The sequence below is a fragment of the Brevibacterium sp. FME17 genome (assembly GCF_014897515.1).
Taxonomy (GTDB): Bacteria; Actinomycetota; Actinomycetes; order Actinomycetales; family Brevibacteriaceae; genus Brevibacterium.
In genome coordinates this window covers 1-51966 of sequence record NZ_JABUYD010000026.1, presented here as the reverse complement: position 1 = coordinate 51966, position 51966 = coordinate 1, and the positions used below count along the sequence as shown (strand labels likewise).

43 protein-coding genes are annotated in these 51966 nt (G+C 62.2%); 33 read left to right on the top strand and 10 right to left on the bottom strand.

The window, feature by feature from the left end:
• The first annotated feature begins 546 nt into the window (after nt 1-546).
• Entirely contained in the window at nt 547-2346 is a 1800-nt protein-coding gene (locus tag INT40_RS17875) for a BCCT family transporter (RefSeq protein ID WP_193096649.1), read from the top strand.
• A gap of 101 nt (nt 2347-2447) precedes the next feature.
• Here INT40_RS17875 and INT40_RS17870 read toward each other — a convergent pair whose 3' ends face one another.
• From INT40_RS17870 to INT40_RS17860, 3 genes are all read right to left on the bottom strand, one after another.
• Complete coding sequence (locus INT40_RS17870) at nt 2448-2864, bottom strand: PaaI family thioesterase (RefSeq protein ID WP_193096648.1); 417 nt, start codon at nt 2862-2864, stop codon at nt 2448-2450.
• A gap of 155 nt (nt 2865-3019) precedes the next feature.
• Nucleotides 3020-4582 (bottom strand): GMC family oxidoreductase, encoded by a 1563-nt coding sequence (locus INT40_RS17865; RefSeq protein WP_193096647.1) that lies wholly within the window; start codon nt 4580-4582, stop codon nt 3020-3022.
• Between the two features lie 13 nt (nt 4583-4595).
• A complete protein-coding gene (locus tag INT40_RS17860) occupies nt 4596-6074 on the bottom strand; it encodes an aldehyde dehydrogenase family protein (RefSeq protein ID WP_193096646.1) in 1479 nt (492 codons plus the stop codon).
• Between the two features lie 891 nt (nt 6075-6965).
• Between INT40_RS17860 and INT40_RS20760 the strand changes: the two genes are divergently transcribed.
• From INT40_RS20760 to INT40_RS17740, 24 genes are all read left to right on the top strand, one after another.
• Entirely contained in the window at nt 6966-8687 is a 1722-nt protein-coding gene (locus tag INT40_RS20760) for a hypothetical protein (RefSeq protein WP_226831614.1), read from the top strand.
• A complete protein-coding gene (locus tag INT40_RS17850) occupies nt 8684-9697 on the top strand; it encodes an HAD-IIA family hydrolase (RefSeq protein ID WP_193070377.1) in 1014 nt (337 codons plus the stop codon). Before INT40_RS20760 ends, INT40_RS17850 begins: the two co-directional genes overlap by 4 nt.
• Nucleotides 9690-9917, top strand: a complete 228-nt coding sequence (locus tag INT40_RS17845) for a hypothetical protein (RefSeq protein WP_193070378.1) — start codon at nt 9690-9692, stop codon at nt 9915-9917. The genes INT40_RS17850 and INT40_RS17845 overlap by 8 nt, the downstream gene beginning before the upstream one ends.
• Nucleotides 9914-10717 carry a TlyA family RNA methyltransferase gene (locus INT40_RS17840; protein WP_193070379.1) on the top strand — a complete coding sequence of 268 codons (804 nt, stop codon included), beginning with the start codon at nt 9914-9916 and terminating at the stop codon, nt 10715-10717. The genes INT40_RS17845 and INT40_RS17840 overlap by 4 nt, the downstream gene beginning before the upstream one ends.
• A complete protein-coding gene (locus tag INT40_RS17835; RefSeq protein ID WP_193070380.1) occupies nt 10714-11655 on the top strand; it encodes an NAD kinase in 942 nt (313 codons plus the stop codon). The genes INT40_RS17840 and INT40_RS17835 overlap by 4 nt, the downstream gene beginning before the upstream one ends.
• Nucleotides 11656-13359 (top strand): DNA repair protein RecN, encoded by a 1704-nt coding sequence (recN, locus tag INT40_RS17830; RefSeq protein ID WP_101574763.1) that lies wholly within the window; start codon nt 11656-11658, stop codon nt 13357-13359.
• A 15-nt stretch (nt 13360-13374) separates the two neighbouring features.
• Nucleotides 13375-14613 (top strand): putative cytokinetic ring protein SteA, encoded by a 1239-nt coding sequence (gene steA, locus INT40_RS17825; protein ID WP_193070381.1) that lies wholly within the window; start codon nt 13375-13377, stop codon nt 14611-14613.
• On the top strand, nt 14606-15556 hold the full coding sequence (locus INT40_RS17820; RefSeq protein ID WP_193070382.1) for a copper transporter: 951 nt from the start codon (nt 14606-14608) through the stop codon (nt 15554-15556). The genes steA and INT40_RS17820 overlap by 8 nt, the downstream gene beginning before the upstream one ends.
• A gap of 1 nt (nt 15557) precedes the next feature.
• Nucleotides 15558-16427 (top strand): hypothetical protein, encoded by an 870-nt coding sequence (locus tag INT40_RS17815; protein ID WP_101574766.1) that lies wholly within the window; start codon nt 15558-15560, stop codon nt 16425-16427.
• Nucleotides 16424-18235: a murein biosynthesis integral membrane protein MurJ gene (gene murJ, locus INT40_RS17810; RefSeq protein ID WP_193096645.1), complete on the top strand. Its 1812-nt coding sequence runs from the start codon at nt 16424-16426 to the stop codon at nt 18233-18235. The genes INT40_RS17815 and murJ overlap by 4 nt, the downstream gene beginning before the upstream one ends.
• The gene (locus INT40_RS17805; protein ID WP_193070384.1) at nt 18232-19392 is read left to right on the top strand and encodes a glycosyltransferase family 4 protein; all 1161 of its coding nucleotides are present in this window, start codon (nt 18232-18234) and stop codon (nt 19390-19392) included. The genes murJ and INT40_RS17805 overlap by 4 nt, the downstream gene beginning before the upstream one ends.
• A gap of 33 nt (nt 19393-19425) precedes the next feature.
• Nucleotides 19426-20562: a glycosyltransferase gene (locus tag INT40_RS17800; protein WP_193070385.1), complete on the top strand. Its 1137-nt coding sequence runs from the start codon at nt 19426-19428 to the stop codon at nt 20560-20562.
• 8 nt (nt 20563-20570) lie between these two features.
• Nucleotides 20571-22253 (top strand): CTP synthase, encoded by a 1683-nt coding sequence (locus INT40_RS17795; protein WP_226831622.1) that lies wholly within the window; start codon nt 20571-20573, stop codon nt 22251-22253.
• Nucleotides 22254-22264: 11 nt separating this feature from the next.
• Nucleotides 22265-22981 (top strand): NUDIX domain-containing protein, encoded by a 717-nt coding sequence (locus INT40_RS17790; protein WP_257930277.1) that lies wholly within the window; start codon nt 22265-22267, stop codon nt 22979-22981.
• Between the two features lie 10 nt (nt 22982-22991).
• Nucleotides 22992-23939 carry a site-specific tyrosine recombinase XerD gene (xerD, locus tag INT40_RS17785; RefSeq protein WP_193096644.1) on the top strand — a complete coding sequence of 316 codons (948 nt, stop codon included), beginning with the start codon at nt 22992-22994 and terminating at the stop codon, nt 23937-23939.
• 39 nt (nt 23940-23978) lie between these two features.
• Nucleotides 23979-24848, top strand: a complete 870-nt coding sequence (locus tag INT40_RS17780) for a ParA family protein (RefSeq protein WP_101574772.1) — start codon at nt 23979-23981, stop codon at nt 24846-24848.
• A complete protein-coding gene (locus tag INT40_RS17775) occupies nt 24845-25765 on the top strand; it encodes a segregation and condensation protein A (protein ID WP_226831620.1) in 921 nt (306 codons plus the stop codon). Before INT40_RS17780 ends, INT40_RS17775 begins: the two co-directional genes overlap by 4 nt.
• On the top strand, nt 25762-26397 hold the full coding sequence (gene scpB, locus INT40_RS17770) for an SMC-Scp complex subunit ScpB (RefSeq protein ID WP_193070388.1): 636 nt from the start codon (nt 25762-25764) through the stop codon (nt 26395-26397). The genes INT40_RS17775 and scpB overlap by 4 nt, the downstream gene beginning before the upstream one ends.
• A gap of 114 nt (nt 26398-26511) precedes the next feature.
• Complete coding sequence (locus INT40_RS17765) at nt 26512-27276, top strand: pseudouridine synthase (protein ID WP_319020805.1); 765 nt, start codon at nt 26512-26514, stop codon at nt 27274-27276.
• Nucleotides 27273-28373 carry a prephenate dehydrogenase gene (locus INT40_RS17760; protein WP_193070390.1) on the top strand — a complete coding sequence of 367 codons (1101 nt, stop codon included), beginning with the start codon at nt 27273-27275 and terminating at the stop codon, nt 28371-28373. Before INT40_RS17765 ends, INT40_RS17760 begins: the two co-directional genes overlap by 4 nt.
• Nucleotides 28370-29029, top strand: coding sequence for a (d)CMP kinase (gene cmk / locus INT40_RS17755; RefSeq protein ID WP_193070391.1), 660 nt, complete (start codon nt 28370-28372; stop codon nt 29027-29029). Before INT40_RS17760 ends, cmk begins: the two co-directional genes overlap by 4 nt.
• Nucleotides 29026-30537 carry a ribosome biogenesis GTPase Der gene (gene der, locus INT40_RS17750; protein ID WP_101574776.1) on the top strand — a complete coding sequence of 504 codons (1512 nt, stop codon included), beginning with the start codon at nt 29026-29028 and terminating at the stop codon, nt 30535-30537. The genes cmk and der overlap by 4 nt, the downstream gene beginning before the upstream one ends.
• Nucleotides 30538-31827 (top strand): AI-2E family transporter, encoded by a 1290-nt coding sequence (locus tag INT40_RS17745; RefSeq protein ID WP_101574777.1) that lies wholly within the window; start codon nt 30538-30540, stop codon nt 31825-31827.
• A 155-nt stretch (nt 31828-31982) separates the two neighbouring features.
• Nucleotides 31983-32603, top strand: a complete 621-nt coding sequence (locus tag INT40_RS17740; RefSeq protein ID WP_101574778.1) for an L-threonylcarbamoyladenylate synthase — start codon at nt 31983-31985, stop codon at nt 32601-32603.
• A gap of 173 nt (nt 32604-32776) precedes the next feature.
• Here the strand turns inward: INT40_RS17740 and INT40_RS17735 are convergent, their stop codons facing one another.
• From INT40_RS17735 to INT40_RS17715, 5 genes are all read right to left on the bottom strand, one after another.
• Nucleotides 32777-33481 carry an ABC transporter ATP-binding protein gene (locus tag INT40_RS17735; RefSeq protein WP_193070392.1) on the bottom strand — a complete coding sequence of 235 codons (705 nt, stop codon included), beginning with the start codon at nt 33479-33481 and terminating at the stop codon, nt 32777-32779.
• A complete protein-coding gene (locus tag INT40_RS17730) occupies nt 33481-34254 on the bottom strand; it encodes an ABC transporter ATP-binding protein (protein WP_101574780.1) in 774 nt (257 codons plus the stop codon). Before INT40_RS17730 ends, INT40_RS17735 begins: the two co-directional genes overlap by 1 nt.
• Nucleotides 34251-35366, bottom strand: a complete 1116-nt coding sequence (locus INT40_RS17725) for a branched-chain amino acid ABC transporter permease (RefSeq protein WP_193070393.1) — start codon at nt 35364-35366, stop codon at nt 34251-34253. Before INT40_RS17725 ends, INT40_RS17730 begins: the two co-directional genes overlap by 4 nt.
• Nucleotides 35363-36229, bottom strand: coding sequence for a branched-chain amino acid ABC transporter permease (locus INT40_RS17720; RefSeq protein ID WP_193070394.1), 867 nt, complete (start codon nt 36227-36229; stop codon nt 35363-35365). Before INT40_RS17720 ends, INT40_RS17725 begins: the two co-directional genes overlap by 4 nt.
• Before the next feature lie 99 nt (nt 36230-36328).
• Entirely contained in the window at nt 36329-37459 is a 1131-nt protein-coding gene (locus INT40_RS17715; protein WP_319020806.1) for an ABC transporter substrate-binding protein, read from the bottom strand.
• A gap of 596 nt (nt 37460-38055) precedes the next feature.
• Here INT40_RS17715 and INT40_RS17710 point away from each other — a divergent pair.
• Together INT40_RS17710 and INT40_RS17705 are read left to right on the top strand one after the other, a co-directional pair.
• A complete protein-coding gene (locus INT40_RS17710) occupies nt 38056-38799 on the top strand; it encodes an SDR family oxidoreductase (RefSeq protein WP_101574784.1) in 744 nt (247 codons plus the stop codon).
• Nucleotides 38800-38874: 75 nt separating this feature from the next.
• Nucleotides 38875-40074 (top strand): acetyl-CoA C-acyltransferase, encoded by a 1200-nt coding sequence (locus INT40_RS17705; RefSeq protein WP_193070395.1) that lies wholly within the window; start codon nt 38875-38877, stop codon nt 40072-40074.
• A 40-nt stretch (nt 40075-40114) separates the two neighbouring features.
• Here INT40_RS17705 and INT40_RS17700 read toward each other — a convergent pair whose 3' ends face one another.
• Nucleotides 40115-42745: an HNH endonuclease signature motif containing protein gene (locus INT40_RS17700; RefSeq protein ID WP_226831613.1), complete on the bottom strand. Its 2631-nt coding sequence runs from the start codon at nt 42743-42745 to the stop codon at nt 40115-40117.
• A gap of 282 nt (nt 42746-43027) precedes the next feature.
• Between INT40_RS17700 and INT40_RS17695 the strand changes: the two genes are divergently transcribed.
• From INT40_RS17695 to INT40_RS17680, 4 genes are all read left to right on the top strand, one after another.
• On the top strand, nt 43028-44344 hold the full coding sequence (locus INT40_RS17695) for an MATE family efflux transporter (protein WP_101574786.1): 1317 nt from the start codon (nt 43028-43030) through the stop codon (nt 44342-44344).
• Nucleotides 44341-45012 carry a GNAT family N-acetyltransferase gene (locus INT40_RS17690; RefSeq protein WP_193096643.1) on the top strand — a complete coding sequence of 224 codons (672 nt, stop codon included), beginning with the start codon at nt 44341-44343 and terminating at the stop codon, nt 45010-45012. The genes INT40_RS17695 and INT40_RS17690 overlap by 4 nt, the downstream gene beginning before the upstream one ends.
• A 245-nt stretch (nt 45013-45257) precedes the next feature.
• Nucleotides 45258-46472: a metal-dependent hydrolase family protein gene (locus INT40_RS17685; protein ID WP_193070398.1), complete on the top strand. Its 1215-nt coding sequence runs from the start codon at nt 45258-45260 to the stop codon at nt 46470-46472.
• A gap of 138 nt (nt 46473-46610) precedes the next feature.
• Nucleotides 46611-47111 carry a DedA family protein gene (locus INT40_RS17680; RefSeq protein ID WP_193070399.1) on the top strand — a complete coding sequence of 167 codons (501 nt, stop codon included), beginning with the start codon at nt 46611-46613 and terminating at the stop codon, nt 47109-47111.
• 30 nt (nt 47112-47141) lie between these two features.
• Here the strand turns inward: INT40_RS17680 and INT40_RS17675 are convergent, their stop codons facing one another.
• A complete protein-coding gene (locus tag INT40_RS17675; RefSeq protein ID WP_193070581.1) occupies nt 47142-48572 on the bottom strand; it encodes a sugar porter family MFS transporter in 1431 nt (476 codons plus the stop codon).
• A 287-nt stretch (nt 48573-48859) separates the two neighbouring features.
• Here INT40_RS17675 and INT40_RS17670 point away from each other — a divergent pair, with 287 nt between their 5' ends.
• Nucleotides 48860-50290, top strand: coding sequence for a sodium:proton antiporter (locus INT40_RS17670; RefSeq protein WP_193096642.1), 1431 nt, complete (start codon nt 48860-48862; stop codon nt 50288-50290).
• The gene (locus tag INT40_RS17665) at nt 50287-51531 is read left to right on the top strand and encodes an MFS transporter (RefSeq protein ID WP_069600325.1); all 1245 of its coding nucleotides are present in this window, start codon (nt 50287-50289) and stop codon (nt 51529-51531) included. Before INT40_RS17670 ends, INT40_RS17665 begins: the two co-directional genes overlap by 4 nt.
• Nucleotides 51532-51966 lie beyond the last annotated feature (435 nt).

Below are 51966 nucleotides of genomic sequence, written 5' to 3'. Positions count from 1 at the left end.
CTGCAACTTGGTGGTTGTGGGAGAGTAAGTGACTGCCGCAATATTCTTTGAAGGGTGAGGGGTCATTCCACTTTGGTGGGGTGGCCCCTTTCTCGTATTCATGGGTGTTGTGTCTTGGGGGCGTGTGATGGGTGTAGTTGTCGTTGCGTCAGGCTGTGGGCTGGTGGGCTCACCGAATGCTCTGTGACGTCCTTTCAGTGCGGGAGCGTCTTGAACGAAACCGTTCCACGCATCGTCATAGTCAAACGGGTCGAGACTCTCTCCGGTGGTCCCGATCCAGCCGTCATACGTATCAGCGATGAAGTCACGCCCCCTTCGTCGCTTCCCCGCGCAGTAACTCGATTCCATACGGCGATGTATTCGTCGTGAAAGTCGAGTGCTTCGTGATCGGTGTTCGACTGTGAACTCATGCCGCGCAGTCCAGCGGGATATCCATGCCGTGGGGTTGTCCCAGAGCGCGGACCTCAAAACATGCGTGTGCGATCCCACCCACAGCGGTACTGGTTGGGTAGTGTGGTGGTCACTTATCGTAGGAAGGTACCGCTCATGCTTAATCGAATGCACGATGCCCTCAGACTCCGGACGAATCCGGCGATCTTCTTCTCGTCGGCAGCAGTGATCATCATCTTCGTCCTCGGGACGATCTTCTTCACGGACCAGCTCGACGCCGGAGTGTCCGTGGCGTCGGACTGGCTACTGACGAACCTCGGCTGGTTCTACATCCTCGGCGTCACCGCATTCCTCGTCTTCCTCATCTACATCGCCGCATCCCGGTACGGCAGAGCGAAGCTCGGTCCCGACGACGAAGCGCCGGAGCATTCGAACGGTGCGTGGTTCGCCATGCTGTTCGCCGCCGGCATCGGTTCGATCCTCATGTTCTGGGGCGTCGCTGAACCGGTCAGCCATTTCGGTGACCCACCTCGGGCATCCTCTGGTATCGAAGCAGGCACGGCTGCGGCTGCCGTCGATGCCATGAACTTCACGTACTACCACTTCACCCTTCACACCTGGACGATCTTCACGCTTCCCGCACTGTGCTTCGCCTATTTCATTCACAAGCGCAACCTGCCCCCGCGCGTGAGCTCGATCTTCCAGCCCATCCTCGGTGAGGGCATCCACGGACCGATCGGCAAGACGATCGACGTCGTCGCCATCATCGGCACCGTGTTCGGCATCGCAGTGTCGATCGGGCTGGGAACCCTGCAGATCAACGGCGGACTGGCCCAAGTCATCGGCATTCCCGAGAACGCGTTGTGGCAGCTGATCATCATTGGTGTCGTCTGTGGGCTGGCCACGATCTCTGTCTCGCTCGGCCTCGACAAGGGCATCAAGGTGTTGTCGAACCTCAACATCGTCATGGCGGTGCTGCTGCTCATCTTCATCGTCGTTTTCGGCCCAACGCTGTTCATGGCCAAGGGCATCTTCGAATCCTTCGGCACCTACATCCAACAGCTGCCCGAACTGGCGCTGTGGAACGATACGTTCGCCAACACCGGCTGGCAGAACACCTGGACGGTCTTCTACTGGGCCTGGACCATCACCTGGTCACCGTTTGTGGGCATCTTCATCGCCCGCATCTCGCGCGGCCGGACCATCCGTCAGTTCGTCATCGGGGTACTCGCCGTTCCTGCCGGCTTCTCGGTCCTGTGGTTCGGCATCTTCGGCTACGCCTCCTTCGACATCGAGATGAACAAGGACGGGGGACTGGTCGACCGAGTCGTCGACCAAGGCGATATTCCCGGAGCCTTGTTCGCGTTCCTCGACCACTATCCGCTGTCGGGACCGATCTCGGTGATTGCGATCGTCCTCGTCATCATCTTCTTCGTCACCTCGGTGGACTCCGCAGCCCTGGTCGTGGACACGATGAACAACGGGCATGAGGACTTCAACCCTCTGCCGCAGCGGATTTTCTGGGCTGCCGCCGTCGCCGTCGTCACGGCCGCGCTGCTTGTCTTCTCCGGCTCCGGAGGACTCGAAGCACTGCAGTCGACGATCATCCTCGTGGGACTGCCGTTCTTCATCATCGCCTACTTCCAGATCTACGCCCTCATGCGAGCCTTGCGAGAAGACGCCGGCGAGCTGCCGGCGGTGAAGATGCGCAAATGGAAGAAGGTGCTTCCGCCCGAAGAGGTGGAACGTCGAGACGACGGTGAGGACGCCTTCGCCCACGAATACGACGACGATGAAGAAGTCGTCACAACACCTGAAGCGGCGGAGCCGGCGCCCAAGTTCCGTGACCCCTATGTCTCTGTCGATGGTCAGAGCAAGAAAAAGCGGCACGGGACCCTCTCCAGCCGGACTGGCAGTTCCAGTGCCGAGTCATACAGACCCTCGTCGTCTGAGTGACGATGTGACGGTGACATCGTGACAGTGGAAGGGACTGTTCACTCGCCGTGTGCGTGTGAACAGTCCCTTCGTCGCAGATTGGCGCTTGATTGCCCCCGTATTTATTTCCTCATGGCTGCGATGTTTCCCGAGCCGACGGAGCACACGTATTCGGCACCGTCTTTGACTGCACTGATCTCCACCTGGGTGACTGCCGATCGGCTCGTTGCCGCTTGCACGGTCGCCCGTGCGATGAGCTTGTCGCCTGCAGCCGGGCGCAGGTAGGTCAGATTCACTCCCGCGGTCAGCACTGCGGGACCGAGTCTCTGTCCGCCTGCGAATGTCAGTGCATTATCGGCCAGGTAGCACTGGACGCCGCCATGGACATAGCCGTGCTGCTGCAGATGTTCGGGCTTGAGCTTGAGCTCAAGGGTGACTCCGGCATCATCGTATTGGACGAGCGTCGTGCCCATCATGGTGCTGAAGGGCTGGGCGGCAAGGACGGCTTGGGCGTCCTGGAATGAAGCGCTGGTCATCATTGACTCCGTTTCTACCGTGGTCCAGACATTTCACTCTCAGGCTACCCTGGCGCAGAAGGAGGGCCCCGCACAATCGCGAAGCCCTCCCATGTTATCGCTGATCTTCACCCGGAGAACCGATCAGTCAGAGCTGAAGAGTCCACCGGATGAAAGAATCAGGATCCTGCTTTGATCATTTCAGCGCACTTCTCACCCATCATCATGACCGTGATGTTGGGGTTGACCGTCGTGATCTCCGGCATGGCGGAGGCATCGACTACACGCAGGCGGTTGACGCCCTTGACCCGCAGCTGAGGATCCAGAGGCGAGGACTGGTCATCGGCTGCCCCCATCCGCGCCGTGCCCACTGGGTGGTAGACGGTGTTGTGGGTGCGAGTGATGTAGTCCTCGATCTGCTCATCGGTCTGCACATCCTTGCCGGGGAAGAGTTCCTCACCGGCCCATTCGGACATGGCGTCCTGCGCAACAATGGCACGAGCCGTGCGAATACCGGCGATCATGACGCGCATGTCGTGGCCCTCGGGATCGGTGAAGTAGCGAGGATCAACGTGCGGCTTGTCCCGGAAGTCCATCGACCGCAGACGCACGGTGCCACGCGAACGAGCATGCGTGACGTTGGGCGTCAGGCAGAAGGTATTCTCCGACGTCGGGTAACCCTGGCGCAGAGTATGCATGTCGAACGGCACTGAACCGTAGTGCATCATCAGGTCTGGACGGTCCAAGCCCTCTTCGGTCGGAGTGAAGATTCCGGCCTCCCACCACTGGGTGGAGTCGTCGACCATCGGCTTCTTCGCATCCCATGCGATGACGCCTTCGGGGTGGTCCTGCAGGTGTTCACCGACTCCCGGCGAATCCACGCGAACCTCGACACCCACCTCGGCGAGGTGATCCTTCGGCCCGATGCCCGAGAGCATGAGGAGTTGAGGAGTGTTGATCGCACCGGAGGAGACGATGACTTCCTTCTTCGCCTCAATGCGCTTGGTGTGACCGAAGGCGTTGTTGACGACGTGGACGCCGGTGCAGTTTTCCTCGTCATCGAACTCAAGGACCTTGGCCTGAGTGTCGGTGAGGATCGTGAGGTTCTCTCGATCGAGGATCGGGTGCAGGTAGGACACCGAGGAGGACGAACGGGTGCCGTCGGCCTTGCGGTTGACCTGGAAGAAGTTGGCGCCGTTGATGACGGTTTCGCCCTCGTTGAACTGAACGCGGGGGATGCCTTCCTGCTCACAGGCATCGAGCAGGGCAACACCACAGGGGTCATTCGGCGGCACATTCATCAGGTGAACGGGACCATCATGACCGTGGTGGTCACCGGGAAGCTCGTTGTTCTCCAGCTTCTTGTACAGGCCGAAGGTGTCCTTCGAGCCCCACCCGGTGGCGCCGTACTTGGTCTCCCAGTCGTCGAGATCCTCGCGCGGTGCCCAGAAGGCGATGCACGAGTTGTGTGAGGAACAGCCGCCGAGGACCTTGGCCCTCGCATGCCTCATGTGTGAGTTGCCGTGCTCCTGTGCCTCGATGGGGTAGTCCCAGTCGAAGCCTGACTCGAGCAGTTCCATCCAACGGTTGAGGCTGAGGATGACGTCTTCGCCGACATCGGTCGGGCCCGCTTCCAGCAGTCCGACGCTGACGTCGGGATCCTCGCTGAGGCGTGCCGCCACGGCAGCGCCCGCGGAGCCACCGCCGACGACGACATAGTCAAAGCTATGAGTAGTTTCCACGTTCTGACTCTCCTTATTTGCTGTGATCGGGGAACCAGCCGGTCACGGCAGGTTCGAGGTTCTGGTAGATGTGCTTGGCTTCCTGGTATTCGGCCAGACCCGTCGGTCCCAGCTCGCGTCCGGAGCCCGACTGCTTGTAGCCGCCCCACTCGGCCTGCGGCAGGTAGGGGTGGAAGTCGTTGATCCAGATGGTGCCGTGGCGCAGACGCTGGGCGACCTGCTGGGTCTTGCCCGCATCCTGGCTCCAGACCGCACCGGCCAGACCGTAGTAGGTATCGTTGGCGATCTCGACGGCCTCGTCAACCGTGGAGAAGGTCTCGACGGTCACGACAGGCCCGAAGGCTTCGTCAGAGACCACGGAGATTCCGCGCTCGACCTGATCGAGGATAGTGGGCAGGTAGTAGTATCCCTTCTCCAGGTCGCCCTCGCCCCATTTGCCGCCGCAGCGCACGCGTGCGCCCTCGGCGACGCCCTTGTCGACATAGGCAGTGACCTTGTCGCGGTGGGCTGCGGAGATGAGTGGTCCGGTTTCGGCGTTGTCATCGAAGGGTCCGCCGAGGTGGATCTGCTCAGCACGCTCGACGAGGCGGTCGACGAACTTCTCGGCAATCGATTCTTCGACGATCAGGCGCGCGCCTGCGGAGCAGACCTGACCGGAGTGGACGAATGCGGCGTTGAGCGCATTGTCGACAGCGGCCTCGAAGTCGGCATCGGCGAAGACGACGTTCGGGTTCTTGCCGCCGAGTTCCAGGGCGACCTTCTTCACGGTTGCTGCGGCGTTGGCTGCCAGCAGACGTCCCGTGACCAGGCCGCCGGTGAAGGAGACCATGTCGATGTCTTCATGTGTTGACAGCGGTGCTCCAGCATCTGCACCGGCGCCGAGGATCAGGTTGCCCACACCGGCAGGCAGGCCCAGCTCTTCAAGCACCTGCATCGTCAGGATTGCCGTGTGAGGTGTGAGCTCGGCGGGCTTGAGGATGAACGTGTTGCCGGCTGCCAAGGCGGGCGCGATCTTCCATGCGGCCTGCAGCAGCGGGTAGTTCCACGGTGTGATGAGGGCGCAGACGCCGACTGGTTCGTGGACGATGCGGCTGGCGACGGTGTCGGTGCCGGCATCGACGACGCGGCCTGCGTCGTTGGCGGCAAGCTTGCCGAAGTAGTCGAAGCAGTTGGCGATGTCTTCCATGTCGATCTCGGACTCGACATAGCGCTTGCCTGTGTCGAGCGACTCGGCCCGAGCGAACTCGGCATTGCGCTCACGCAGGACCGACGCGAATTTGAGGAGCATGTCGCCTCGTTCGCTGGCGGGCACGCTTGACCAGACGCCCGAGTCATAGGCCCGACGGGCGGCAGCGATCGCGAGCTCGGTGTCGGCTGGGCTGGCTTCGTCCACCTCGGCGACGAAGCTGCCGTCGGCAGGATTGTGGATCTCTCTGATCCCGCCGTTCTGGGCCGAAACCCACTGTCCATCGATGAAAAGCGTGTTGGGCACGTTGTCTCCTGTTCCTTGATGGTGAAGTCGCTGAAATTGAGTTTGAGGTTCTTAGGTGCACCACTGTGGGCGGGGAGTCAATGCTGTGCGCATGGCTCCTCTTTCCGCTGGTGGTGACGCTTCCGGAAGCCACGATATGCGAACAAGGGTGTCCTATGCTCAATCGAATGAATCGGATCACAGAATGGGGGCCTCATGGTACGCATATGCGGGTCTGCGCGGTGTTGGATTCCGGTATCTGTCTCCGCAATGGCGGTCCCGGAACTGTTGGCACCTTTGGTGCTGTGCCGAGCCGTCTTCTTCGGTCCTGGCTCAGAAGCCGCGGTGACAATGAGCACAATTGCAGGGAGGGCGATTGCGCAATTGAAAGAGCCGACAATCCCACTGCAATTGCTGAAGTTACGGCTGGGAACGCTGTGTGTGCGCAGGTAAATTGTAATTGCTGATGTAGTTGTGCGTGTCAATAATGCCATTGATGCGGGCGTGCACGAGGAATTGACTCTCATGCTCGAATCCTCCACGCCAGGCTTCATTAATCCCCTAGTGACCGCGATGAGATGACCGTACGTCGCCGCAGACCACTGATGGCGGGACGTTTCGCCATGATTCTAACAGAGGCGTTGAATGAGCCCTTGAACGATTGCTCGGCCCGGATTTCAAATAGGGGAGCGTTCCTTCTAACCATTCGCCCAGTGGTCACATGACCGCTGGAGGTTACGGAAGACCCTCAAGCAATTCGGCCTTAACTGCCCGCCTGCGTAGAAAGAGAACTTACCGCGGCCGCTGCCGCTCTTCACCCACCGTCAATACGTGTCCCCACGCACAGGACTCAACCGTTTCGAGTGCACTAGAATGGTGCGGAATCATTGAAAAGACTTTATAGGGAGAATCGTGGCCCCAGGGGATTCGCGAGACAGCCAGCAGAACCGCCGCTCAGACGGCGGGCGCCGCTCAGATCGCGACAGCAATCACAATCGTCGACAGGACTCCACCCAGTCCCGGGACGAGCGCGGGTCACGTAACTCCGATCGTCGCGACGACCGTCGTGGCGGTTACCAGGGCAATCGCGGTAACGATGGTGAGCGTCGTGGTGGTTATCAGGGTAACCGGAGTGAGGGCGGCGAACGTCGTAGCTTCGGGGGAGACCGTCGTGACGATCGTCGCGGTGGCTACCAAGGTAATCGCAGCAACGACGGTGAACGTCGCGATGACCGTCGTGGCGGGTACCAAGGTAACCGGAATAACGACGGTGAGCGTCGTGGTGGTTACCAGGGTAACCGGAGCGAGGGCGGCGAACGTCGTAGCTTCGGGGGAGACCGTCGTGATGACCGTCGTGGTGGCTACCAAGGCAACCGGCGCGATGATCGTGGAGGAAGCCGACGTCGTGACGACGGCGGAGGCGACCGCGGAGGCTTCGGTCGGAACAACAACGACCGCAGGGCCACACGATCAACGGATACCGGCGAATACGCACGCGAGCAGCGTGCCCGTCGGCCGCGCATCCAGGAACCGCCGATTCCCGAAGAGGTCACCGGTAAGGAACTCGACAAAGAGCTTCTTGGTCAGCTGCGTTCCCTTGATAAGGAGAACGCCGCAATGGTTGCCAAACACCTCGTCTCTGCAGGAGGGTTCCTGGACGTCGATCCGGAACGCGCCTACGAACACGCGAAGGCAGCCATGGCCCGTGCGGGTCGCGTCGGCCTGGTCCGAGAAGCCCTCGGCATTGCCGCATATCACGTGGAAAAGTACGACGAGGCAGTTCGCGAACTGCGTACTCACCGACGCATCTCCGGTTCCAACGAGAACATTGCGCTCATCGCCGATGCAGAACGCGGTCGTGAAAAGCCTCAGAAGGCCATCGAACTGTTCGAGTCGGCCGCCGAGCTCGAACTCGACAACGATGCTCGCACCGAACTCGTCATTGTTGCTGCCGGAGCCAAGTCGGACCTCGGTGATCTCAAGGGCGCACGTGCTCTGATCGAGGCAGAAGACTTCACCCAGAAGCCAAGCGGTGGACTAGTGCGACTCATGGCCGCATACTCCGACGTGCTGCGCCTGCACGGCGAAACCGAGATGGCCGATAAGTACGAAGAGCTCTCACGTCGCACAGCCAAGGCCACGGGAACACTCTTCGGGGACGAGGAACCAGACCCCAACCTCGGCGTGGAAATCGAGACCGTCGAAGAGATCCCCGATGAGGAACTCATCGAGCCAGGCGATAAAGCTGCGGTCGACGCAACACCTGAGTCAGACGCTGCAGCCGAAGGCCAGTCAGCTGACGAGTCAGCCGCTAAGGCCGCAGATGCTGAGGCCGTCGACGCCAGCACAGACAGCCCTGCTGCAGACGAGTCAGCTGCAGACGACGCTGAAGCCGTTCAGGTTCCGGCGAAGTCGAAGACGCATGTCTCGGAGAAGGAACTGAAGAAGGTCAAGGTTTCCGAAGAGGAGATCGAAGCCGAACTCGACGAACTGCTGGAGGACGCTGAAGCGGGCGACGCTTCCAGCGCGGAGACTTCAGAAGCCCCAGAGGAATCAGACACGAGCCTCAACGCAGCTGATAACGCGGATCCAGAGGAGCCGGGCGTCTCGTACCGGCTGAGCGGTAATCAGTGACGCCAGTCGCGAACGCAACATCACCAGTCGGTCGACGTGCGCCCGAGGAATCGGGCGCACCGATCGACTGTGTGCTGTTCGACCTCGACGGCGTCGTTTACCACGGGCCTGACCCGATCTCCGGCGCAGTGGAGGGCATCAACTACCTTCACGAGCAGTCCATCCCCGTCAACTATGTGACGAACAACGCCACCCGCACCGCCGAGGTGGTGGCCGAACACATCTCCACGCTGGGAATCAGCACGACACCTACCGAGGTGACCACCTCAGCGCAGGTGCTGGCCAGTCAGCTGGCGGCAAAGTTCGGAACCGGTGCATCCATCTATTTGGTGGGCGCCACTGGCTTAGCCACAGCGCTGGAAGCCGAAGGTCTCAGCGTCACTCGCAGCATTGACGACGCCCCCGTCGCCATCGCCCAGGGCCTCGACCCGGACATCACCTACCAAACGATCGTGGCCGCCTGCGAAGCCATCACGGCAGGCATCGAATGGTGGGCGAGCAACCCCGACTACTCGATGGTCGGGACCCGGAGCCGAGTCCCCGGCAACGGCGCTTTCATCGACATGCTCTCCCAACTCACAGGTGCACAGCCGACCATCGTCGGCAAACCCTCTCCTCACATGATGGAGTTCGCCGCACACCGGATCGGTGCCACCCGCCCACTCATGGTCGGAGACCGCCTCGACACGGATATCGAGGGTGGCAACTCGGCCGGATTCGAAACCGCTCTCGTCCTCACCGGCGTCCACGACATCCATGACGCTCTGCGAGCACGTCCCGGTCTGCGCCCCACCTACATCCTGCCCAGCCTGCGCGGCCTTCCGAAGCTCATCAGGAACAGTGCGCACAGCTCGTCGGCGTGCCGAATCGTCGATGGCCAGCTGCGCCTGGACGAATCTGGCAAGGTCGGGTCCGCCGACGTCGAGGACGCTCTCCGATTAGCATGGGAGGCGATGGACCGCGGCGAGGACGCGGCTCCAGGGAATCTGCCACGGAGGATCCATGACTGAACCAATGCACGAACCACAGCAGGCTGAAGCGTCCAGCCAGGCTGCCGCACCCAGCAGACCTGCAGCGCCGGCACCGACACCGGCCTCAGTCAACGGTGATGTGCCGGTTGAAAACTGGCGTCGCGACCTGGAGCAGATCGGTGACGCCCCCAGCACCGAACGCCACGGACTTCTGTCCACACTGCTCGACGACCTCGATGCACAGGTGAGTTCATTGTGAGCAGACTCGACCGCGCACTGGTCGAACGGGAGCTGATCGCCACACGGTCCCGTGCGGCACGAGAGATCGCTGCCGGACGCGTCAGCATCAACGGCAGAACAGCCGCGAAACCCTCACAGGACGTGACCGAGGCAGACGACATCACTGTCACGGAACCCGACCCCTGGGTGGCACGCAGCGCGCACAAACTCCTCGGCGCCCTCGACTCCTTCTCCATCGCTGACTTCTCAGGCAGGACCGCGCTCGATGCCGGAGCCTCCACCGGCGGGTTCACCCAAGTCCTCCTGCAACGAGGCGCCAAAGAGGTCTGGGCCGTCGACGTCGGCCACGACCAATTCGATGCCGGACTCCGCCAGGACCCACGAGTCGAAGTCCGCGAGGGCCTCAACCTGCGTGAACTGGAGAGCTCGGACGTGCCGCAGGTCGAAGTGGTCGTCGCCGACGTTTCATTCATCTCCCTGCGCCTGCTGTTGGCACCTCTTCTGGCTGCCACACTGCCTGGCGGCGAACTGCTGCTCATGGTCAAACCCCAGTTCGAACTCGCCCGCGGGGCACTGGACAAACACGGCGTCGTGACCACCGTGAGCAAGCGGCGTCGAGCCCTTGACTCCGTCCTCGCCGGCATCGCCGAACACGACGCCCGCGTCGTCGATATCGCGGCCTCCGTGCTTCCCGGTCCCAGTGGAAACCGTGAGTACTTCCTGCGTGTTCGACCAGGCAAAACACGAACCGAGTCCGATAGGCTCAGCGAGGCGGACATCGCAACCCATCTGGACCAGATCATGAGAGGAGAGCCGTGAGCCGACACATCATGGTGCTGCTGCATCCCCAGCGCGAGGAATCAGCAGTGGCAGCAGTGAGCGTGTGGAAGGCGCTCCTCGACGACGGAATCATCCCAGTCGTCTTAGACGAAGAGGTCCTCGACTTCGCCGCACGCAGTTCCCACGCCGGCGTGCAGCAGGAGCTCCTCAGCCGCTGCGAGGTCATCGATCCGGCCGAGCTCGCGATCTGGAAGACCAAATGTGAACTCGTCATCGTCCTCGGCGGCGACGGCACGATCCTGCGCGCGGCCGAACGTTTCCACGGTTCCGGTGTCCCGCTCATGGGCGTCAACTTAGGCCATGTGGGCTTCCTCGCCGAGAGCGAACGTGAAGACCTCGCCGAGGCGGTCCATCGGGCCTCCCAGCGTGACTATCTGGTCGAGGAACGTCTGGCCCTCGACGTCACCGTCTGGCACGAAGGGGAGGCGATCTACAATGCCTGGGCCCTCAACGAAGCCACCATCGAGAAGACGTCGAAGGCACGCATGATCGACGTCGTCCTCGGCGTCGACGCCCGACCCGTATCGTCTTTCGGCTGCGATGGAGTCATCCTGGCGACTCCGACCGGTTCGACCGCGTACGCATTCTCCGCCGGCGGTCCCATCGTCTGGCCCGAGGTCGAGGCACTGCTGCTGATCCCGATCTCAGCCCACGCTCTGTTCACCGAACCGCTCGTCGTCAACCCCGACTCCCGCCTCGGCGTCGAAATCTCTCCGAGCAATCCCGACTTCTCCGCAGTCCTGTGGTGCGATGGGCGCAGAGCCTTGGAACTGCCCGCCGGGGCACGGATCGAAGCCAAGCGTTCACAATCACCGATCAAACTGGCCCGACTTCACACCGGTCCCTTCACCGATCGATTGGTGGCGAAGTTCCGACTGCCCGTCTCCGGTTGGCGGGGACCGATCGAGGAGGCGTAGATGATTTCCGAACTCAGGATCTCCCACCTCGGCGTGATCGCCGAAGCAGAGGTCGAACTCTCCACCGGCTTCACCGTCGTGACCGGTGAGACCGGTGCCGGTAAGACGATGTTCGTGTCTGCCCTGAGCCTGCTCATGGGCCGCAAGGTGGGTGCAGGCGTGGTTCGCAAAGGTGCGGAGAAGGCCGAAGTCGAAGGTATCTTCTCCTCCGTCACCGACTCCGTGCGCTCCCGCATCGAAGAAGCAGGCGGCAGCGCCGAGGACGAAGCGATCATCTCCCGCACCGTGGCGCAGAAGGGTCGCGCCCGCGCCACCGCCGGGGGACGCACCGTCCCGATCTCTGTGCTGACCGAGATCTCCGATGAGCTCATCACCCTGCACGGACAGTCCGAACAGCTGCGGCTCAAAGGCCCAGCCCAACAGCGGCAGCTCCTCGACGCCGCCGGAGGACCCGAACTCGAGGCCGTGGCCGAAAAATACCACGCAGCATTTGAGAACTGGCGCGAGACGCAGACTCGAGTGGCCCGGATCAAGGACAGCACCGCGGCCCGCCGGGAACGCATCCTGTGGCTCAACGGCTGCCTGGAGGCCATCGACAAGATCCGCCCGGTCCCAGGCGAAGACGAAGCCCTGACCGCCCAGGCCGCGAAACTCGGTGCTGCTGCCGAGATCACCCAGGCCGTCGGCAGCGCCCATGACCTGCTGCTGGGCAGCGAACTTGACGATGCCGGCGCCGCCGTCGACCACGTGCACCAGGCGATCAGTGCACTGACCGACGTGGAATCCGCGGATCCGGAGCTGGCCCGCATCAAGGCCGCCCTCAACGACGCGGTTCTGCGCCTCTCCGACTCCGCCGCAGAACTCAGTTCCTACCTGACCGGTTTCGACGAGCTGGGGGAGACCTCACTGGAAGAGACCGAAGCCAGAAGAGCCGAACTGGGATCACTGGCCGCCTACGGTCAGGACGTGGCCGAAGTTCTCGACTTCGAAACACGTTCAGCCCAGGAGCTGGCCGAACTCGAGGCCGATGACCGCGATCTTGGACAGCTTGACGCCGAACTCGACGAAGCCCGCAGCGCCATGGAAGCCGCAGGCCACGCACTGAGCGAGATCAGAACCGCGACCGCGGAGTCCTTCTCTCAGGCCGTGAGTGCAGAGCTGGCAGCCCTGTCAATGCCGAAGGCCAAGGTGACGTTCGAACTCACCGAACGGGAACCGGCATCCCATGGCTGCGATGATGTTCGCCTCACCTTCGCCCCACACGACTCTTCGGTCGGTGACGACATCGGCAAGGTCGCCAGCGGCGGTGAACTCTCCCGAGTGATGCTCGCCATCGAAGTCGTCCGCGCGGCAGAGGAAGCCATTCCCACTTACGTCTTCGACGAAGTCGACGCCGGGGTCGGTGGCAAGGCCGCCATCGAGATCGGCCGTCGCCTCGCGAAATTGGCTGAGAACGCCCAGGTCATCGTCGTCACCCACCTGCCTCAGGTTGCGGCCTGGGCCGACACTCACGTCACGATCGTCAAGGACGACGACGCCGAGACCGTGAAGTCCGGGGTCCGAGAACTCAGCGAAGATGAACGTGTCATCGAACTCTCACGGATGCTCGCCGGAATGGAGGATTCCTCCTCGGCGAAGGCCCACGCAGCCGAACTCCTCGACTCAGCACGGCAGGTCAAGACCGGCTCGGCGGCGCTGACATGAGAGAATGGGCGAACCATGAAAGCGCGTAGAACCAGGGAGAAGCCCACAGTCCCGACCAGGTCTGGCCCGGCTCCTGCCAGACTCGACCGGCGGACGAAAGACCTCACCAAACGGTTGAGCGCAGGCGATATCGCGGTCATCAAACACGGCGATATCGACCGGATCTCTGCCGAGGCGCTCGTGGCCTGCAAACCCGCCGCAGTCATCAACGCGGACAAGTCGATCTCCGGCCGCTACCCCAACCTCGGGCCGGGAATCATCATCGACGCGGGCATCCCTCTCATCGACGCCACCGGCCCTGAGATCTTCGATCTAGTTGATGAGAACTCCGAGATCAGCATCGCCGATGGCACGGTGTTCCTGGATGAGAAGGGGATCGCCACCGGCATCGTCCAAACCGCGGAGACAATCGCGGAGGACATGCACGCAGCCGAAGCCGGAATGAATTCCGTGCTCGTGGACTTCGTCGACAACACGATCGAATACATCCGCAAGGACTCAGACTTACTCTCGGCCGAACTCGTCGTCCCCGATGTGGCCACGAAGTTCGACGGTCGACACGTCCTCATCGTCGTCCGCGGCTACCACTACAAAGAGGACCTCGCGATCCTCGGCTCCTATATCCGCGAATACCGCCCCCTGCTCGTCGGAGTCGACGGTGGAGCCGACGCCATCATCGAAGCCGGATACAAACCCGACATGATCGTCGGCGACATGGACTCCGTCTCCGACACCGCACTGACTTCCGGGGCCGAGATCGTTGTCCACGCCTACCGGGATGGAAACGCACCCGGCACCGAACGCGTCCATTCCCTGGGCGTCGACTGCGTCGCCTTCGCGGCATCGGGCACCAGCGAGGACATCGCCATGCTGCTCGCCGACGACAAGGGGGCAGACCTGATCGTGGCTGTGGGCACACACGACACCGTGATGGAGTTCCTCGACAAGGGCCGCAAGGGCATGGCCTCGACATTCATCACGCGACTGCGGGTGGGCTCGAAGCTCATCGACGCCAAAGGCGTCTCGCTGCTGTACCGACAGCGGATCTCCAACCTGCAGCTGAGCGTCCTCATCATCGCCGGCCTCGTCGCCCTCGGTGTGGCACTGTTCGCGACCGCTGCCGGCCAGACCCTGATCGGACTCATCGGAGCCCAGCTCGACGGAGTCTTCGGATGGATCGGCTCCCTCTTCGGCGGCGACCCTGCTGCATCTTCACAATCTGCCAGCATCATTCAAGGACTGACCAGTGATTGATTTTCGTTACCATCTTGTCTCTCTCGTCTCGGTGTTCCTGGCCCTGGCGGTGGGAATCGTCCTGGGTGCCGGACCGCTGAAGGAACCGATCGGTGAGTCCCTGCAGAGCCAAGTCGACGCACTGCGAGCAGACCGCGATGATCTGCGTGCGAAGATCGATGCGGCCAACGGCAATATCGACAAGCAGAACGACTTCGTGACCTCTGCCGCCCCCGAACTCATCGGCGACTCACTCAAGGGCAAGGACGTCAGCATCATCGGCGCTCCGAAGGCCGACCCCGAGCAGGTCGAAGAGGTCACCAACCGGATCAAGGAAGCCGGTGGAAAGATCGGCGGCGATGTGTCCTTCGTGGACAACACGCTGTCACTGACCGACTCCGCTGATTTCCTCTCGACATTGCGCGACCTGGTGCCGGACCTGCCCAAGGACGATTCCACAGCGCTGCGATCTGCCCTTGTCATCGCATTGACCGGCAACGCCTCGATGTTGGAGAAGGGCAAGGATCGCGACGTCGCAGAGAAGAAGTCCTCGGCACTCTTCGACGCCTTCGTCGACGCGGGTCGGCTGCGCACCGACACCGACCACAAACCGACTCCGCTCTTCGTTGTCGTCGACGATGAGAACTCGAAGCTGGCAGAAGAGACCGAGCCCAGCCCCGATGCCACCGACGACAAAGCCAACCGCACCCTCATCACCGACTTCATCAATTCGCTGACCTCGGACTCGAAGTCCGTGGTCGTGGCCGGTGACGCCGGTTCGGCCCAGAACGGTCTCGTATCCATCCTGCGCACCGAGAAATCTCGGGCCAGCACCGTGGACGGACTCGGACTGGGTGCAGGCGCGGTCATCACCGTCCGCGCCCTCGCCGCTGGTGTGGCCGGGACCCACGGCCACTACGGCTTCTCCAAAGATGCCGAACAGATCATGCCAGGGAAGGACTGAGATGATCCGCTCACTCGTCAGCTCCGCCGTCGCCGGCCTTCTCGGATACACGGCGACCAAAGCAATCCTGTCCTCGAGTCTGCGCACCCACGACAAGGTCGTGCGCACGAATCACGCCGGCAACGACGTCTCACTCGTCGAAGGACCAGCTGTGACTGCTGGATTGGTTGCAGGCAGCCTCCTCATCGAAGCCCCACGACAGCGCGCGGCCACCCTCCTGGTGACCTCCGTTGCAGGAGGTCTGGGCGCGGTCGATGACTTCCTCGAATCGGGGGACTCGAAAGGACTGCGGGGCCACCTCAGCGCCCTGGCGCATGGCCAGCTCACGACCGGCGGGATCAAGGTCATCGGAATCCCCGCGGCCTCGATCGCCGCGGCGACGATTCTGCGCACCGGAAGAAGCCGCCACGGGTGGCTCTCCTCGAACCGAGCATCCGCCGACCAGACCTGGTTCGGTTCGACGCTCGACGTCGTCGTCACCGGAGGAGTCATCGCCGGGACAGCGAACCTGTTCAATCTGCTCGATCTGCGGCCCGGCCGCGCCCTCAAAGCGGGCCTGCTGACGCTGGCCTTCATGCCCCACAAACACGGTCTGACCTGGGCACCCGGGGCGGCCATCGCCGGCAGCAGCGCGGCGGCATGGCCCGATGACCTCGACGGATCGGTGATGCTCGGCGACACCGGTGCCAACGCACTCGGTGCGGTACTGGGTACGATTCTGGTCGAGAATTCGACACCCACGCAGCGTGCGCTAGTTCTTTCCGGCCTGGTGGGTCTCACCCTGCTGAGTGAGAAGGTCTCCTTCACCTCGATCATCGAATCCACCCCTGGACTGCGGGAGATCGACGCCTTCGGTCGCGAGGTCGTGTGAGTAAGCTGGTTCGGGTCTTCGCCTCTGCGGCGCTGCTCGTCTCGGTCATCACCCTGTTCACCCGACTTGTCGGGTTCCTGCGCTGGCTGGTGTTCTCACCCGCGGTGGGCGCCGGGTCGGTCGGCAATGCCTACCAGACAGCGAACCTGGTCCCCAACATCCTCTTCGAAGTCGTCGCAGGTGGTGCACTGGCAGGGGCCGTCATCCCTCTGCTCGCGATTCCGCTGGCGCGAGCGGACAAAGAGACAGCAGGACGGATCGCCTCGGCGCTGCTGACCTGGGCGGTCTCCGTGACCCTGCCGCTGAGCATCATTCTTGCCGTATTCGCACACCCGATTGCAAGGTTGCTGACCGGCACCAACGTTGACGTGCCTGCACAACTTGAGGCCACTGCTGTCTTCTTGCTCATGTTCTCCCCACAGCTCGTTCTCTACGGCATCGGGGCGGTGCTCACCGGTGTGCTTCAGGCGCATCGAAAGTTCATTTGGCCGGCCTTCGCACCGTTACTGTCCAGCCTCGTCGTCATCGGCTCGTATATTGCGTACAGCAACGCCGGTGGAACCGATGGCTCCTGGCAGACGCATATCGGTTGGTTGGGCTGGGGCACGACCATCGGCGTCGCCGCTCTCGCACTGCCCCTGGCGCTGCCGATGCGCACCACAGGATTGCGCATCAGACCCACCTGGAGTTTCCCACCCGGAGTCGCTCGTCGGGCACTGCGGCTGGCCGGAGCAGGCATGGCGGCGCTGCTGGCACAGCAGGCCGCGATGCTTGTGACCATTCTCGTGTCGAACCATTCCGGCGGCACGGGCACTTTCGTTCTCTTCAGCTACATCAACGCCGTATATCTCCTGCCCTACGGCGTCCTTGCGGTGACAGTCGCCACGGTGATCTTCCCCGCCCTGTCGTCCTGGGCCGGTCGGTCGAAGGACCCCGATGCCAGCGCCACGGATCGCGATGCGGCCGGAGTCGGACTGCGACGTCTGACCTCGACGACGACCGCACTGATCATCAGCATCGGCCTGCTGGGCACAGTCATCCTCATCAGTGCGGCAGGGCCCCTGCAGACGTTCTTCACCGCGATCGATAAAGCAGGCGAACAAGGAGACGCGCCTTTCGACTCAATGAGTCTGGCGATCATGGTCATGGCCCTCGCCGTGCCTGGCTGGTGTTTCGTCGCTTGGGGCACCAGAGTGTTCTACGCGCTGGAGCATTCGCGTCATTCAGCGGTGGCGACGACGACTGGCTGGGTGCTGGTCATCGTCGGAATGCTGTTGGCGTTCCTGGTCACCAACGCCGAGGGCGATGACGGACTGACTCTTGTAGCAATCTGCGTCGGCTATGCCATCGGCATGAGCGTCGCCGGAGGCTTCCTGCTGACCTCGATGAGGCGGGTGCTGGGTCCAACCGGGCTCCACAGAGTATTGCGCCGAGGACTTCTGTCATTGGTTGCTGCTGCCCTCGCCTCGGCAGTCGGTGCAGTGGTCTCCCATTGGCTGGCTGGGCCATTCGGCATCGATGCGCTGTCCTCTGTCGCCAACGGTGTGGTCTCCGCACTCATCGGCTGCGTGGTCTTCGCCGCGATCCTCGCCTTCGACAGGGGCTTCATCTCCGAGGTGCGGACGGTGCTCTCCAATCGCCGAGGCGGTCCTGACCTGGCAGAACAGACCGACCCCGCCGTACGGGCCGCCCAACCGACCTCCCCGACCGGGACCGAGTCTGGCGCAGCACCCGATCAAGGCACTGCACCCGAGCGTGAACCCGGCACTTCACCAGAGAATGAGGATGAGAGAGAGGATGAGAGATGAGAATCGTCTACGTGCTCGGAACATCGACAGGGGGAGTCGGCACCCATGTGCGAGCACTGGCCCGGGACGTCGCCGCTGCCGGCCACGAGCTCGGGGTCATCGGACCTGCCTCCACCGACGAACATTTCGGTTTCTCCTCACTGCCTGGAGTCCGCTTCGCCGCACTCGACATGGGCACCGGCATCGGTGTCCGAGACGCGGCTCTGATCCTCCGACTGCGCGAACTCATCGCCGGCTTCGACGCCGACATCGTCCACGCCCACGGCTTCCGTGCCGGTTTCGTGGCCCTGCTGGCGACACGGAGTCTGCGGGCGCGACCGCAGTTCATCATCAGCCTGCACAATCGGGCCAGCGGTCGGAGCCTACGCGGACGAGTCGAAGCCGGCATCGAAACGCTGCTGGCCAAGGGTGCGGACCTGACACTGGGAGCGAGCACCGACCTCGTGGCCCGTGCCCAGGACCTCGGCGCCAGAGACGCCCGGTTCCTGCCCGCTGCCGCACCAGAAGTACACGAGATTCCCGCCGAGGCGGCCGCTGCCACCCGTGCAGGCCTGGCTGAGGAGTTCGGATTCGGACCCGAGGCCGTCCTCGTGCTCGCCGTCGGGCGTGTCGCACCGCAGAAGAACTATCCGCTGCTTGTCAGAGCGTTGGGCCACCTCGCCGAATCGTCGGGGGAGACCTCCAGGACCCCTGAGCTTGTGTTCCTCATTGCGGGAGCAGCCGACCAGAACGTCCTCGACGAGGTGCGCGGACAGTACGAGAACCTCGCGGCCACCTCGGCGGTACCTGCCTTGCATTTCCTCGGCCCCAGAGACGATATCGCCGAACTCAACGCGGCCGCGGATCTCTACGTCCTCACCAGTGTCTGGGAAGCCCGTGCCCTCGTGTTGCAGGAGGCACTGATCTGCGGACAGGCCATCATCGCCACCAGCACCGGTGGCACGACGGAGCTCGTCGGTGATGCGGGCATTCTCGTCGCTGACGATGACGATATGGGCCTGGCCGCAGCCATCGGCGAACTGGCTGCGGATCCCGCTCGCCGGGCCGAGCTGGCCGCGCGAGCTCGGGCCCGCGGAGCCCAACTTCCCGATGAGAGGGAAGTAGCCAAAGAACTGGTGGGCATATACACGGAACTCATGCCCTCCCAGGTAGGGTAGAAGCAGCGTCGATCTAATGAAAAGGATGAGGAAATGAGCGAATCCGGCGAGGTCCACCCACTCAGCGCAGACACGAGAATTCTGCATGTACTCGCCGAAACTACGGGTCCCGTCGTCGAAGTCGCGAAACTCGCAGTGCTCGGGCATCTGCGCGCCGGCTTCAAGGTTGCGGTCGCCGCCCACCGTTCGCTGCTGGGCACATTCGGAGTTCCCGAGGATCTGGCGGACAACTTCCGCGAGATCGAGCTGGCAGCACGACGACGCTTCACCTTGGCAGATCCCAATACCGCATTCACTCTGCACAAGTACTACCAGCACGTGGACATCGTCCACGCCCACGGCCTGCACGCCGCGACGCTCGCCGGCCTGGCCTTCACCGGCCTCCCCGCCCGACTGCACCCGAAGATCGTCGCCACGATCGAGTCCTTCGATGCGGCCGGCGTCATCGAGAAGACCGGCGCCGAGATCGTGGGCCGCACCGCGACCGCGATTCTGGGCACCACCGAACCGGTCGTCGACTATTTCGGGGGGAAGGTTCCCGTGGTCGAACGCGCCGAACTCGTCCACCCGGACATCGACATCGACCTCACCGTCAGGACACCGCGTGCACAGGTGCGCAAGGAACTGGGCGTCGAAGAGGGCACCTGGATGGTCGCCAGCCCCATCGCCCTGCGTGACCACACTGCTCTGGCCACGATCCTCGACGCTGCCGACCAGATCAACACGAAACGACCCGGCCGACCAGTCGTCACGGTCCTCACCGGCACCGGCAAGGACCGGAGCACGATCGAGTCCGCCTTCGCCGACCGCCACGTCATCGTCGCCCCGGCCGGTGACCTCGTCGACGTGGCAGCCGCCGCGGACGTCGTCATCGCCAGTGAGACCATGACCGGGCTCAGCCACGAAGACCTGATGCAGCTGTCGAAGCCAGCGGTCTTCATCGGCAACCCACGACGCGCCGGCATCTGGGGTGCGGCGGCGAAGACCGTTGCCGCCGATGATACGGATGCACTTCTGAGTGAGATCAATCATCTTCTCGATGATCCAGCCGGACGCGGATCCCAGGCTGTAGCCGCCAAGAAGCGCGTCATTGACGTGAACAACGGGGCTGCGATCTCAGCGACCCTGCTTGATCTCTACGCCGAAGTCGCCGAATCGTCAGATTCGTGAGCCGGACTTTGATAGGATCAAATCCCGTGGTGAATCGAACTGGCCCAGGCGGCACAAATACGGCAAAGCACATCTTCGTCACGGGAGGCGTTGCCTCTTCGTTGGGCAAGGGACTGACGGCTTCGAGCCTCGGTCACCTGCTCACTCAGCGCGGACTCTCAGTAGCAATGCAGAAACTGGATCCCTATCTCAATGTGGATCCGGGAACAATGAATCCCTTCCAGCACGGCGAGGTCTTCGTCACCGAAGACGGTGCTGAGACCGACCTCGACATCGGTCATTACGAGCGCTTCCTCGACGTCAATCTGGACGGTGCGGCAAATGTCACGACCGGACAGGTCTACTCCTCGGTCATCGCCAAGGAACGTCGCGGCGCCTACCTCGGCGACACCGTTCAGGTCATCCCGCACATCACCGACGAGATCAAGTCGCGGATGCGGGCTCAGGCCGAACGTCCCATCGATGAGCGTCCCGATGTCATCATCACCGAAATCGGCGGAACCGTCGGTGACATCGAATCCCAGCCGTTCCTCGAAGCCGCACGACAGGTGCGTCACGACATCGGCCGCGACAATGTGTTCTTCATCCACGTGTCTCTGGTTCCCTACCTCGGGCCCTCGGGCGAGCTGAAGACGAAGCCGACCCAGCACTCCGTGGCGGCACTGCGCTCGATCGGCATCCAGCCCGACGCGATCGTGCTGCGCTCCGACCGGGAGCTGCCGGATTCGATCCGCACGAAGATCGCTTCCTCGTGTGACGTGGAATCCGACGCTGTCGTGTCCTGCGTCGACGCTCCCAGCATCTACGACATCCCGAAGGTCCTCCACGACGGAGGCCTCGACGTCTATGTGATCCGTCGCCTCAACCTTCCTTTCCGCGATGTCGACTGGACGAAGTGGGATTGGGTTCTCGAACGCGTCCACAACCCCAAGCACCATGTGCGCATCGGCATCGTCGGCAAATACATCGACCTGCCGGATGCGTACCTATCGGTCACCGAGGCGCTGCGAGCCGGAGGCTTCGCCAATAACGCCAAGGTCAAGGTCGAGTGGATCGCCTCCGATGACTGCGACACCGAGGCCGGTGCCCGTGAGCGTCTGTCCGGCCTCGACGCGATCTGCGTGCCCGGCGGCTTCGGCATCCGCGGTATCGACGGAAAACTCGGCGCACTCGAGTACGCTCGCACGACCGGCATCCCGACCCTGGGTCTGTGCCTGGGTCTGCAGTGCATGGTCATCGAGTATGCACGGAACGTCGCCGGCATCGATGACGCCTCATCGTCAGAGTTCGACCCCGATACACAGGTCCCCGTCATCGCGACGATGGCCGAGCAGCTCTCCATAGTCGAAGGCGAAGGCGATCTGGGCGGAACCATGCGCTTGGGCACCTACGAGGCGAAACTCGACGAAGGAAGTGTCGTCGCGGGAGTCTATGAGTCGACGCTCATCTCCGAACGTCACCGTCACCGCTACGAGGTCAACAACTCCTATCGTGACGATCTGGCCAAGGCCGGTCTGCGCTTCTCGGGCACCTCACCCAGCGGTGAGCTCGTAGAGTTCGTAGAGCTGCCGGAGTCCGTGCACCCCTACTATGTGGCGACTCAGGCTCACCCCGAGCTCAAGTCACGTCCGACCAATGCTCATCCGCTGTTCGCCGGACTCGTGGCAGCGGCACTGAAGGCTCAGAAGTAGTTAGGACTCACGTGAGCGATCTGCGCGACGAAGCCTATACGCCGAATATCACCGCATCCGACGTGGTCTACCACGGGGCAGTGTGGAACATTCGGCGTGAGACCTTCGATCTGCCTGAGGCAACCGGGTTGGTTCGCGACATGATGGCTCACACAGGTGCTGTGGCCATCGCGTGCGTGGATGAGCAGGAGCGGATCCTGCTCATCCAGCAGTACCGCCATCCCGTCCGGGCCAGGCTTTGGGAGGTCCCCGCGGGTCTCCTTGATGTGCCCGGTGAGGATCCCTTCGATGCCGCCCAGCGTGAGCTGGCTGAGGAAGCCGATCTCCGTGCGGCACGGTGGGAAGTCCTCACCGACTCCTGCCTGACCCCTGGCGGCAGCAGCGAATCCATCCGCCTGTACCTGGCCAGGGACTTCGAGCTCATCGCCGACGAGGACCGGCACGAACGCAGCGAAGAGGAAGCCGGCTTCAAATTCCGGTGGGCCAGCCTCGACGAGGCCATGGACGCGGTGTGCGCGGGCGAGATCACAAACTCGATCGCACAGCTGGCAGTCCTGCAGGTGGACCGCATCCTGCGTGCCGAAGCCGCCGGGGAACCCACCCGGACCCGCAGCGTCGATGCACCGCGCCGTCTCATCGACGGCCGTGCCGATGCAGCAGTCGCTGCGGGCACTGCCGAGGCAGACACGGCAGACACTGCCGGCGGCGCTGACCGACCGCGAGCCTGAGGGCTGACCCATGGCCCGGCACGGTGCCGAACTGCTCCCGGAACTGCCGCAGTCCCTGGCGCGTGCCTTCGAAACATACCTGAACTCGCTGCGCTTCGAGCGTGGGCTGTCACGAAACTCCATCGACGCCTATGCCCGTGACCTCGCCAGGTACGGAACCTGGCTGAACGGGCAGGGGATCGGCCGCCTCGGTGAGGTCGAACGGAGCCATGTCGAGGCCTTCGCTCTCCACCTGCACGATGAGAACCTGGCGCCACGGACCCGTGCGCGGGCACTCGTCGCGGTGCGCCGGTTCCACGGATTCGCCCTCGGCGAGGGACTGGCATCCACGGACCCGGCCTCAGAGGTCAGCCCGCCTCAGGAAGGGCTGCGTCTGCCCAAAGCCCTGTCTCTGGACGATGTCGAGGCGATGCTGGCCACGACAGGCGGTGAAGAGCCCGCACAGATTCGGGCGGCTGCACTGCTGGAGCTGCTCTATGCGACGGGCGCACGGATCTCCGAGGCGGTAGGCGTCGACCTGGACGATCTGGATCTCGAGACCAGCCTCGTGCGCCTGTACGGCAAAGGCGGGAAGGAACGGATCGTGCCCTTCGGCTCCCACGCCTCGACAGCGCTGGGCGCCTGGGTGTCACGGACTCGACCGAGCATGGCTGCGAAGGCCAGAACATCGGCCCCGGCCGGTGCCCTGTTCCTCAACGCGCGGGGGACCCGCCTGTCGCGCCAGACCGCGTGGCAGATCGTCAAGGACGCCGGGGAACTCGCCGGCATGGAGGCCGAGGTGTCTCCGCATACGTTCCGTCACTCCTTCGCGACACACCTGCTGGAGGGCGGGGCCGATATTCGCGTCGTCCAAGAACTGCTGGGCCACGCCTCAGTCACGACCACGCAGATCTATACGAAGGTGTCAGAGGAAACATTGCGGGAAGTGTACGCGACCTCGCACCCCCGGGCACGGTAGGGTTGGAGCAGAGAGCAACGAAAGGTGGCCATCCGAGTGATGAATACGCAACAGGCATTGGATATTCCCAAGTCGAAATCCACTGCACCTGAGCAGCAGGACTTCGACGAACCAGCACCGCTGGACACTCATGGGCCTGCCCGCATCATCGCGATGGTCAACCAGAAGGGCGGGGTCGGCAAAACGACCTCGTCGATCAACCTCGGCGCCTCGCTGGCCGCCTATGGACGCAAGATGCTCCTCGTGGACTTCGACCCGCAGGGCGCCTTGTCCGTCGGTCTGGGCGTCAACCCCTACGATCTCGAAATCAGCATCTACAACCTGCTGATGAATTCGCGGATGGATCCACACGAGGTCATCGTCGGCACCGACTTCGAGAACATCGACATCCTCCCGGCCAACATCGACCTCTCCGCTGCCGAAGTCCAGCTCGTGGGCGAGGTTGCCCGTGAGCAGATCCTGTCCCGCGTGCTGTCCAAGGTCGCCGACGAATACGACGTCATCCTCATCGACTGCCAGCCCTCGCTCGGTCTGCTCACCGTCAACGCTCTGACCGCGGCACACGGTGTCATCATTCCGCTCGAAACCGAGTTCTTCGCCCTCCGCGGTGTCGCACTGCTGGTGGAGACCATCGAGAAGATCCAGGACCGGCTCAATCCCTCCCTCGTCGTCGACGGGATCCTGGCCACGATGTTCGACTCGCGCACGCTCCACTCCAAAGAGGTCATGTCGCGTGTGACGGAGGCCTTCGACGACAAGGTCTTCGACACGGTCATCAACCGCACCGTGAAATTCCCGGACGCCTCGGTCGCTGCCGAACCGATCACGAGTTTCGCCCCCAAGCACGCCGGCTCGGAAGCCTACCGCCGCCTGGCCAGGGAGCTCATCGCCCGCGGAGGCGCGCCCTGAGCGAGACCGTCAGTGAAGGGTTCCAGGTTGAGCTGGAGAACTTCTCCGGTCCCTTCGACCTGCTCCTCGGCCTGATCTCCAAACGTCGTCTCGACGTCACGGAGATCGCCCTCGCCGAGGTGACCGATGAGTTCATCGCCTACACGACCGGCCTGAGCGAACGAGCCGGTGCCAAGGTCGGTTCAAGCCTCGCCGAGATCTCCCAGTTCCTCCTGGTCGCCGCCACCCTGCTGGACCTCAAGACGGCACGTCTGCTGCCCAATGAGGACGGCGAAGAGGAACTCGACCTCGAACTGCTCGAAGCCCGCGACCTTCTCTTCGCCCGACTCCTGCAGTACCGAGCCTATAAGTCCGTGAGCAGATTCTTCGCCGAGGCTATGGCCGCCGGATCGATCAGGGCCCCGCGCAGCGTCGGACTCGAACCGGAGTTCCAGGACGTTCTGCCACCCCTTGAGATCCACATCGGCCCAGGTGAGCTGGCCGGACTCTACGCGACCGTGCTCCAACGTGACCACACGCCCCCGAGCGTCGCGGTCGACCACATCCACCTGCCCCTCGTCAGCGTCTCCGAACAGCGCGGCCACATCCTCAGCCTGCTGCGTGCCGGAGATCTCGACTTCCAGAAACTGCTTGACACCGCCGACAACACGCTGGTCGTGGTGGCCCGATTCCTGGCGCTGCTGGAACTGTTCAAGGTCGGCCTCTGCGACTTCGCCCAGGAGGAGCCCTTGGGCCCGCTGCTCATCTCGCGCACCGAGTCCACCGATGACGGCGTGGATCTGCGCACCGAGGGGGAGTGGGACGGTGATGCCGAACTCGAGGAGCCGGACGGCGCGGCTGAGGTATTGAACGCCGATGTTGAGGCGCTGGGCGACGAGGCCGATAGCGTGCACGATGAGGAAGAGGGACCTGCATGATCGACGATGAAATCCTGGCCGGGATCGAAGCGGTCCTCATGATCAGTGACTCCGCCGTCTCGGCCAATGAGCTAGCCAGCGCCCTCGGGCTCGATGAGGACACCGTCACCGATGCCATCGCCGAACTCAAGGCCGACTACGACGGTGGGGACGGCGGCAGGAGGCAGCGCGGATTCGAGATCCGACTGGTCGCCGGGGGGTTTCGAATCTTCTCTCGCGGGGACTATCACGAGATCGTCAAGGACTTCCTGACCTCGGGGCAGAGCGCGAAACTGTCCCAGGCCGCGCTCGAGACCTTGGCCGTCATCGCATACCGGCAACCGATATCGCGGCCGCGCATCGCAGCCATCCGCGGGGTCAGCGTCGACGGTGTCATCCGGACTCTGCTCCTGCGCGGACTCATCGTCGAAGCGGGGAAGGAAGAGACCACCTCGGCGCTGCTCTACACCACCACTCACCAGTTCCTCGATGCGCTGGGAATGAACAGCATCGATGACCTGCCGGAGATCGCTCCGTACCTTCCCGAGGACTCAGATGTCGCCGAATTGGGAGCTGACAACTCAGAAGTTCTGGCCTCTGTCGAAGATGAGATGGGCGATCTCGACGACGAGATGTCACGAGTTGACGATTGATTTGAGAGAATGGAGTTTATGAGTCCATACCGTGATCCCCGAGCGCCAGGCGGGCGCAACAATCGTCCGACCCGAAAACAGCGTTCCAGCACCTCATCCAAGGGGGGCAAACACGTGCCGACCGGCACGGGCGATAAGTCAGATGCCCATGTCAGCGGGGGTGTGAGACTCCAAAAGATCCTCGCCGAGGCGGGCCTAGGCTCACGTCGTGCATGTGAGCAGCTGATCCTCGACGGACGGGTCGAAGTGGACGGTTCCATCGTGACCGAACTGGGCACCCGAATCGACACCGAAACCCAGGCCGTGCACGTGGACGCAGTGAGAATTTCGACACAGACCAAGAAGGTCTACCTCGTGTTGAACAAACCGGCCGGAGTCGTCTCCACGATGAGCGATCCGGATGGTCGACCCTGCCTGGCCGATTACGTGAAGAATCACGTCGAGCGTCTCTTCCACGTCGGACGACTCGACACCGAGACCGAGGGCCTCATCCTTCTGACCAATGACGGGGAGCTGAGCAACCGACTGGCTCACCCGCGCTACGAGATCCCGAAGACCTACCTTGCTCAGGTCAGGGGACAGCTGGCCAAGGATGTGAGCTCGCGTCTGAAGGCCGGCATCGACCTCGACGACGGCTTCGTCAAGGTCGACGCGTTCAAGCTCGTGGACTCGACGCCAGGCAAGTCCGTGGTGGAACTGACCCTGCACTCGGGGCGTAACCGGATTGTGCGCCGACTCCTCAAGGAGGTCGGCAATCCCGTCGAGCGTCTGGTGCGGACCAAGTTCGGTCCCATCACGTTGGACGAACAGCGACAGGGCAAGATCCGCCCCCTGCGTTCGGACGAGATCGGCGAGCTATTCGAGGCCGTCGGCTTGTGAGAATCCACATCATCGGCACCGGTTTGCTGGGCGCAAGCCTGGGACTAGCGCTGAGTGCACAGAAGTACCAGGTCAGCCTCGAGGACACCTCACCGACGGCCCAGCAGCTGGCAGCCGACCTGGGTGCAGGGACGGTCGCCTCCGAAGTCACCGATGCCGAGGATCCGCAGATCGTCGTCATCGCCACCCCACCCGACGTTGCGGCCCACACCATCGCCACAGCGTTGGCGACCTACCCGAATGCCACCGTGACAGACGTGGCAAGCGTCAAGACCAGCCTGCTCGAATCGGTGCGCGAACTTGTCGAACGCAGCGATCTCGACCGCTACATCGGGTGTCACCCGATGGCCGGTCGGGAGAAGTCGGGAGCGATCGCCGCCCGGTCGGACCTATTCACGGCTCGACCATGGGTGATCTGCTCGGATGAGGACACACCACAGGACCGCCTCGGCGAGATCGTGGCCATGGCGGAAGCCACCGGTTCCTCGGTCATCCACCTCGATCCACGCATCCACGATGCCGCGGTCGCGAAGGTTTCCCACGTGCCGCAGGTCATCGCCTCACTGGTCGCCTCCCAGCTGCGTCATGCGCCACTGGAAGAGGTCGCACTGGCAGGGCAGGGGCTGCGTGACGTGACTCGGATCGCCGCTTCCGATCCACGGTTGTGGACGCAGATCCTGGCCGGGAATTCCGAGGAGATCCGCTCCGTACTGCTGGATCTGCGGACCGAGCTCGACGAAATCATCACGGCTTTGGAACTGGGTCCGGGATCGACCGGTGCGTTGGCCAGGGCCATTGCGTTGGGCAACGAAGGGCACGAGCGGATCCCGGGTAAGCACGGACAGGCGCCGACCAAATATGCTGTAGTTACGATCCTGGTTCCCGACACCCCGGGAACCCTGGCCACACTGTTCAAGGACATCGGTGACCTGAACATCAACGTCGAGGACTTCCGGATGGACCACGCGCCGGGGCAGAAGCTCGGAATCGTCGATGTCTCCGTGGTGCCGGCCACCCAACAGGAACTTGAAATCGGTTTGTTGTCGAAGGGATGGCAGATTCCCGAATCCGCCATCGAGAAAGAGGGAATTGCATGAGCGTCGTCGCCATTGACGGACCAAGCGGGGTCGGCAAGTCGAGCACCGCGAAGGAAACGGCCCGCCGATTGGGCTACAGCTACCTCGATACGGGTGCCATGTATCGCGCGATGGCTTGGCTGTGCCTCAACCGGGGCGTGACCGACCCGGTCGACGTCCTCGAACAGGTGCGCGGGGTTGATCTGGAGATCTCCATCGATCCGGACGAATTCTTCGTCTCCGTCGACGGAATCGACGTCAGCGAGGAGATCCGTGAACCCGAGGTCTCGGAGAACGTGCAGACCGTGTCTGCCGTCGTCGACGCCCGCGAAGAGCTCATCGACATGCAGCGGACCATCATCGCAGGCGCACCCGAAGGCATCGTCGTCGAAGGCCGTGACATCACGACCGTCGTGGCTCCGGATGCCGAGGTTCGCATCCTCATGACCGCCCGTGACGAGGTCCGCGTGGCCCGTCGAGCCAAGGAGCTCCATGGCAACGCTGACGCCGAGGCTCTCGCCGCCACCCAATCCCAGGTCACCGGCCGTGACGCCAAGGACTCAGCGACAACGAGTTTCCTGGAAGCCTCCGAAGGCGTCTACACACTCGATACCAGCGACATCGATTTCGACCAGGTGGTCGAAACGGTGCTGCAGCTGGTGAAGGACTCACAATGACTGAATCAGAATTTCACGAGAACCCGGATGAGCATCTGGCCGAACGTCTCGAGAGCATCAGCGACGAAGAAGCCGAGAAGAGGGCGACAGCCCTCGAAGCTGGCCTCCAGAGCTATGACCTCGAAGATGAGGACCGGGCACTGCTCGACGCCTACGGCTTCGACGTCGAGGAAGAAGAAGCTCGGGGTGCTGACCCTGTCCTGGCTGTCGTCGGTCGACCCAATGTGGGCAAATCGACCCTGGTCAACAGGATCCTCGGCCGCCGCGAAGCCGTGGTCGAAGACGTTCCCGGAGTCACCCGTGACCGGGTGAGCTACCGGGCGGAATGGAACACCAAGGAATTCACCCTCGTCGACACCGGTGGATGGGACTCGGATTCCAAGGGCATGGCCTCTCGCATCGCGATCCAGTCTGAGATTGCGGTCGATATGGCCGACGCTGTGGTCCTCGTCGTGGATGCCACGACCGGACCGACCGCGACCGATGAACTGGTCGTGAAGATGCTGCGGAGGAAGAAGAAGCCCGTCATCCTCGCCGCGAACAAGGTCGATGACGAACGCGGCGAGCTCATGGCCGCCGAGCTCTGGGGCCTGGGCCTGGGACAGCCGTGGACGGTGTCCGGGCTGCACGGTCGCGGAGTTGCTGACCTCCTCGACGAGGTGCTCAACATCCTGCCCGAGGTCTCTGCCGTCGAAACCCGGGTCGAAGAGGGCGGACCACGCCGAATTGCCTTGGTGGGCCGCCCGAATGTCGGAAAGTCCTCCCTGCTCAACCAGCTGATGGGCTCCGACCGTGTGCTCGTTGACAATGTCGCAGGCACCACCCGCGACCCGGTCGACGAACTCATCGAGCTGGGTGACAAGCAGTGGCGTTTCGTCGACACAGCCGGCATCCGCCGTCGTGCACATCAGGCCAGTGGCGCTGATTTCTATGCGGCTCTGCGTACGCAGACAGCGTTGGAGCGCGCCGAGCTGGCTCTCGTCCTCCTCGAGGTTCAAGAACCGCTGAGTGAGCAGGACGTCCGTATCGTCACAACCGCCGCCGAGGCTGGTCGTGCCGTGGTCCTGGCGTTCAACAAATGGGATCTGCTTGACGACGAACGTCGCTACTACCTCGAACGCGAGATCGAAAAGGACCTGGCACACGTGGCCTGGGCCCCGCGAGTGAACATCTCCGCTAAAACGGGTCGCCATGCCGACAAGCTCGTACCCGCGATGGAGACGGCACTGGAGGGATGGGACACACGCATCCCCACAGGTCGACTCAACGCCTTCCTCGGCGAACTGGTCGCCGCGAATCCCCACCCCGTGCGTGGAGGCAAGCAGCCCAGGATCCTGTTCGGGACCCAGGCACAGTCTCGTCCACCGAAGTTCGTGCTCTTCACCTCCGGTTTCCTCGATCCGGGGTATCGTCGTTTCATCGTGAGGCGTCTGCGTGAGACGTTCGGGTTCAAGGGAACCCCCATCGAGGTGTCGATGCGCATCAGGGAGAAGCGGAAAGGGCGCTGAGTGAGCGTTGAGGGGCAGACCCACGAACAGCCGCAGGCGCTGACTTCGGAGCAGCGCCCCTGGCATGCGAGCCAGCCTGCCAGGGTACTCGTCATCGCACTGACGATTGCCGGTCTCGCATATGCCCTGATGTTCTTCAGAGGACTTCAGGACATCGTCGCTCCGGTGTTTCTGGCGCTCAACTTCTACATCGTCGTCTACCCGCTGCAGAGGTACCTGACCCGGCTGAAGGTACCGCGTGCAATCGGTGCCACCATCTCGGTCCTCATCGTGCTGGTGATGATCTTCGGCTTCTTCGGGCTCACAGCGTGGTCTGTCGCCGAACTCGTGATCCTCATCCCCAGCTACGGGGAACGGCTCGTTGCCACCTATCAGAGCGCCTTGGCGTTCCTGTCCGATATCGGTGTCACCTCCTCGGTGCTCGAAGCGCAGTTCAAGCAATTCAACGTCAAATCCCTCATCGACGCCGTCTACCCGCTGTTGACCAACGTCTCAATGGTTGCGGGCCTGCTCACCACTGTGGTGATGGCGGTGTTCTTCGTGGCCATGGATTCCATGGGCATCGACAAACGTATGCTGATGCTGCTCGACGCCAAGCCCTCGCTCTCGGCCTCACTCGGCGGCTTCGCCCGCGGCGTCCGACGTTACTGGATCGTGGCGACGGTCTTCGGTCTCATCGTTGCTCTTCTCGACGTCATCGCTTTGGCGATCATCGATGTGCCGCTGATCTGGGTGTGGGGTGTGCTCGCGTTCCTGACGAACTACATTCCGAACATCGGTTTCGTCATCGGCCTCATTCCTCCAGCACTGCTCGCGCTCGTCGATGGCGGCTGGCAGGCGGGCTTGTGGGTCGTGATCGCCTACAGCGTGCTCAACTTCGTCATCCAATCGATCATCCAACCGAAGTTCACGGGGGAGTCGGTCGGAGTCACCCCACTGGTGTCTTTCCTGTCGCTGCTGTTCTGGGTGTGGGTGCTCGGATGGCTCGGTGCACTCCTCGCACTGCCTGCGACACTTCTGTTGAAGGCGCTGCTCATCGACGCGGATCCGAAGGCGAAATGGGTGAACATTCTGCTCGCTTCGGACCCGGGAACCGCGAACACATCGACGAAGGTCCCTCCGGTGTCACCAGCGTCCGAAACATTGGGCGACACCCTTGGATCGCCTTTGGAGAAGTCTGATTCGGAGGGTTCGGCGGACTCGGCGGGTGAAGGTTCGGCGGCTGAGGATGAAGCCTCGACGACGACCCCGGTCGAAGGCGAGCAGGACACGTCCAAGCCCACGAGCTGACTCGAAGTGTCGGCAGGCGAAGTCGCCGGCAGACGCTACCGTGCCTCCGACTGTTCTAGGTCTCAGGTACAGGGACCAGATACAGGGACGAAGAATTGTTCGATCGATTACGTCATGACTCTCGCCTCGTATGCTGTGAGTGGTTAGCATGAGGTATGGCGACCTTACTGAATATTCATCCTGAGAACCCACAGAACCGAATGATCGACAAGGCCGTGGAGATTCTGTGGAACGGCGGACTCATCGCCTACCCCACAGACTCGGGCTACGCATTGGGCTGCGCTTTGGACAATAAGTCCGGAATCGAACGGATCACCCGAATCAGACAACTGGACGCGAAGCATCACTTCACACTGATGTGCCGAGACTTCGCACAGTTGGGGCAGTTCGTCATCGTCGACAACTCGGACTTCAGGGTCATCAAGTCAATGACTCCGGGACCCTACACGTTCATCATGAAGGCGACGAAGGAAGTTCCACGTCGCATGATGCACGCCAAGAAACTCTCGGTCGGCGCACGCATTCCGCAGAATGTGACAGCTCTGGCTCTCGTCGAAGCAATGGGCGAACCCATCCTGTCATCGACCCTGCTGCTTCCCGGCGCCGAGGACCCGCTGACCCAGGCAGACGACGTCGTCGATCAGATCGGCCACGAACTGGACGTCGTCATCGAATCCGGAGTTCCGGGAAACGTCCCGACCTCCGTCATCGACTTCACCGGACGGGAACCAGTCGTGGCACGAGTCGGGGCGGGAGACGTCTCACGGTTCGAATGAGCCGCAGCGTTCCTTCAACCTAAGCCAGCGGCGATTCGACCTGTGTTGCTCCGTCACGTTCGCGGAGCATCACAGGTCGAAGTCGTCAGCGAGCTGATTGCGTGGGGAGCCGTGTGCGGGCTGTTTGCGTACGCGGGCTGTTTGAGCACGCGGGCTGTTCGCGCACGCCGCGCTCACAATCCCAGGTAGGCCGCCTGCACTTGCGGATTGTCGAGCAGCTTCTCGGCATCACCGGCAAGCACGACCCGTCCTTCTGCCAGCACATATCCACGGTGAGCGATTGCCAGTGACGCCTTCGCATTCTGCTCACTGAGCAGCACGCCGATTCCGTTCCTGTTGATCTGTGCGATCGACTCGAGCACCTGCTCGACAACCAGGGGAGCCAGTCCCATGGACGGTTCGTCCAAGATCAGCAGACTGGGGTCTGACATCAGCGCACGACCGATCGCCACCATCTGCTGCTGTCCACCGGACAGGGATCCTGCCGGTTGGGCTGACTTCTCCTTCAGAATAGGAAACAGCTCGAGCACTTCGCTCAGGATCTCCTCGGTGCGGGTGCGGTCCCTGTGCGGGTACGTGCCTAACCGGAGGTTCTTCTCCACCGACATCTTCCCGAACAGGTGTCGCCCCTCGGGACAATGTGCGATGCCGCGTTTGACGATGGTGTTCGGGCGCGTTCGTTGGATCGTCTGCCCGTTGTATTCGATCGTTCCCGAACGAGTGCGCAGAAGTCCGCTGATGGTCTTGAACAAGGTGGTCTTTCCCGAACCGTTGGCACCCAAGATCACCGTCAACTCACCGGGCTGGGCAGTGATGCTCACCCCGTGCAGCACGTTGGTCGCGTCATACCCGACGCTTATGTTCTCCAGCGAGAGCATCAGTTCTCCTCATTCTGGGTCGATCCCAAGTAGGCGCGAATCACGTCCGGATTGCTCTGGATCTCCGAGGGGGAGCCGATCGCCAGCTTCTGACCGTGATCGAGAACGAGGATCGTGTCCGCAAGCCCCATAATCATCGACATCTTGTGTTCGACCAGCAGCACCGACACCCCGCGACCGGGCAGGGAGCGAATGAGATTGCCGAAGTCCGTCGTCTCCTCCTCGGGGATGCCTCCAGCCGGTTCATCGAGGAGTATCAGTTCGGGCTCGGTTGCCAAGGCCATGGCGACAGCTGTGCGCTTCTGCACTTCCTGCGGGACATTAGACGCCAGATCGTGGCGGAATTCGGAAACACCGCAGAATTCGAGTGCCTCGAGAGCTTTGTCATGGTTGAGTGCGGATTCGCGGCGATGTCGCGGAGTATGGAAGATCGCGTCGAAGACATTGGACTTGGAACGGACGATGCGACCAGCTAGGACGTTTTCCAACAGTGTGGAGTCGTCGAAGAGGTGCGTCGTCTGGAATGTTCGTGCGATTCCTCCGCTGACCGAGTTGTGCGGTGACGAGTGGGTGATATCGCGACCGTTGAAGGATACGCTCCCAGCGGTGGGGCGGTAGAACCCGTGGATGAGGTTGAACAGCGTTGACTTGCCGGCCCCATTCGGGCCGATCACGGCAGTGATCTGTCCTTCCTGCACATCAAGATCGACGTTCTTCACGGCATCGAGTCCGCCGAAGCGTTTTCCGAGGCCTCTGATTTCGAGCAGCGTCACTTCTCCTCCTCCTCGGTAGTGGTGATGGTGTCTGCAGCAGTTCCCCGGCGACCAGCAGCGTCGGTGCCGGTCGAACCCCTAGCAGGAGTGGATCCGTTTGCCTGGTCAGAGTCGTTCGCTCCAGCAGAACCATCCTTGCGGGCAGATCCGATTCGTCGCTTTCGCGCTCGCTTGTCGATGAACCCTCCCAGATACCCCACGATTCCACGGGGCGCGAAGATCACAAGAGCGATGATGATGGGGCCGAGCACGATGAACCGGTAAGCCTGGAAGTCTTGGAAGAGTTCGAACAGGAAGGTCACGATCATGGTGCCCACGAGCGGTCCAGCGACGGTGCCCATTCCTCCGACCAGGATGAACATCAGGAACTCGAAGGTCTTGTCTACGGTTGCAGCGTCCGGGCCGATGAAGCCGACGACGGAGGCGTAGAGGCCACCGCCGATGCCGCCGAAGAAGGCCGATGCGGCGAAGGCGAGTTGTTTGCTCAGCCCCACATTGACGCCGATCGCATCGGCAAGGTCTTCGCTGGTTCGGATCGTCAGCAGCGTGCGCCCCACACTCGAGCGACGGATCGCGTAGGTGATGTAGACACTTGCCAGCAGGATGATGAAGACGAGATAGAACATCGCCGTCGGATTGCTGAAATCTACGATGTCCCCAGCCTCGGGGAATTTCACATTGTTGACGCCGGAATGGGCGTGCGTCACCGACTCCCAGCGACTGATGGTCAGGTAGATGATGAAGCCGATGGCCATCGTGAAGATGGCGAAGTACTCGTCTTTCGTTCGCAGGGCGATCAGACCGGATAGGTACCCGATGGCAGAGGTGCCGACCACGCCGACGACGAAGGCCTGCCAGAACGGCCAATCGAAATCGGTTGTCAGCAAACCGACTGCATATGCACCGATACCGAAGAAGCCGCCCTGGGCCAGCGACAGCTGTCCCGTGAAGCCGAGGATGATGTTCATTCCGTAGACGGCGATCGCCGAACACAGGCCGATGGTGATCACGCGCATGATGTAATTCTCATCGCCGAAAGCCACCGGAGTCAGGGCGATGATGAGAAGCACGGCTAGGGTTCCGAGGATGCGGGGATTCTTCAGCGCATTCATCGCTGCACCGCCTTTGCGAACAGGCCCGTGGGTTTGATCGCAAGCACCGCCACCAGAACGACGAAGGCCACTGCTTCGCCGACAGCCGAAGAGATGTACGTCGAGGTCATCGTCTCCGCTATCGCAAGAGCGAAGCTGCCGACGATGGCACCTGGCAATGATCCGAGCCCGCCGAGGATGATGATTGCGAACACCTTGAGGTTGAGCGAGTCACCCATCGTGGGGGAGAGGAGGTTGATGGGAGACACGAGGCCGGCCGCGATGGTGACCAGAAGCGCGGACAGACCCAATGTCAGCATTGAGACCATGGCGGGGTTGATTCCGACCAGAGCCGCGCCGGTTCTGTCCTGCTCGATGGCTTCAATCGTCTGACCATGGATGGAGCGTTTGATGAACCAAGTCAGCAGAGAGAGCACGACGATCGCAGTCACGATGATCACGATGCGCTGTGCGGAGATCTCGGCGCCCAGAATATGCAGGCTTCCGGAGATCGGTGTCTCCATTCGTCGGAAGTCGGCGCCCCAGATCGCCTGTGCTACGGCCTGGAAGAAGAACATGGCGCCGATGGCCGCAATCATGTGATGGGTGTGCGGAGAGTTGCGCAGAGGGTGGAAGACCAAGCGTTCGAGCAGCACGCCGAGGACGAACAGGACGAGTGCTGCAATGCCGATGGCGGCCACATAGGGAACACCTACAGTGGTCAGAAAGAAGTACGTGACATAGGCGCCGAGCATGTACAGCGAACCGTGCGCGAGGTTGGGTATGCGCAGGACGCCGAAGACTAAAGTGAGACCGATCGCGGCAAGGCAGTACACACCGCCGAGCGCAACGCCGTTGAAGAGCTGTTGGATGAAAAGGGTCATGAAGCGAATCCTCACAGGACGTCAGACGGCGCCACAGCGGGGTATGAAGCTCATACCCCGCTGCGGGAAGCGCCGACAATGGTGACTAGACGGTGGTGACTACTTGGTGTCGGATACCTGGTCGACGGGAACCTTCGTGTACTTCTCGTCCTTGTTCAGATAAGTGATATCCAGGTCGGGGTTGACCAGATGGCCCTGATCCGAGATTTCGGTTGGGAAGCCGTTGACCTTGTACTTGTCATCGACCTTGCTGAGGGCGTCGGGCACTGCAGCCCGGATCTTTTCCGGATCGCTGGTTGTGCCTGCGACTTCCATAGCCTTGGCGATGATGGCGATGCTCTGATAGTTCAGCGCAGTCTCACTGGTCGCCACCTTCTTGTCACCGGCAACTTCCGCGAAATGCTTCAGGAAGTCTTTTGTACCCGGATCCTTGTATTCTTTGACGGGAAGCACCCCGACGGAGTTCGTCAGGTTCTTGAGCTTAGTCACGGTTGCCATCTCGTCGAGCTTCGCCTGGTCCATCACGAGGAAGCTGCCCTTGAAGCCCTGCTTCTTCGCCTCTTCCATGATCAGCGCGGTCGGCTGCGAGGGACCACCGACGAAGATGCTGTCCGGTTTTTCGGACAGGGCCTTCGAGACTGGGCCTGCGAAGTCAGACACGGTGGCGTAGTCAATGCTGTTGTCAGCCCCGATCTTGCCGTTCGCCTTCTTCCACTCGTCCGTGATCGCCTTCGTCCACTGCTGACCGTATTCGCTCTGGGTGCCGAGGAAAGCCAGCTTCTTCCCGCCGTGCTTCATTCCCTGTTCGGTGAACGGCTTGGCATACGACTCGAAGTTCGGCGGAATCATCATCGTCAGCGGATTGTCGGACTGCACGATTGCAGGATCCGAGGTGTACGCGGAGATCATGAACTTCGATCGCCCATCGTTGATCTGCTGGATCGCTTTGATTGCGCCGGCATTGGGGGAGACGACGACTGGGGCTTTGTCCTGATCTGCCAGTCGCTGTGCGTTGCTGGCCGCTGTGGACGGCGCATACTTGTCGTCGAGTGACTTGAGCTCGATGGTGACCTTCTTCCCATCGACTTCGAGCCCGTCCTTGTTGAGATCGTCGACAGCCATCTGAAGGCCCGTCTGAACGTTCTCTCCGTAGGCAGCGCCGCCGCCGCTCAGGGGGCCTGTATAGCCGATGACGACCGACTTCATCACCGCCGGAGTCGCCGCTTCCACCGCCCCCACCGCACGCGCCGAGTGCCAGTGCAAATGTGCCGATGACGGCCGCAGCAAGCACAGGACGGCTCGCCCTTCTCGGGATTGAGGTCATCTTTTCTCCTTTGAAAAGTGAGACGGAGCGACAGTGCTCCTCAAAATTGTCGGGATGCCTGAACGGAAGCCCGGAGCCTATCTGAACGATTATTCGATTGAGGCTTAGAATGGAACCTATACATCATCAAATGTGATGTCAATCGCTTTATAGAAATCTCTGATTCTGCTCTCGGCGTTACCGCGCTGCAACCTGGTCCGCTGCGCGGGTGCTTCTGCAGTGGTCTTTGTCGGAGTCGCCGGAGCTCGGACGGTCGCCGGAGCTCGGACGGTCGCCGGACGCAGGTCAGTCGCCGGACGCAGGTCGGTCAGGGAGCGAACGGAAGGCGGTAGGAAGCAGAGTCGAAGCAGGGTGGAGGCCGAGCGCGAGCCGAGATCCCTCTTTTTTTGAGCAAACAATCGTTCAGTAACTTTTGTGGTCTATTGTGGAAGCTGCGAGAGGGAGATCCAGGTCACTCTCGCCGCAATCTAACCACGAACCATCATTTCGGAGGAAAATCGTCATGACTCGGACAGCAATCGTCACTGGCGGCGGCCGCGGCATCGGAGCCGCTATCGCCCAGCGCCTGGCATCGGACGGAATGAACGTCGCGATCCTCGACATGGGCCCTACTGAAGACTCGGTCAAGGCTGTCGAATCCGCAGGTATGAAGGGGCTGGGAGTAGATACCGATGTCTCTGACGAAGCCTCCGTCGAATCCGCTGTGAAGACTGTCGCAGAGACTCTCGGTGCACCAACCGTTCTCGTCAACAACGCCGGCATTCTTCGGGATAATCTGCTCTTCAAGATGACCCACGAGGAATTCCAGAAGGTCCTCTCCGTTCACCTCGGCGGGGCGTTCCTGATGACCAAGGCCGTCCAGTCATACATGGTCGAAGCGAAATTCGGGCGCATCGTGTCGATGTCGTCGACATCCGCACTGGGCAACCGCGGTCAGACGAACTACTCTGCAGCCAAAGCAGGGATCCAGGGGATGACTAAGACGTGGTCGATTGAGCTCGGCAAGTTCGGAGTCACCGCCAATGCGATTGCCCCCGGTCTCATCGAAACTGACATGACCAAAGCCACCGCAGAGCGCATGGGCGTGAACTATGAGGACTTCATCGCAGCAGGAGTCGGACAGATTCCTGTGGCGCGCACAGGCAAGCCCGAAGACATTGCTCACACAGCATCATTCCTCGCCTCCGAGGGTGCCGGCTTCGTTTCCGGACAGGTCATCTATGTGGCCGGAGGCCCGAAGGACTGACCCGGAGCGAAATCTGGTCCCACCACCATCGCGGCGAACTCAGGTCCGACGCACCTCACTGAAGAAAGGCTCGTCATGCGCGAAGCAGTCATCGTCTCCACCGCCAGAACTCCGATCGGAAAGGCGTACAAAGGGGCGTTCAATAACACTCAGGCCCAGGAATTGGCGGGCCATGCCATTTCCCACGCAGTCTCACGCGCGGGGCTGGAAGGAGGCGAGGTCGAAGACGTCGTCTTCGGTGCCGCACTCCAGCAGGGCAGCCAGTCCACCAACGTCGCTCGGCAGGCGGCACTGCGAGCAGGTTTCCCCACAACAGTCCCCGGTATGACGATCGATCGTCAGTGCTCCTCGGGGCTGATGGGAATCGCGACCGCAGCGAAGCAGATCCTCTTTGACGGTCAGGAAATCGCAGTCGGCGGCGGCGTTGAGTCGGTATCGCTGGTGCAGAACGACAAGATGAACATGTACCGGGCGCAGGACCCATGGCTGGTCGAGCATGTTCCCGGAATCTACTACCCGATGCTCGCCACCGCCGAGGTGGTCGCTGAGCGGTATGGCATCAGTCGTGAAGCGCAGGACGAATATTCGCTGTCCTCGCAGCAGAGGACCGCAGCCGCTCAGGAGGCCGGCCGCTTCGACGATGAGATCGTGTCGCTGCCGACGACGAAGATCGTCGTCGACAAGGAGACGAAGGAAACCTCGACTCAGCAGGTGACCCTCGAGCGTGACGAGGGCAACCGCCCCTCGACGACGTTGGAGAGCCTGGCGGGGTTGAACCCTGTGCTCAAGCCCGGCGATGCGTCGAAGGTTCCGAGCATCACTGCGGGCAATGCCTCGCAGCTGTCCGACGGCGCTTCTGCATCGGTGCTGATGTCGAGTGATGAGGCGAGCCGCCGAGGTTTGGAGCCGCTGGGCATCTACCGAGGTATGGCAGTGGCCGGCTGTGATCCCGACGAAATGGGGATCGGGCCCGTCTTCGCTATTCCCAAGCTGCTCAAGGCGCAGGGGCTCTCGATTGATGACATCGGACTGTGGGAACTCAACGAAGCCTTCGCGGTGCAGGCACTTTACTGCCGTGAACGTTTGGGGATTGATCCTGAGAAGTACAACGTCGACGGTGGCGGTATCTCTGTCGGTCACCCGTACGGAATGACCGGTGCCCGTCTTGTCGGTCACGCGCTCATTGAAGGTCGTCGTCGGGGAGTCAAGTATGTCGTCGTCACGATGTGCATCGGCGGAGGTCAGGGCGCTGCAGGTCTCTTCGAAGTCTGCTGAGCCAATGTAGCCGGCTGAAGCAACATCATCTGGCGAGCCGTCAGAAGGGCGGTTGCTCACCTGTGTCCCAGAACCACTGCTTTGTGTTCTGAGCGGGCTGGCTGGAGAAGGGGTCGACGTATTCGGCCCAGCAAGGGGACTGGCCTTCCCCTGCAGGATCAGTCGTCGACTGCGCAGTTTGTGACTGCGTGGTCGGCGGCTTTTCTTCTGCCGTCGCGGACTTCTTCTGTCGGTCGTCTTGTCTCGGGGGAGCCTTCGCATCAGAAGGGGCAGCTCTCCTCGAGGAAGCAGCTTTCGTCGGGGCGTCAGCCGGTGGTTGGGTGGCTCCTGGCGGTGGTACATCTGTCGAGCACGCAGCCGGCGGTGGGGCGGTCGTTTGAGGTGGGGGTGTCGCGAAGTACTTGACGAAGAGCTCGGCGTGCTCGACATTGATCGGATTGTCGGGCGGTATGACCTCGGTGGTGATTCCGTGTCTGAAGATGTATTCGAGCCGCCCAGGTTCGGTCATTCTGACTGAGAACTTCCGGTCCGTCTTCGCCTGGTGGTGGAGTTTGCAGAGGTTGTGCAGGTTCCCGAATCGGGTGTGGCCACCGGTCTTTGGGCTGGCGTGGTCAAAGGGAATGATGTGGTCGACTTCTGTGAGCTCGGCACGTTGGGTGCATCCGGGCATCGTGCAGTTCATCCACTGGGCTGCCAGGGGCTGGCGGATGCTGTTGGGGATCGTGTAGCTGGTTGCCTTTGCGTCGAGTGGCGTGCCGGTCGCCGGATCGGTGAGGATACGTGTCCATGTCGATGCATACGCGGCGAGCCTGCGCGCCATGTCAGCTGGAAGTGGAGAACCGTCAGGAAGCATCCCGGCCAAATCGCACACATCTGCCTTTTCAGTGTCTACGGGTGGGGATTCGCTGTTGCTTTCCGTCTCCGGTGTGGGAGAAGCTGCTGCGCTTGCATCGTCACCGGAGGCGCCGAGGACTTCGCTGAGCAGCGTGAGCATAGGGACGGTGATCGTCGTCCGAGCCTGATGGGAGAGCCAGTATTCGTGGGTGGGTAGGTCGAGGAGAACCTCGTAACTGACGGCACATGATGATCCGTCATGCGGGGGTGAGGAATCAGCGTCGAACGGTGTCTGCGGATCGGCTCCTGGTGGCCAGAAAGCTTTACCGGGTGCCGGTCGACTGTTGTTCATGGCTTCGAAGAAGCGCGGGTCGCGCAGCCAGTAGTCGGACCCGGCCTGTCCCTGACTGGCAGTATGTTCCTGGCTGTCGCCGTCGGCCGGTGCTGACGTCTCGTCGCTCATCTGTCCGAAGGTTCGTTCGATGTAAGCGAGCATCGATTCCTCGGGCGACATAGGGACACCGTCAGGTCCTGCGAACAGGCCATCGATCGGAAAATCCGTGCTTGATGTGTCCCCGGTCGTGGTGTTGTTACTGGTGATGCGAAGTTTCAGCTGGGGTCGAGTGCGAGTGAGTATGTCGAACATCAGCGCATCGATGCCGCGATCATCGTCGAACTTCTCGTCCGGGTTCAGCTGGTCGTCGAATGCTTCGATGTTTCCCTTGTAGACGGCTCGAGCGAATGCTTCGACCCTCCTGTAGCAGGCGTGGAGTTCTGGAGCTGGCCCGGTGAGAGTGAGATAGGCGGTCCCGTCATCGCCCGTGCTGATGTCGACCCGGCGGCGGACCGCAACCTTCTCAATGGTTTCCTGTGCTGGTTGAGTCGCCGCGATCTTCAGTGCGAGAGAGCGCTTGAACGTTTCGATTGTGATGTCTGCTCGCCTGTCGGCGAGGTAGTCATCAATGCTCGGCAGGTACCGGAACGCGACGTCTCTGCAACGACGGGTCACGAAGGCGACATGTTCGATGGTGAAATCACCATCGATGCAACGCTGGTGGAACTTCGGAAGTCCGTGCACCAAAGTCATCGCAGAGGTGATGTGCTTATAGGCTCCCGACGTGGTGGCGCCGAGGAGTGTCGAATACTCGCAGATGTCTTCAGCCCAGGCGTATTGATGCGTCCAGCCATTGAACGTCGACGAGGGTTTGAATGCCGGGAAGTCTGGAAGCGGCTCCGGATACTCTCGAGCATCCCGCTGCTCACGACGCATTCTGCGGCCAGCTCCGCGGTCCTTCTTTCGGCTCGGGGCCGACGAGGCGCTCGGGGCTGACGAGGTGCCCGAGGCCGACGATGTGCTCGAAGCTGACGGAGTAGAGACAGTGGGAGATTGTTCGCCTACGGACGCAGCAGTCCCGCGATTCGCAGTCTCGCCGTCACTAGCTTCGTCACCTGCATTGTCGTTACTGTCAGCGCCGTCGTTACCATCAGCCCTGTCCTCGCTTGCTGTGCTGGCTGCGTCGGCGCTTGCCGTGGCACTCGTTGTAGAACCGTTGCGGGTGCGTTTACGGCAGCGACGAAGAACGGTCTCCGCAAGAGACGCGAAGTCGTAGGGAATCGTCAGGTCGGGGCCGGCAAGTCCGAGGTAGTGCGCAACCTCGCGGACGAAGATGCCGCTGGTGGCATCCAGCGCCGCAAACTGCGCCTGGTCGCTGCAGGCGTAGACGGCCGAAAGGTCCCTGAACGGGGAGTCCTCGTCGATATCGAGGCAACGGCCACTGGAGGCTGACGAACTGGTGTCGACCGAACGCGCACCGGAGTCCGAACTGTCGTCGTTCATGTGCTTCATTGCGTTGCCCCCTCTCCACTGCTCTGTGAAGTGCGTCTGATGGCATTGGCACCTATCTGCAGTATATCTGGTAATAGAACCGATAGATAGAGAGATTCGAATAAATAAAGAAAGAAAATAGAAGTTATGCTCGAAACTCACTATCGAGTGACCTCTATAGCATCACGAAAAGGTGCTTGTCGATCACTATCATCATCTAGATGTGCTTGTTGTTATATGCTCTCATTCGGCACTGACATGGAGGGCAGAGCCCCGATTCGTTAGACTCGGTCTGTGGCAGCGATCGACAAAGACATTCTCCGACTGGCACTTCCGGCCCTCGGAGCGCTGATCGCCGAACCCATCTTCCTGCTCTCTGACACGGCCATGGTCGGCCACCTCGGCGCCGGTGCTCTGGGATCGTTGGCGATTGCGTCGACGATCCTGCAGACCGTCCTCGGACTGATGATCTTCCTCGCCTACGCCACGACGCCTCGGGTCGCCAGGCGAATGGGTGCTGGGGATCGCCCCGGTGCCATCAATGCGGGCTTCGACGGTATCTGGCTCGCACTGTGCACCTCGGTGGTGCTCTTGGTCATCGGATTGCCCCTGCTCAAACCACTGATCGCCGCGTTCGAGCCCGGCTCCGAGATCGCCGAGGGCGCACACTCCTACCTCGCCATCTCCTGGTGGGGACTGCCCTTCATGCTCGTCGTCATCGCCGCCACCGGGCTGCTGCGCGGGCTCCAGGACACGCGCACACCACTCATGGTGGCGGCGGCCGGATGCATCGCAAACATCGGGTTGAACGCGCTCTTCATCTACGGCCTCGACATGGGCGTCGCGGGCTCCGCGCTGGGCACCGTGATCGCCCAAGCCGGCATGTGCTCCGTCTACGTGGTGATTTCGATCAGAGCGGCACGACGATTCCACGCCACGCTCCGGCCCGACTGGTCCGGGGTGCTGTCCTCGGCGAAGACCTCCGGGTGGCTGTTGGTGCGCAATGCGTCCCTGCGCGCAGCACTGATCATCCTCATCTTCCTCGCCACGGCCATGGGAACGACCGAGCTCGCCGCAATCCAAGTCGCCCAGAGCCTCTTCTTCGCCCTCGCGCTCGCCCTCGACTCACTGGCCATCGCCGGCCAGGCTCTGATCGGACTGCAGCTGGGCGCACGGAAGGTCGACGCGGTGGCCGCGATCAATCGCAGGCTGTGTCTGTGGGGCGTCGTCTTCGGCATCGTCGTCGGACTCATCCTCTTCGCAGGTGCCGGAATCATTCCCAGCGGCTTCTCTTCGGACCCGGCTGTCGTCGCACTGATGACGAGCCTGCTTCCCGTGCTCGCCCTGAGCATGCCCATCGCCGGCTATGTCTTCGTCCTCGATGGTGTCCTCATGGGAGCCGAGGACGCCAGATATCTCGCTCTGGCACAATTGGTTGCAGTGGCCGGATATGCGATTCTGCTGATTCCGATCGTCCTCTACTGGCCCGGTGCTCTGGGACTGTGGGCTGCGTTCTGCATTGGCTTCGTCGGCCTCCGTGCGCTGACTTTGGGATGGCGCGTGCGCAACCGCAGGTGGATCGCTCGGGCGGTCGAGAAAGGAACCTCATGAACGAACGTCAGAATCAGGAGTCCGCCGAGGTGGGCCGCCGGTCCGCACTCAAATCGAGGATCCGTCCGTTGAGCGCGCAGACCCCGGACGAGGTGTTTCTGCCCTTCCTCGACCTGTGCTTCAACTGGTCGATGGACAAACCGCGGATTGAGGTCGACGAGCTCCGCGAGCGTGACGATGCAGCCTTCTACTTCAAGGACTGGGGACGCGACGGTGACATCGCGGTCGCGGCCTATGCGAAGGCCCCGAACGGAAGAGAATCCTCCGAAGACTCCGCTGCCGGGGAATCCGCCCCAGAGATCGTCGGTCTCGCGTGGCTGCGGCTGGCCGCATTCGATGCCGTGATCGAGAAATCGAACGAGGCCACCAGCACCACCGCCGGCACCACCGGCACCACCGCCGAGGTGGGGTCGCGGTTCACCGGATACGGCTGGGTGGCCGCGGACATTCCCGAACTGTCGATGGCGGTCCTGCCCGAGCACCAGTCCCAGGGCATCGGCGGCATGCTCCTCGAAGTCGTGTGCACATTGGCGAAGATGAGCGGATTCCCTGCCGTCAGCCTGTCGGCCGAAGACGGAAACGGCGCGGCTCGCCTCTACCACGACCACGGATTCGTCACTGTTGGACGCAATGGGGATGCAGACATCCTCGTACGTCAGCTCAAGTAACCGAGCCAGGGCCGGACAACCTCGGCGAGGCTACAGCCGGACAACCTCGGCGAGGCCGAAGTGTCGAGGAGGACGTCCTACAGGGGTGCGTCTCGGACCGTGAACATCTTCATTAGGGTGAATGCACTTCATTATTCTTAAGCCGGAGCATGACGAGACGCAGATGTCCGTGATAGAGCTGAACCACGGGCATTTAGCACGTCGCCCGCACGATTTTCAATGATGAAATGATGAGGAGAACGCCAATGGTCACAGTCTTCAAGAACGCCAAGGTCTTCGACGGAACCAGGTTCCTCGCCGGGCTGCGAGATGTCGTCGTCGACGGGGGAGTGATCTCTGCGATCACCGAGGGCGGTCAGGGCTCACATGATGCCGGTGACAGCTATGTCGATTGCGCCGGCCAGACGATCATCCCCGGCGTCATCGACGCCCACGTGCATCTGATGAGCACAGGCGCCAACAACTCTTCGTCGTTCCATGATCCGTTCTCGCTGCAGTTCTACAACTCCGTTCAGAATATGGAGAAGACGCTCAAGGGTGGGGTGACGACCGTGCGCGATGCCGGTGGCACCGACCTCGGCGCGAAGGTTGCTATCGAGTCGGGCGTCGTCCGTGGGCCTCGCCTGTCGATCGCGATCAACATCATGTCCCAGACGGGTGGGCATGGCGACTTCCACTTGGTCTCCGGCGCCGATTCTCCGTTCCTCGCCCCACACCCGGGCCGGCCCTCAGGCGTGGCCGATGGGCTCGAAGGCGTGCAGCGCAAGACTCGCGAGCTCCTACGGGCCGGCGCCGATCACATCAAGATCTGTTCGACCGGTGGTGTGCTCTCACCGCGAGATGATCCTCGACACTCCCAGTTCACCGAGGCGGAGATCGCCGTCATCGTCGCCGAGGCGGCCGCCCAAGGTGCGCACGTCATGTCCCATGCCCAGGGCGCACCAGGAATCAAGAACGCCGTCCGCGCAGGAGTGCGCTCCATCGAACACGGCATCTACCTCGACGACGAAGCCATCGACCTGATGCTCGAGGCCGGCACCTTCCTGGTCCCGACCCTGCAGGCTCCGCAGGCAGTGATCAAGGCTGCCGAGGCTGGTTCGGCCCTGCCCCAGTCCGTGGTCGACAAGGCCCACTCGGTCATCGAGGCTCACTATGAGTCGATCGCGAAGGCCCATGAGGCGGGGGTCAAGATCGTGATGGGCACCGATGCTGGTGTCGGCCCGCATGGTGAGAACCTGGAAGAGATCAGTCTCCTCGCGGGAGTCGGCCTCTCCACGACTGAAGCACTCGCAGCCGGAACGTCCGTCGCAGCAGAACTCCTGGGCCACGACAACGTCGGCCGGATCGAAGTGGGGGCGCTCGCCGACCTCGTGGTCATCGACGGAGACCTCAGCACCCAGGACGTTAAGGGGATCGAGTCCCGAGTGAGCTCGGTGCACCTGGGCGGCGAGCTCGTCTGAGGCGAGACTTCCGGCGGCTGTGTACCGGGAGGCGAGAGGACGCCAGGTGAGGGCAGACTAACCTCACCTGGCGTACAATCGTGGCGTGAGCAATCGAAACCATCCGTGCAGCGCCAAAGGCCGGGACGACGAGTCACGATGAACCCTCTGAATTGGTCATTTCCCATCGTCGTCACCTGGCTCATCCTGTTCGGCATCATCCTGGCCCGCGCAGGCGGAACGTTCCTGCTGGGACGATTGGCGCGCAGAGGCATCCGAAAGATCGAACGCATCGATAGGATCATGTCCGGCCCGAAATACCGGAAAGCTGAGGCCGCGATCGAGCGTTATGGCGCACCGGTGATCGCCCTGAGCTTCCTCATGATCGGGGTGCAGACCGTGCTCAATCTGGCTGCCGGAACCAGCGGCATGAGCTACCGTCGCTATCTGCCCGCGCTCGTCGTCGGCGGTTCGCTGTGGGCACTGATCTATTCGACGGTCGGACTCATCGGCTTCAAGGCCTTGGCCACCGCCTACCAGGCTGAGCCTGGACTGACGGTCGGATTGGGTGCCTGCTTCGTGCTGGCCATTGCCGGCCTGCTCATCGGGCTGAAGAAGAAGGACGCGCAGACCGAGCCCGCCGCCGATAGCCCGGCGTGACCAGGCCACCCCGGCACAGCCTCGGCGGATTCAGTCGCGCGGATGTACGGTGAGCTCCTCCGTCATGTCCTCCAGCTCGATTCCCTTCGTCTCGGGCACCTTCCACCAGACGAAGAAGAACGAGAGCATCGCGAAGAACGCGTAGAAGCCGTAAGCGAAGGTCAGGCTGATATCGGCGAAGATCGGGAATGTCGTAGAGATCGCGAAGTTCGCGATCCACTGGGCTGCGGCAGCCACAGCCAGGGCACCGGCACGGATCCGGTTGGGGAACATCTCGCCCAGCAGCACCCACACCAGAGGGCCCCAGGTGGCACCGAATCCGACAACGAAGACATTCGCTGAGATCAGCGCGATGATCGACCACGGAGCACCCAACTGAGCACTGGTGGTGCCATCGGCCGCGGTGGCGAGTTCGGCGAACGAGAACGACACCGCCATCATGGCCAAAGAGATTCCCATCAGGAACGAACCGACCAGCAGCATTTTGCGACGCCCGACCTTGTCGACGAGAAGAATCGCCACGATCGTCACGACGATGTTCGTCACCGAGGTGATGACGGAGGTCAAAAGGGCACTGGACTCATCGAATCCGACCGACTTCCACAGCGTCGTCGAGTAGTAGAAGATGACGTTGATGCCGACGAATTGCTGGAAGACGGACAACAGGATTCCGATCCAGACGATCGGCTTGAGGCCGAACCGTTTGCCGATGAGGTCTTTGAAGGACTCTTTGTCTTCGCGTCGGATCGAGTCGCGGATCCGTTCGATAAGAGAATCGGTGTCGGTGACTCCGGTGAAGACACGCAGAACTCGTGCGGCCTCATCTTCTTTGCCACGGGCAACCAGGAACCGTGGGGACTCCGGAAGGCCGAGAGCCATGAGCCCGTAGACCAGAGCCGGCAGCGCCTCGACCATGAACATCCAGCGCCAGGTCTCGATTCCGAACCACAGAGGATCGGCGGCTCCGCCGGACAGCGAGGCCAAAAGCGCATTCGACAGGAGGGCCGCGAAGATACCGGTCACGATCGCCAGCTGCTGCAGCGAACCGAGGCGACCGCGCACCCGGGCGGGGGACACCTCGGCGATATAGGCAGGAGCGATGACGGATGCGGCACCCACGCCGAGCCCGCCGACCATACGCCAGATGATGAGATCCGTGACCCCGAAGGCCAGTCCCGAGCCGATGGCGGAGGCGAAGAACAGGGCCGCGGCGACGACCATGACCGGGAGTCTGCCGTAGCGATTGGCCAGAGAGCCCGCGAACCACGCACCAAGTGCGCAGGCCAACAGCGCCGAGGAGACCGCGAACCCCTTCAGCCCGGCACTGAGGGCGAACTCCTCGGCCAGGGCGTCGACGGCGCCGTTGATGACAGCCGTGTCGAAGCCGAAGAGGAACCCGCCCAGCGCAGCGGCCAGCGAGATTCCGACGATCCGGGAGTTCACCCGTTCTCGACCGTGCAGTCTGCCGTCGGGGGATGGGTCGTTCTGAGGCAAGTGGGACTCCTCCTGTGAATGACATTCGGCACCTGGTGCGAATGCGATGTCGATGAGCTGTACCCCAGGGTATGCCACTGAGAGGAAGTCCGGCACACGACTGCCTGAGAAGCCCGACTGTCCGAAAGGACCGACTGTCCGAGAAATGGGCGACTGCGGGGAGCGGAGCCGAAATGTCAGTAGAGTAAGTGCCACGTCACAGTCGACGAGCTCGGTGGAACTCGTCATCACCACTATGAGAAAGGGACCGCCGCATGGCTGTTGCCTGGTGGAGTATCATCCCCTTCGTTCTGCTCTTGGGATGCATTGCGGTCCTGCCGCTCATTCCTGCCACTGAGAAGATCTGGGACCGCAATCTCGTCAAGCTCATTGTGGCGTTGGTCCTCGGTGTTCCCATCGCCGTGTGGTTCGTCATCGGCGGAGCCGGTTTCACCGTCTCCGAAGCCTTGGTGGAGTACTTCCAATTCATCGTCTTGGTCGGCAGCCTGTTCGTGGCCTCGGGAGGAATCTTCCTCGTCGGCGACATCAAGGCCACGCCGAAGAACAATACGATCTTCTTGGCGATCGGCGGAGTGCTGGCATCGTTCATCGGCACTACTGGTGCGGCCATGCTCCTCATCCGGCCGATCCTCAACACCAACCAGGACCGCAGACACCGGACCCACACTGTCGTCTACACGATCTTCATCGTGGCCAACTGCGGAGGCCTGCTGACCCCGCTGGGGGACCCGCCCCTCTTCCTCGGGATGCTGCGCGGGGTTCCGTTCGAATGGACCTTCGGACTGTGGCCCTATTGGCTGTTCGTCAATGCGCTGCTCCTGATCAGCTTCTACGCCCTGGATCGCAAGATGTATGCGAAGGAGCCCGCCGAGGGGCTGGCGAAGGATGCGGAGTACGCCACCAAACTGGGGCTGCGCGGGGCGAGCGGACTCGCCTTCCTCGCCGTCATCATCATCGCCGTCGCGTTCATCCCCTCGATCGACATGCATGCGGTCGAATCCGGGCACGCAAGCCTCGCCCAATTCGTTCCCTGGCGAGAAATCGTGATGCTCGCCGCGGCACTCGCATCATTCCTGTTCGGAGACCGCGGTGCACGGTTCAATCTCAACAAGTTCACGTGGACGCCGATTCTGGAGGTCGGGGCGCTATTCATCGGCATCTTCCTCACGATGATGCCCGCACTGGCCTACCTCGGTCAGATTGCGCATCGGATTCCGCTCAATGAGATCTCACTCTTCGTATTCACCGGTGGGCTCTCCTCGGTGCTCGACAATGCTCCGACGTATGTGACGTTCTTCGAAATGGCCTCTCAGGTGCCGGGGGAGCCCCGAGTGGCAGGCGTCGCCGAAACTCTGCTGATCGCCGTGTCTCTGGGCGCTGTCATGGGCGGGGCGATCACCTACATCGGCAATGGGCCGAACTTCATGGTGAAATCCGTTGCTGACTCGGCCAACGTGATGATGCCCAGCTTCGGCGGGTACGTCGGATGGTCGATGACCCACCTGGTTCCGATTCTGGCCGCGATGGTGCTGCTGTTCATGACCGACGGCCTGTGGTGGAAGCTCCTCGGCGTGCTGGTGACTCTGCTTGTGCTCGGACGCGCGGGTCTGAATATGCGGCAGGGCAGGCTCGAGGCGATGAAGGGAACAGGCTCGAAGGACCGGGCGAGTGAGCCCGGCCAATGAGCCCTCGGCCCAGCGCCGGTGCCCGCGCGATCACCGGCGTCGGGCTCTATTTCAGCTGCAATGGTTTCGTGTTCGCGGCGCTGCTGCCGTGGTATCCGCTGCTGGTCCAGCGGCTGGGGCTGAGCTCCTGGGAGTTCGGGCTCGTCGTCGCCTCGTTCGCGCTCGGCGCGATCGTCTCCTCAGTCGTACCGGCGCACCTCATCTCACGGTTCGGAGCCAACGCCGTCGTCGTCGGCGGCACCGTGCTGCTGGGCCTGTCGGCTGCCACCACGGCGTGGTCGGTCAATGGGTGGATGATGGCCATCTGCCTGTTCCTCGTCGGCTTCTTCGATGCCATTGTGGACGTGGCCCAGAACGTTGTCGGCATCGGGGTGCAGGAGAGTCTGTCGCGCGTCATCCTCTCGTCTATGCACGCGCTGTGGAGCTTGGGCGGACTCGTCAGCGGTGCCCTCGCCACGATCGCCGCTGCCAATGGAATGGACATGAGACTCCACCTGGCACTGATCACGGTGGCATCCATCATCGTGATCCTGCTCGCTCGTCGACTGATCGGCGATGCCGTTCTTCGCAGCAGTTCTGCGACTTCCAGTATCGATGACATCGCCGAGGTTGATGCCGGTCCCAGCGCGGAGGCAGGTTCCAGCGAAGGCGCAGGGGCGAAGCAACCCAGTTCGAGGCGTGCCATTCTGCTCATGGCACTGCCCTTGGCCGTCGTTGCCATCTGCGGCACCGCGGTCGAGGACATAGCGAACAATTGGTCGGCGTTGGCTGCTGTCGAGTTCAGCGGGATGTCTGCTGCGACAGCTGGAATCGCCTTCAGCGTGGTCATAGGCAGCCAATGCCTTGGCCGCTTCAGCGGCGACATCCTAGTTCAGCGATTCGGGTCCGGTCGGATCGCTCGCCTCGGCGGGGGACTCATCGCCCTCGGCGGACTCGGGGCAGTCACCGCGTTCGAGCCGATCCAGCTGTTGGTCGGCCTCGGCATGATGGGATATGGCTCGGCCACTCTCGTCCCGGGTGCTCTCGGTGCCGCAGCCCACCTTCCGGGAGTGGGGCGGGCCGGAGGCGTCACCTTGGTGAACTGGATCATGAGAATCGGCTTCCTGGGGACGAGTCCATTGGTCGGAGTCATCGCCGGTCTCGGCAATCTGCGGTGGGGACTGTCGGTCCTGATCGTCATCGGTGCCGTCACCATGGTCTTCGCTGGTCGACTAGGCGGAAGGCCGTTGCGTTCAGACTGAGCGGCTGAGCGGCATTGCGGCTGTTCGGTATTGCGGCCACCAAATTGTGGACCGGGCCCGGGTCAGAAATGAGAAATGTGCCGCGACATCGAGTGAACGATATCGCGACACATCACACGGTCGGGCTAGCGGGATTTGAACCCACGACCTCTTCACCCCCAGGTGGGCGACAAGCCCTCTTATTACTCTGACCTGGGATTTCTGCGGTCCTGCGACGGCAATTTCACGTCATGCAATGCATGGGATGCATGATTCTGGTCCCGGTTTGGTCCCGGCGTTTCAACCTTTCCTAGAGTCGTGAGCGCAGTCCATGGGACTGATGCAGGGTTAGGTGACATCTAATCTGGCTTGTTCATAGGCAAGCCTGGAAGGATAGACACCATGCCACAGCCCTACCCGAAAGAATTCCGCGACGACGTCATCCGCGTCGTCCAG

Bases quoted from the DNA above. Each gene is read 5' to 3' on its own strand.
- INT40_RS17735 (WP_193070392.1), bottom strand. From the start codon at position 33,481: ATGCTCTCGCTGGAGAACATAAGCGTCGGGTATGACGCGACCAACGTG.
- INT40_RS17740 (WP_101574778.1), top strand. From the start codon at position 31,983: ATGGCGACCTTACTGAATATTCATCCTGAGAACCCACAGAACCGAATG.
- INT40_RS17780 (WP_101574772.1), top strand. From the start codon at position 23,979: ATGAATACGCAACAGGCATTGGATATTCCCAAGTCGAAATCCACTGCA.
- INT40_RS17690 (WP_193096643.1), top strand. From the start codon at position 44,341: ATGAACGAACGTCAGAATCAGGAGTCCGCCGAGGTGGGCCGCCGGTCC.
- steA (WP_193070381.1), top strand. From the start codon at position 13,375: ATGAAAGCGCGTAGAACCAGGGAGAAGCCCACAGTCCCGACCAGGTCT.
- INT40_RS17665 (WP_069600325.1), top strand. From the start codon at position 50,287: ATGAGCCCTCGGCCCAGCGCCGGTGCCCGCGCGATCACCGGCGTCGGG.
- INT40_RS17680 (WP_193070399.1), top strand. From the start codon at position 46,611: ATGAACCCTCTGAATTGGTCATTTCCCATCGTCGTCACCTGGCTCATC.
- cmk (WP_193070391.1), top strand. From the start codon at position 28,370: ATGAGCGTCGTCGCCATTGACGGACCAAGCGGGGTCGGCAAGTCGAGC.
- INT40_RS17845 (WP_193070378.1), top strand. From the start codon at position 9,690: ATGACTGAACCAATGCACGAACCACAGCAGGCTGAAGCGTCCAGCCAG.
- INT40_RS17710 (WP_101574784.1), top strand. From the start codon at position 38,056: ATGACTCGGACAGCAATCGTCACTGGCGGCGGCCGCGGCATCGGAGCC.
- INT40_RS17815 (WP_101574766.1), top strand. From the start codon at position 15,558: ATGATCCGCTCACTCGTCAGCTCCGCCGTCGCCGGCCTTCTCGGATAC.
- INT40_RS17805 (WP_193070384.1), top strand. From the start codon at position 18,232: ATGAGAATCGTCTACGTGCTCGGAACATCGACAGGGGGAGTCGGCACC.
- INT40_RS17670 (WP_193096642.1), top strand. From the start codon at position 48,860: ATGGCTGTTGCCTGGTGGAGTATCATCCCCTTCGTTCTGCTCTTGGGA.
- INT40_RS17720 (WP_193070394.1), bottom strand. From the start codon at position 36,229: ATGACCCTTTTCATCCAACAGCTCTTCAACGGCGTTGCGCTCGGCGGT.
- INT40_RS17800 (WP_193070385.1), top strand. From the start codon at position 19,426: ATGAGCGAATCCGGCGAGGTCCACCCACTCAGCGCAGACACGAGAATT.
- INT40_RS17875 (WP_193096649.1), top strand. From the start codon at position 547: ATGCTTAATCGAATGCACGATGCCCTCAGACTCCGGACGAATCCGGCG.
- der (WP_101574776.1), top strand. From the start codon at position 29,026: ATGACTGAATCAGAATTTCACGAGAACCCGGATGAGCATCTGGCCGAA.
- INT40_RS17725 (WP_193070393.1), bottom strand. From the start codon at position 35,366: ATGAATGCGCTGAAGAATCCCCGCATCCTCGGAACCCTAGCCGTGCTT.
- recN (WP_101574763.1), top strand. From the start codon at position 11,656: ATGATTTCCGAACTCAGGATCTCCCACCTCGGCGTGATCGCCGAAGCA.
- INT40_RS17685 (WP_193070398.1), top strand. From the start codon at position 45,258: ATGGTCACAGTCTTCAAGAACGCCAAGGTCTTCGACGGAACCAGGTTC.
- INT40_RS17870 (WP_193096648.1), bottom strand. From the start codon at position 2,864: ATGATGACCAGCGCTTCATTCCAGGACGCCCAAGCCGTCCTTGCCGCC.
- INT40_RS17705 (WP_193070395.1), top strand. From the start codon at position 38,875: ATGCGCGAAGCAGTCATCGTCTCCACCGCCAGAACTCCGATCGGAAAG.
- INT40_RS17700 (WP_226831613.1), bottom strand. From the start codon at position 42,745: ATGAACGACGACAGTTCGGACTCCGGTGCGCGTTCGGTCGACACCAGT.
- xerD (WP_193096644.1), top strand. From the start codon at position 22,992: ATGGCCCGGCACGGTGCCGAACTGCTCCCGGAACTGCCGCAGTCCCTG.
- scpB (WP_193070388.1), top strand. From the start codon at position 25,762: ATGATCGACGATGAAATCCTGGCCGGGATCGAAGCGGTCCTCATGATC.